Source organism: Exiguobacterium sp. s125 (assembly GCF_018618605.1).
GTDB classification, from domain to species: Bacteria; Bacillota; Bacilli; order Exiguobacteriales; family Exiguobacteriaceae; genus Exiguobacterium_A; species Exiguobacterium_A oxidotolerans.
The window spans coordinates 1,421,899-1,479,569 of the sequence record NZ_JACSMI010000001.1; the positions used below are offsets into that span (position 1 = coordinate 1,421,899).

Here is a 57,671-nt window from a genome sequence, read left to right on the forward strand (position 1 = left end):
CAGTTTGGTCCGGCACGGCTCCGTCCGTTTGCTTTGATGATCGGCATTGTCGTCGGCTGGTTGGTCAGTCGCCCGTCACTGCCGGAAGCATCCGGTGTCTTTTCCGTCCCGACCGCTTTACCGTTCGGGATGCCGCAATTTGACGGCAGTGCGTTTCTCGTCGCGATTCCGTTTGCAATTCTATTAATCGTCAACTTGATTGCTGCGCTCAGCGCCGTCGAAGCGACGATTCAGAAACAAGGCGCATTGCATCAAGGACTGACGATCGAAGGGATCATTCACTTGATCGCGGCGACGTTCTCGACGCTCGTTCCGGTTCCCTTGCCGATCACGAGTGGCTTTATCGCCCAGACAGGCAGTAAGGACCGCCGACCGTTTTTGATTGCCTCACTCGTCATCGCCTTGGTCGGTTTTTTCCCGAGCATCATCGGCATCATCGCGACATTGCCGCGTAGTGTCGCCAGTGCAGCGTTACTCGCGACGTTACCGCACATGTTCCTGATTGCCTGGCAGTCGGCTGAAAGCAGCATGACGACGAGCCGCCATAAACACGCTTTTGCGATTTGTGCCGTCATCGGGATCAGTATTCTGTTGCAATCGACGGTCCTGGCAGAAATTCTGCCACTGACGTTACGTCCGTTCTTCAGTAACGGCTTATTGATCGGGACGATGCTCGTCCTCGGTTTTGAAGTCATCGAACGTTTGCGCGTGCGACGTGATGCTCAATCAGAACGGCTTGCCAGTTAACTCGTCCGAAAACACAACATCCCCGCTCTCTCGCGACAGGCGAAAGAGCGGGGATGTTTTTTGAGTCATCATCTGATGGCAGTCCATTAACCTCGGCTTCTTTCCGTGACTCCTACAGGAAAAAGCGCGTGCTTTTCGCGCTGTCAGAGACAAACGAGATCCAACTGCTCGCCTGAGGAAAGCACGGGAAAAGATGAGAGTTTCACTTAACTTAACCTAACTTCACCGCACTTCGCGCCACCATTTACGGGTCTGACTTGCAACAGTAACGCTCTCACCGATCATCGGTGTCACGACCGGTACGTCATGTTTCGCCGCTTCCTTCAACAGCCGTTCGACCGGTTCGTACCACGGATGAAACGCCAGTGTAAACGCCGACCAATGGACAGGAATCATCACGTCCCCTTTGACGTCAAGATGTGCCGCGAGTGTCTGTTCCGGTAACATGTGCGAACTGGACCAACGGGTATCGTATTGACCGCACTCCATGATCGTCAAGTCAAACGGACCATACTGGTCACCGATCGCCTTAAAGTGTGGACCGTAGCCGCTGTCGCCGCTGAAAAAGACTTTCTTCGATCCCTCAATTACCCATGATGCCCAAAGCGTCGAAAATTGATCAAGCCCGTTACGACCGGAGTAATGCCGGGCCGGCGTCGCCGTCAGACGGAGGCCATTCGTCTCAATCGATTCGTGCCAATCGAGTTCCGTGATCCGGCTTGCGTCGACGCCCCAGCCTTTCAGGCGGCTCGCGACACCAAGCGGAACGATGAATTGTCCGACCCGGTCTTTTAATGCCAGGACCGAATGGTAATCCAAGTGGTCATAATGGTCATGCGAATAAATGACGAGATCGATTGCCGGCAAGGCATCGAGGTCGACCGGTGCCGTCGTCTGGAACCGTCCGCCTCCGAGTTTCGGGAACGGTGACGGCGCACGACCGAGCATCGGATCAAAGAAAATCGTCTGGTGATCGAGTTCGAGCAGGAATGCCGAATGCCCGAACCAGGTCACACGCGGTTCTGTCCCGTCCGTCCGCTGTTCAAACGGTTTGACCGGTAACGGTTTGACCGGTTTTAAAGACGGCAATTTCCGCCCATAATCTTTTAAGATACTTTTTGTTGTCTCCCATTCCATCTTCAGTTGAAACGGCAGTTCATTTTGAAACTTTCCATTTTTGAACTGGGCGGATCGTCTGTAATCCTGTTGATCGGCTTTAGACGGTCGGCGACCGAATAATGGATAACGCGTCATAAAGACCGTTCCGAGTAAACCGAGCCCTGTAAGTGTTGCGACTGTTTTTTTCATGTTTTCACCTCTTCAATAAGTGCTTCCAGTATAGCACTCGCCTTTTTCCTGGCGGTAGCGAAGACACTTCTCCAACAAAAAACACGGGTTACTTTTAGAAAAAGCAATCCGTGTTCGTCCCTTATTTATTTAAATCGTCTGCGTCCCATTTCGTCCGCGTACTTTTTTCGTGATTCGCATCCTGCTCCGCCTCATAGTCATTGACGCCGGGATTTTCGACTTTTCCCTCATGTCGATGTCCTTCATCATGGTCATGGTCATGATTGTGGTCGTGATCGTCCCGTTCCTTGACGAACAAGGCGATGCCGCCACGCTCGACTTCTTCGTAATGTTTTGCCGCTTCGTCGTCCGAATGACCGACGCGTTTCAGCGTCTCGCGTAACGGTGGTTCCTTGCTGAACTTCGCTTTCATTTCATCGACCCAAGACGCACCCGATGTCTCTTCGGCCGCTTCATCCCGACCGACAACTGAAAAATCAGAGTCCTTATGTCCGTGTTCTTTTAAAGCATGCATCTTTTGCTCCAAGCTGGATTGATCATGAAAAACGCCTACGAATTTTTTCGCCATCGTTACCACCATCCCTCTCACAAAATGTATGAATCGGACTACTTCCCTTTTTTACCCATGTTCTTCTGAAGCAAAACAGTGCAGTAAAAAAAGAACTCCTCCGCTGACGCGGAAAAGCTCTCTCAAGATTCGATTAATCGTTCAGCTGTTGCGGCGAATCGACTAATGTAATCGTACCTTCATTTTTTTGGACGAAGCGTTCGTAGACGAAATCATTCGCAAAGAGGAGAACCGGGTTTTCCCAACGGTCATAAACGAGGACCGTCCGTGAATCCGTCAATTTCTTCACTTCATTGATTTCTGTCACCTTGACCCACTTCGCGACCTGGAAGTTCGCCGCATCTTTTAAGATATCGACGCCATACTCGCCTTTAAGGCGGTGTTCGAAGACTTCGAACTGCAGTTGACCGATCGCACCGAGGATGACCTCGTTGTATTCCGTCTTATAGACTTGAATTGCCCCTTCTTGTGCCAATTGTTCAATCCCTTTTTGGAACTGTTTTGACTTCAGGGCATTTTTCGTAAAGACCTTCAAGAATAATTCCGGTGCGAATGTCGGCAAGGCTTCGTATTGGAGTGACGGATCACCATTCGTGATTGTATCGCCAATTTGATAGTTGCCCGAATCATAGAGACCGATGACGTCTCCAGCAAAGGCTTCGTTGACCGTTTCCCGCTCATCTGCCATGAACTGCGTCGATTGCGACAATTTCATTTTCTTACCTGTCCGCGTCAGGACGACATCCATCCCACGGTCGAATTTGCCGGTACAGATGCGGATGAACGCAATCCGGTCCCGGTGATTCGGGTTCATGTTCGCCTGGATTTTAAAGACGAATCCGCTGAAGAATTCTTGTGCCGGCTCGATCTTCCCTTTGTTCGATTCCCGTGGTGTCGGTGACGGGGACAAGTTGAGATAGTGCTCGAGCAGTGGTGTGACACCAAAGTCGACGAGTGCTGAACCGAAGAAGACCGGTGTCAGCTCACCTTTTGCAATCAATTCCTCGTCATAGGCATTGCCGGCACCGTCGAGTAAATCAACTTCGTCGACGAGCGTGTCGTACATTTCATTGTTGATTGAGTTAGCGAGTTCGTCGTTTGCGAGCCCCTCTTCCCCAAGCTCAATCGTCTTCCGGTCTTGTTTGAAGCAGTGGAACTTCTCGTTGACCCGGTCATAGACCCCTTCGAACTGTTGTCCTGAACCTGCCGGCCACGTGACAGCAACCGACGGGATCCCGAGGACTTCTTCCAGCTCTTCCATCAGTTCGAGTGGATCGCGTGCTTGACGGTCCATCTTGTTGATGAATGTAAAGATCGGAATACCGCGCATCCGACAGACTTGAAAAAGTTTTTTCGTTTGTGACTCGATCCCTTTCGCCGCATCGATGACCATGATTGCCGAGTCGACGGCCGTCAAAATCCGGTACGTATCTTCACCGAAGTCTGAGTGACCCGGTGTATCCATGATGGAAACGATTTTTTTATCGTATTCGAATTGCATGACCGATGACGTCACCGAGATTCCACGTTGTTTCTCGATTTCCATCCAGTCGGATTTAGCAAATTTTGAATTTTTCCGGGCTTTGACCGATCCCGCTTCCCGGATTGCCCCTCCGTGGAGTAAGAATTTTTCTGTTAATGTCGTTTTCCCGGCATCCGGGTGGGAGATGATACCGAAAATCCGGCGTTTCTCGACTTCAGTTTGTAATTTTGTCATGTATAATAAGTCCCTTCACGATAAATTCAATACTTGTAACCAGCTCATTTTTCGCAACTAATCTATCATACCGAATTTTCAGCTATTCGTCTATTTCACACGATTGACTCAATTTTCAGATTTTTAGTTGACAACTCGTCCTGATGTTCTATAAGATGACGAGGAAGTTAACTAACTAGAAGGAGGAGACGTACACATGAAACAGCCACAAGCACAGCGACAGATTCAGGTATCAAACTCATCTGCGATCATTGTACGTCACCCAATCGTTTAATTTTTTTAAAAATTAAGCAGGGTGTGCGTATGCGTATACGTACATGCTGCCCCCTTATATCAGGACGGGTATGCCCATATTTGTGCGTATCCGTCTTTTCTATTGTCAAAAAACGGAATAATAAGGGGTTTTATTTATGTTCAACTCATTAAAACTGCTCGACCGTAACATCTGGATCCGGTTCGTCGGGGAAACGTTAACCGGTATCATGATGTTCATGATTGCACCATTTCTTGTACTCTATTACGCCGATCAACTCGATTCGTACCTCCTCGTCGGCGTCATCATGGCGATCGGGCCGATTGCCGCTTTATTCGGCTCTTTCCTCGGAGGGCACCTCGCCGACATTTACGGCCGCAAACCGTTGATGGTCATCGCCATCGTCGGGGATGCGCTCGCCCTAATCGGTTTTACGTTTGCCGATACATTTTGGCCGTTGCTTATCTTAAATGCGACGCTCGGCCTGACGAATTCTCTGTTCCACCCGGCAGCGAGCGCAATGGTCGCCGATGTCACACCACCGGAACGGTTGAATGAATCGTTTGGTCTCTTACGGATGGGACATAACATCGGGGCCGCGTTCGGTCCATTGATCGGCAGTGCCGTCCTCTTCATTGATCGGTCCTTAATTTTCTATGGAGCAGCTATTGTTTATGTACTTTATGCCCTCGTCCTCCTGCTGTTCATCGGTGAGACGAAACCTGAAAAAATCGAGCATCCGGTGGATACGCCACAACTTTCTTCACTGACTGTCTTACGAAAGGACCATGTCTTTTTAATCTTCATTGCGGCTGGTGTCTTCATCTCGATGGGCTTCACGCTCGTCGAAAACATGTTACCCGTCTTCTTAAAAGAAGCCTTACCGGGATTACCGGACGAAAAAAATCCTTTCCCGTACTTGATGGGACTGAACGGCATCATGGTCGTCTTGTTCCAATTTCCGATTGCTGCGAAGCTATCCGGAAAATCGTTCGGGAAAGTCATGTTACTCGGCGCAAGCGTCTTCGGACTCGGCATGATTTTACTCGCCTTCGTCCCGTCCTACTTCTTCTCGCTCGGAACGGATTATATCGTCATCGTCATTCTCTTACTCGTCATTTATGCCCTTTATACCATCGGCGAAATGATCATGTCACCGGTCCAAATGACGTTCATCGCTTTAATTGCGCCGGTTCACTTACGGGGAACGTATAATGGTGCCGCGAGCGTGCAGTGGTTGATTGGTGGCGTAACGGCACCGCTCCTCGGGTCGTTGTTCCTCGAATCCGGTCACGGCGACTATGCGCTTGGCGCCATCGGGGTCGCGTGTTGTTTATCTGGACTTGTCTACTTGGCACTCGATCGTTCGATTCGCCGTGCGAAACGGTTGTCCGAGTCGGCGTAAGGTGAATGGTCTTAAAGAAGAAGTTGGTAGTAAACTTAAAAAAATACTAAATAGTTGCTTTAACCTGTTCCTGTAAAAAACTAAAAGACAAGCGATTTAGATTTTAATCAAATCAATCGCTTGTCTTTTTAGTTGCATTGAATGGTGTTTCTCTCCCGTTTCTTGCTCGTTCTCTGTTAGGAGCAAGGGACATCACCTTGTGTCTCACCCAAGAAAAAGTCACAACGGCAAGTTTCGTTTCCGGAAAAGGACGATGGCAAGACCATAGCTCAGCAGACCAATCAAGATTAAAATGATTACTGAGACGAGGACCTCTCCTTCCCCACTGGCGATTTTTCCGGGTTCATAAAGCGAAAACGGCGTAAAATGCCGAATCCAGTCGATTTTCGTGACAATTTTCCCCATCATGTTCACCCCGTAAAATAGAAAAGTTATCCCACCCGCGACCGCAAAAGCATTTTTTTCATCGTTGAACAAACAGGAAATCAAGAACGAATAACCGCTGACGGCTAAAAATAAGCAAAACCCGACGTAGTTGATTTGGAAAAACTCAGTGAGTGCGATTCGGTCCGTATCGATTAAGAACCGTGCTGCGAGCGCCCCGCCTGCGAATGTCAAAACATGAATCACAATTAAACCACTGATTAAGACGAGCATTTGTGTGACGATGACTTTCGTTCGTGAGACCTGCGTCGATAAAAGATAGGCCATCGAGCCGCGATCGACGAGCCGTGCGACGAGTTGAATCGCGACCATCACGCTAAAGACACCCAGGATTAAGAGATAAAACAGACCATAGTATTCGGCCGAGATGAATTGACCGTAGTTGCTGATCGACTCCATTCCGAATGCCCGCATCATTCCCTCCGGTAAGATCTGCATCATGTCGTCAATCTGTTCCATGTTGTCGTCGAGCAACGGATAAAGGGAGGTAATCAACGTGACATAAATGGCTGAGCCAACCCCGAAACCAAAAAACATCTTCAGATGGAGCTGCATCATATGACGATAAAGGGCGAGATTCATTTCCCCAACTCCTTTTGATTATAATAATCCATAAAAATTTGTTCCAAGCTTTGGTCATCGGCACTGATGTTCTTGACGTGATACGGGGCGAGCGTTTGGATGAGTAAATCATAATTCCCACGGAGTTCGACCCGGACCGTCCGCACGTCGATTCGCTCCGTCGTCAAGGCGGAAGCAAGCAGAGCGGCTACAGCCACTTCTTCATCGAGCGTGACGTTAAATGATTTTCGTTGCATCGTCTGCAACTCATGAATATTTTTTGTCGCGACGATTTTGCCGTCACGAATAATCGCTGCCCGGTCGCATGTCCGCTCGATTTCAGCAAAACTATGAGACGACATCAAGAAGGTCTTGCCACGTGCTTTTTCTTCAAGGACGAGTTCGATGAACAAGTTCTGCATCAATGGATCGAGTCCCGACGTCGGCTCGTCGAGGATATAGATTTCCGGGTCATGCATGAATGTCGCGACGATCCCAATCTTTTGCTTCATTCCTTTTGACATCTTGCGAATCGGTGTGTTCGGGTTGAATTGGAGCTTTTTAATCAACTCGTCACGTCTGCCCGGATTGTCTGATCCTTGCATACCGGCCATCATGTTGAGGAACGCAAGCCCCGTCATTCCGTCAAGGAACGCCATTTCGCCGGGTAAATAACCGACGTGACTTCGCGCTTGCGCCTGATTTGCCCACGTATCGAGCCCTTTTATCGTCGCCCGCCCGCGTTGCGGCTTCATATATCCCATCAAATGACGAATCGTCGTTGATTTTCCGCTACCGTTCGGTCCGAGAAAACCGAATACTTCGCCTTTCTCCACATTGATCGTGACATCAAAAATTCCTTTTCCGTTTGAAAACTGTTGCGTCAGATTCTCGATGTTAATCATGTCACCCCTCCTGAAAGTTTGAAAGAATACTCCGGCATTGATACTTTTAATACCTTTCAAGAAAAACGATCAGTTCTCCTCTTTCAGCTGAAAAAGTCCGCTGTTCCAACCAGCTTACGCACGAGCAACGCTAATTCGACAAAAAAAGCGGACATCCCTCGAAAACATCGGGGTATCCGCTCTCGTACCTGAAATAACTCGATTCAGGCAATCCTTCATTAAGACGGCAATGCATTATCTGCGACAAATGGACCAAAGATAACCGGTAGCGGTTCCAGCGTCCTTTGCACATCCGCGATGAACCGACTCGATCCACTGACGAATACGATCGGGTCGTCGCTTGCAATCATCTCTAAAAATTCAACCGCCCCTTCATCCGTACTATTTTGGTGCATAGTATGGAAAACAAGTCCCTTTTGAATAAGTCCTTCGAGTGTCATCATCAACTTAGCCGAGAGCGCCTTCATGTCGTTAAAATGGACAAGCGTCGTTTTCCGATGATTCGTCAAAGCATACCTTGCTTCGTCAATGACAGCACCTAAATGATGTGTTTCTGCAATCAACAACACTTCGAGTTGTCTCCAGTCTGCGTTTGATGAATATTTGCAAAAGTGACGACACGTATCAACGAGTTGGTGATGGACGACAGACCATGCCTCGAGCAACGGGTCTGTCGCTTCAAGCTCAAATTCCCATTGCACGGCGAGCAGGATCTCCTGACTGACGATTTCTGGGTAAGACAGAATGAACGATTTCGTTTGATTGATTTCTTCGAGTAAAATGAGTTTAAACAACTCACTCGGTTCTTGTTGGTTCGTCACGTGATGCAACAGGCGACTGAGGCGTAAAATCCGAAGTTCACGATTTTGTAAACGCATGTCCTGCTGTCCCATTTGTTCAAGCTGTCGGCTATGATTTTTTTCTAACTGATCATAAAACCGGCTCGCGATGCGGAAACCGCGTTTATCCACTTCCGGACCCATCTTTTGTAAGAGGTGTAATGCTTGATCAAAATGCATACCATGACCTACCTTTCCCCCCTCATTATGCCCGAACCCCTAGATAAAAACAATCTTCAAAAAAGGTATAAAAAATACTTGTTTTATACAACATATTTAAACTTGTTCTTCCTTCCTATCCATTTTAGAATCTAGGATAAGTAGGTGATATATATGCGCATGACACGTTATACGGACTATGCGATCCGGTCGCTTTTATTTGCAGGCACACATGCGGATCGACTTGTCCGAATCCAGGAAGTAGCGGATTGTTACGACATTTCTAAAAATCATCTGATGAAAGTCGTCTATCGTTTAGGACAAAATGGTCTGATTCATTCTGTCCGTGGTCGTGGTGGTGGATTTCGCTTAGCAAGTCCTCCGGATGAAATTTATCTCGGTGACGTCGTACAATTGTTCGAACCAACGACTCATTTTTTGGACCCGCAAGAGGGAATGGTGGAACATCCATCTCTTGACCCTGCACGAACTGCCTTTGATGAAGCGATTGAAGCGTTCCATCAGGTACTTAATAGTTATACGATCCAGGATTTATTGCATCCGGCAAATGAACTGCATCCACAAATTCTTGAAATGATTCCGAGGCGCAATTGATGCGTAGCGGAATCATTTTTTGTTGCGCCCGCATCATCAACGATTTCTCATCCGCTGCGTGGTATACTCATATAAGAAAGGAGGGGTACAGATGAACCCTCATGAAGAACTCAATAGCCTATATCTTCGATTGAAAGAGGAAAATCCGTCACTCGAACGTGGCGAATCACTTTGGACGATTTTTGAAGATACGACCGACGATTCACTTCGCCCCTTAGCATTATGGACCTTTTCTCAAAACCAGTTTGATCTCGGACATTTCCGCTCGTTCCTCGTCTCGTTTTCATTATTGATGGACTGGATTCGTAAGGACGAACTGACACTGACACATAAACAGGAGCTTGACCTGTACTGGAACTATAAATCGTATTTGATTTATGCCGCTGAACAAGAAGACGTCTCAATCGCTTTGTTAGAGGCGGATTATGAACGTTTTAGCGACTTTTGTGACGCCAACGGATTTGCGCGGACCCGTGATTATATCGGTTTCATGATTTACAGTAAACTTGGTGACGAAGAACAAGCGGATCAATACTTGGAAGAATGGATTGATGCCCCTTCCGATGAACTGAGTGATTGTCCTTCGTGTGAAGGATTCAGCCGGATGACGTACGCGATTGAACGTGGTTTCGAAGACCGGGCACTTCTATTGTATGCAGCAATCCGACACGAGCGCGGTTGTTCACGGATGCCGGACCAGGCACATCCGTACATCTTGCCATTGTTCATCAGTCGTAAACAGGACCGATTCGATTGGATGGAGAAACTCACACAAGAAGTACGCCGCGTCAAGCCGCTCTTCACAGGTGGTGACGAACCGTATCACCTTTATGCCGAAATGTATTACAACCCGAATTACGTCTGGTCGATGGAAAAGAAAAAACAATTGATTCCGCTTTTGACAGATCGCGGCTACCTTCAGTTCTTACTCGCTCATTACGCAGCCTCTTACCGATCAGCCCGTAAAGAAGAAGCCGGCTATCTCGGATTGCTCCGTTCGAATATTTATGAAATTGCCCAAAGTCTTGACCACCGCATTGACGGTTCCTTCTATCTAGACTTTGTCGAACGTGAACTTAAACGGGTCACACAATTTGTCGGTTGATGCACCACGAAAGGAAGTGTCGTCATGCTTGATCATGTTCAGTTAGCTGCGCCACCTGCTTCAGAAGATGCGACCCGGGCTTTTTATGCCGGGCTACTACATATGAAAGAAGTCGAAAAGCCCGTCGGTGTCCGTGCGACGGGTGGCGTTTGGTTTACAAGTCACGCTGCAGCGATTCACGTTGGCATCGAACAAAATTTTCAGCCGGCTAAAAAAGCACATCCCGGCCTCACGTTTCCCGACTTGGATGGTGTCGCCGAGCGCTTGAATAAAGCCGGTCACCCGGTCACGTTTGACGATCGGCTTGCACCGCGCCGGCGATTGTTTACGGAAGATCCATTCGGAAACCGAATCGAATGTATCGAAAGCCAGTTGACGCCGATTACTCCGGATAAACTAAAGGCAGGGTCGCATGTCCGTCTCCTTGCGCCTGCTTCGAGCTTAGCGAGTGTCGATGAAAAAATCATCAATGACGCCATCGAACTGTTAGAAACGCTCGGACTCCGCGTCTCAATCAGTCAACATGCCCGCGCCGTCAATCCGTTCGGTTCGAGCGACCCGGCTTGCCGAATCGACGATTTACATGCCGCTTTCGCCGACAGCGACGTCAACGCGATTCTTTGCGTACGCGGTGGCTTCAGTTCAAACGAATTGCTTGCGGGACTCGATTACGATTTAATTCGGACCCACCCGAAGATTCTTTGCGGTTTCTCTGACATTACGGCGCTCAGTAATGCGATTTTCACAAAAACAGGTCTCGTCACCTACTCAGGACCGATGTTACGGGCACTCAGTTCGCGTGACGCCTACACGCTCGACTACTTCAAGAAGATGTTCTTCGGCGTCCAAGCGATCTCCGTTCGTCCGAGCGTCAACTGGCATGACTGGTTTGACGGCCGGACCGTCACGTCCTTGAACGACGGTCATCTCGTTTTAGCGAGCGGAAAAGCGAGCGGCCGGATTCTCGGGGGGAACCTTTGTACGTTGAACTTATTACAAGGAACGCCGTTTTTCCCCGATTTACGTCAAGCCGTCCTTTTCTTAGAAGACGACTACGAAGTCCATCCGGCGACGTTTGCCCGTGATTTTGCTTCGTTACTGGCACAACCGGGCGCTGACGAAATCCGCGGGATCGTCTTCGGCCGGTTCCAACTGACGACGAAGATGACGGAAGAACATTTACGTTATCTCGTCAGTCTCTACCCGCAACTTAAAACAATCCCCGTCATCGCGAATGCGGATTTCGGTCACACGGAACCTTTATTTACGTTCCCGATTGGCGGGATCGCCGAGCTTGACCATGATCAAATCACGCTGAACGCGAAATAAAAAGAAGGAGTCGCGGCAATCCGCGTCTCCTTCTTTTTTTAATAGTCGAGCAATCTCGAAGCGTCGATTTGGCGCTTCGATCCATCGGCGAACATTTCAAGTGTCGCGAGGATCTGATGATCTATAAGGTCATATTTCACTAATGTAAAATCTTCAAGAGTCGAGATCGTCTTAAACGTCTTCCCGACGGTAAATGCCCGCTTGCGACTGGCATCAAAAGCAGGAATTGTCACGAATACGACCGTGATTTCCGTTCCACTCGTATCATAATAAAACTCGACGACGCGACCGTCTGCTGTCTCGGGTAAGTTCCCCTTTTGCGGTCGTCCGGATTCATCTAATTGTACATATGGCTGTAACATCTCTTCTCCTCACTTTCTCCGTCATTCATCATAGCATGAGAAAACCATTTATGCTAATCTATAAATGATGTTGAAAGGGGGATGAGTCACGGATGGCATGGTTCATGAACGGAATTTTGCTCTGGGGCTTTATCATGATTACACTAATGGCGATTGGCGGCTTCTTCATGTTCCGGAAGTTCTTAAAAAAACTCCCGAAAGAAGACGGCAAATCGATGATGGATTGGGAAGATGAGTACATCGACCAAACACGACACTTGTGGACGGACGAGACAATGGAGTTATTGAATGCCCTCGTCATGCCTGTTCCGGCGGCGTTTCGTGACGTCGCACGGCGGAAAATTGCCGGACGGATCGGTCAGTTCGCACTTGAAGAACATGCATCGGTCATGACGTCAGAGCTTGTCGTCAAAGGATATATTTCAGCGACTCCAAAACGTGATCATAATTTTTTGAAAAAAGCCTTAAAAGAACACGCAATCGATTGGCGTGAATACGAACTCTACTTCCAACGTTAATGATGGCAGAATCAATCTACTCTGAGTGAACGAGATTCTATGTGATGTATTCAAAAAATGACCGCCTTGTCCATTAAATCGGACAAGACGGTCATTTTTCATGATTGTGGTAAATGTTCGACGGGAACAATCCCCGACTTAACTTGTTTGTACTTCAGATACATGGCGATTCGCCACGGGACGATCATTCCGAACGCGACGAGATAAAAAATTCCACCTGTCTCAAAAATATCGATTTGACCCCCGATCATAAATTTTGCGACCGTCCGTACGAGTAAGATTCCGAATAAGACGATAAAAAATGCTTTTGACCGTTGCAAATAAATTTGACCTTCTGCTTCATAAAAATTTGACGTCTTAATCAAGAAGACACTGAAAATCATCCCGACAATCAATGCTTCCGCGACCTCCGTCCATGTCAGACGAGATGCCGGGTATAAAAATTGCAACATCCCGGTCGACATCGCGAACGGAGGGATTAAAATCTTTTTGGCATTTGTCGGTTTCGCCGACGCCTTCACCCGTATGAAGCTGATGAGTAACCCCATCACGAGCGCGCCCCCTGTTGATATCCAAATCATCTCATCACTTCCTCGATTAAAATCCTGTAAATCCAACGATATCACTCATCCAGGCCGCAAATTTACTCAAGCCATTGAAATACAACATGACTCCGAAGACCATCATCAAGGCGCCACCGAATTTCGTCATTTTGAGACTGTACTGGACAAGGAGTTTCGAGCGTCCAACAAAAAAGGCCATTAATAAGAAGGGAATCGAAAATCCAAGGACATAAAACAGCATGTAGAGCATACCTTGGCTCGGATTCGTCGCCGCTAGACCGATGACACCAGCAAGGATTGGACCTGTACATGGTGTCCAGCCTGCCGCAAATCCGATTCCGACGAGGACTGTACCGATGTAACCGCCCTTGCGTTCACCAAGATTCAATTTTTTTTCACGCATCAAGAACGTCGGCTGCCATAAACCGACTAAGACGATCCCGAAGACGAAAATTACGAGGGCCCCAACCATCCGTAATGTATCGCGATACGTGATGAAGACGTCCGCAAAGAGTGACGTCGATAATCCAAGGACGACGAATACGAGTGCGAACCCGACTAAAAAGGCGAGTGTATGGAAAAGTGAACGCCTTTCCCGGACACCTTTTTCTTTTAAATCCGTTACAGATACTCCGGTAATGTACGAAAGAAATACCGGATACAACGGTAGCGTACAGGGAGACACGAATGACAGTAACCCTGCCCCAAATGCTAACCACAGCGAGAGCTCCATTTCAGCAGCTCCTTTCTATAAGAAGAAGTTCTTCTCTATTTTGCCAAACTCCGCATCATTTAGCACCTATTATCTCACAAAAGATAAGAAAGATTCGTGACTTCTCAAATTACAAAAAAATTACATTTACTTTATCTTACTAAAATTTCGTTGCACTCCGAATAATCACTTGCTAGAATATGGATACGACACCAATGTAAGGGAGACTGCTATGACAAGCCAACAATTACTGACCTTAGCAATTGAAGCAAAACGAAGCGAACTGTATCTTCAAGCAGATCGGTCTAGTTTCACCTCCCCACATGTATTGAAGCTCAGTCATGAACTCGATCTGTTATTAGTCGAGTACACACGGATTATGCAAACTTATGCCGTTGGCTCTTCAAATGAGCGGCTCCTCACATAAAACGAAAATTCAATGCAGTCATTTCGTGGCACCTTCCATTAAGTGTACTTGTTTGATCACTAATCCTTTTTAAGCAAACCCTCTTTCCATTCAGAGGGTTTGTTTTTGTTCAATCGCTTTTTCATTGTCATGCCCTCCTTCTTCTCTCAAACTTCGCCTCCGGTTTGATTAGAAGATGGTTCAACTTATTTTTAGACAAGGGATTGATTCATGACTTTTGTACATTACAATTGCTTCCGTTTATTCTTTATATAGGCATAAAGACTTATGAACCTACTTAAAAACCGTGCTTTATGACCTACTAATGACAAAAACACGCTTTTTGCAATCTGTTTGTCACACTGACCTCTTTTGTAACTTTAATGACATTGACCTGTAAACGCACTACCCGGTTTCGGGGTGTAGAGTAGGAACAGTAAACACAGCATATGTCAGGAGGACATCAATAATGAAAAAAGCAGTTTTCGCTGCAGGACTTGCAGCAACGGCTCTATCAGTAGGATTCGCCCAAGAGACAGAGGCTGCCTCAGAGACGGTAAAAGTAGACACAGCAGTACTCAACGTTCGCACAGCACCTACAACAGCATCAGCAGACGTAGGTAACGTATATAAAGGGCAAACTTTAAATGTCGAAGGACGTTCTGGTGCATGGATCAAAACAAGCATCAATGGCCAAAAACGTTATGTACATGGCGCATATACTACTGCTGCCTCATCATTCGACTTTAAAAAAGCTACAGTCACTACGGCAGTATTAAACGTTCGGACACAACCTACTACGAACTCGAAAGATGTAGGTAACTTGTATAAAGGTGAAACAGTAAACGTAGAAAGTAAAGTTGGTTCTTGGATTAAAACAACAATCGATGGTAAAACGCGCTATGTGCATAGTGCTTACACTACACTTTCTGGTTCTACTGCTTCGACTTCAGCAGCTCCAGCTCCTAAAGCAGAAGCAAAACCAGCAGCTAAGCCAGCACCAAAACCAGCGGCTAAACCGGCTACTGCAACTAAACAAACGACTTCAGCGAAGTCTGGTACTAAAGTGACGATGAACGTAAGTGCATACACGAACGATCCATCAAGCAACGGTAGCCAGCTTTACAACGGTCGTGCATTGACTGCTAGCGGTTATGATGTAACAAACACGATCACGTACAATGGTATGCGTATCGTAGCAGCTTCTTCACAATACCCGATCGGCACACGGATGCACATTTCAGGTATCGGTGAAGCAATCGTTCTTGACCGTGGTGGCGCAATTCAAGGTAACAAACTTGACCTTCTCGTTGGTTCACAACAAGAAGCCATCAACTGGGGACGCCAAAACGTCACAGTAACTGTCTACTAATTAAAAAAAGTAACAGCAAAACCTGCCGGGCGAGATCGCCTGGCAGGCCTTTTTGTGTGCATTTACGTAATCGAAGTCACATGACCCGACTGTAATTGATACATTTTTTTATAGAGTCCGTCTTTCGCAATCAACGTTTGGTGATTTCCTTGTTCGACGACTTCCCCTTGATGTAACACAAGAATCAAGTCGGCGTCCTGAATCGTCGATAACCGGTGAGCGATTGCAATCGTCGTCCGCCCTTTGCGCATTCGTTTCAATGCCGTCTGGACTTTCTCTTCCGTCTCCGTATCGATTGAACTTGTCGCTTCATCCAAGATTAAGATTTTCGGATCACGCGCCATCGTTCTTGCAAATGAAATCAATTGCCGTTCCCCGGCTGAAAACGTTGCCCCGCGCTCGGCGACCGGACTATCGTATCCCTCGTCAAGTTGGTGAATGAAACCATCCGCCTGAACGAAACAGGCCGCCTCTTCAACGGTTCCGAACGAAATCCGATCGTCAAACAACCGAATGTTATCAGCGACACTTCCCGTAAAGAGGAACGAATCCTGCAGGACAAGTCCGACGTGACGCCGTAATTCATCTTCCGGTAACTGTTCGAGCGGCTTTCCATCAATCAAAATTCGTCCCGACTGATAGGCATAAAACCGCATTAAGATGTTGATGATTGAACTTTTCCCGCTTCCCGTCTGACCGACAAGGGCAATCGTCTGTCCTTTTTTCGCTTCAAAGGTAATCCCTTTCAAGACTTCCGTCTCTCCATCATAACTGAACCGCACGTCTTCAAAGACGATATGTCCATCCGTGACGCTCGCTGCACCAGGCAACCCTTTCGTCGGTTCCGGCTCATCCGTATCGAGAACCTTAAACACACGGTCGGCCGAAACAATCGCCTGTTGAAATTCAGACAACCGTTGCATGATTTGTTGAACGGGTTGGAAAATGCGTTCAAGATAACTGATGAAGGCATAGACGACACCGACTTGAACCGTCTCCGTAAATGATAAGAACCCAAAGTACGTGACGAGTGTCGCGATTGAAAGCGCCAGCATCAGTTCAATGATTGGACGAAGTAACCAACTGTCGAGCTTTAAGTTTTTATAACGACCATTTTGGTGGGCGACGTTCGTCTCTTCAAATTCCGCCATCAATCGTTTTTCTTGGCGGAATTGCTGAATGATCGCCATCCCGTTGATTGATTCATTTAATTGCGCATTGATTTTCGATAACAAATCGCGGACTTCTGCATAATATTTCGTCGAGTACTTGCGGTAGATCCAGATGACGAAATAAAATACAGGCAGTAGGACAAGTGCGATTGTCGCAAGCGTCGGGTCCAAGAAATAGAGGAAGATATAAGTTCCGATCAATTGGACACCACTTTGGACAAACGTCGAGAGGACGCCGATGTAGAGTTCCTTGATCGCTTCCGTATCATTCGTGATCCGCGAGACTAAAACCCCAGCCGGTGTCCGGTCAAAGTAAGCGAGTCGCAGGTGCATGACATGACGAAACACATCAATCCGTAAGCGCTGAATGACTTTTAACGCGATTTTTTGAAATTCAAAGGCTTGCAAATAATCGACGATAATTCCTGTCGTATGCAAGATGAGGTAGGCACTAAATAATAAGGCGACTTCCTGGACTGGATAATTACCATTCGTGACATAGTTGTCAATGAAGATTTTAACTAAATAAGGTCCTCCGAGTTTCGCACCCGTCGTGACCAATAAGAGAAGGAACGCCACAAAGACTTGTTTCTTAAAGGGACCGACAAACCGAAGCAGACGCTTCAAGACGTCTTTTTCATTGATATCATGATTCAAACGGTCCACCCCCTTGTTCAACTAATGATTCGAGTTGTTGATGGTCATACGTTTCTTTATACCAGCCTTTTCGCCGCAACAACTGCTCATGTGTCCCCCGTTCGATGATCCGTCCCGCGTCGAGAACGATGATTTCGTCCGTATGGGAAACGGCCGACAAACGATGGGCGACGATGATTTGCGACTGTTCGTTATCAGCTGTCCGGAAATGATCGATGATCGCCTCTTCTGTTTTCGCATCGACGGCCGATAACGCGTCATCGAGCACTAAAATCGGACAGTCGGCGAGTAACGCCCGGGCAATCGAAATCCGTTGTTTTTGTCCACCGGATAACGTCACGCCGCGTTCTCCAACCATCGTCGCGTAACCTTCTTTAAAACCAAGAATATCGTCATGGACAGCAGCAACACGAGCTGCTTCCATGACTTGTTCCATCGAAGCGTCCGGTTTCGCAAAAGCGATATTGTCCGCAATCGATGCTGAGAACAAGAAATGATCTTGCGGGACGACGGCGATCTGCTTCCGGACCGTTTCTCGGAGGAGTTGTTTAATATCTTGCCCTCCCATTCGAATGGCCCCTTGTTTGACATCATATTCGCGGGTTAATAACCGGACAAACGTCGACTTCCCAGCACCTGTCCGCCCGACGATTCCGAGCGACTTTCCAGGCTCGAGTGTGACATCAATCTGTTCGAGAACCGGCTGTGTGTCATAGATAAAACGGTCAATCGCGATATCGAGTCGTGGTGAATCGACGGTCGTCACCGCTTCCTTCGCATCTTTAATTTCCGGCTCCACGGCAAGCATCCGTTCGATTCGATCATACGAAGCACGTCCTCGTTCGACGATATTGAATAACCAGCCAAATGCAAGCATCGGCCACGTCAAGAGACCTAAGTATGTAGTGAAGGCGACGATGTCACCGATCCGGATTTCCCCTTGTTGTAACAAATATGCTCCGTATCCGACGGCGATGATATACGATAAACCGACGAGTCCAAAAATCGTTGGATCAAACAACGCATCAATTTTCGCGACACGACGGTTTTTTTGAACGACGTCGTCCGATAACGACGTGAATGTCGTCACGTCCGACTCGACTTCACCCGTCGCTTTTAAAACACGGACGCCACTGATACTTTCTGCTACTTTGTCATTCAAGTCAGAAAAGGCTTCCTGTGCATCATGAAAACGGGAATGCAACATCTTTCCGTAACGCGATGTCAAGTAGACCATCAACGGCATCGGCAGAAGGGAAACGACCGTCAGTTTCCAACTGATTGTCGTCACCATCATGACGACGACAAAACCTCCCATTGTCACAGAATCGACGAGCGTCAAAATCCCTGCCCCTGCCGTCATTGAAACCGCTTGGACATCATTCGTCGCATGCGCCATTAAGTCTCCACTTCGATATTTCTTATAAAACGATTGGTCTAAATCTGAAAAGTGACCATAAAGCTGACTCCGCAACAACCGGCCCAGCCGGATCGATGCGCCGAAGATGTGAAAACGCCAAAAGTAACGGATAACGTAGGTCGAGACTCCGATCAATACGAGCACCCCGGCGAGTGTAAACAATCGCTCTTTCGTCAATGTACCGTCACTTAATCCATTGACTGTCGTCCCGATGACTTTTGGTGGAATCACTTCGAGACCTGCGACAAAAATCAAACAAATGATACCGATGCTATATGCTTTCCATTCGAGTCGAAAAAACCAACTCAATTTCTTGAAGACTCCCATTCAAGTCTCCCCCCTTTTTCAAATCAATTGAGTATTTTAAATAGTCTCACATTTTAGATTAGCCATCTTTCCAGTAAATAGCAAACAAAAAGGAGACCACAAGGGTCTCCTTTTGAAACTGCTTATTTTTTAGGTGATTTCATCGAACCACTCATTGAACGCATCACTTGGTTGACTTTCTTTTGTGATGGCTTTTGACCCATTTGCATCATCAATGTCTTAATCATATCTTCGTTGATTGGCGGGTTTTGCTCCAAATAGTTCATCATGTATCGACGAGCGATATAGAAACCAAGGGCGACACCTGCTACCAAGCAAAGAAGGGCAATTAAAATCCAAATCCATGTAGCCAAGTTGCTTCCTCCTCTAACTTAAAACGTCGCTTTTTACTATACTATAATTCTAACCGTTTGCATAGATAATGCATGAAAAAGGTGCGCATGAACGCGCACCTGTTCCACTTATCCGAGTTGCTTGACTGTTTCCAAGATATTTTCGACAGACATGCCGTACTCTTTTAATAGAAGGTCTCCTGGAGCCGATGCGCCGAAACGATCGATTCCGATGACTTGTCCTTCTGTTCCCACGTACTTGTACCAACCGAGTGACGCGCCTGCTTCGATCGCAAGACGTTTCGTGATCCGTTTTGGTAAGACAGATTCTTTGTACTCAGCTGTTTGCGCTTCGAACAACTCCCATGATGGAAGTGAAACGACCGCAACCTTTTCACCCAGTTGTTTTTGTGCTTCGACGAGCAAGTGAACTTCTGAACCCGTTCCCATCAAGATTGTATCTGCTGTGTTTACGTCACCTGCGATGACATAACCACCCTTTTCAGCACCTTCGACTGTCGTGCCTTCAAGTTCAGGTAAACCTTGACGTGTCATAACGAGCAACGTCGGTTTGTTTTTCGATTGAACAGCTGTTTTCCAAGCGGCAATCGTTTCTTTTCCGTCTGCCGGACGATAGACCGTCAAGTTCGGCATCGCACGGAAACTCATCAAGTGTTCGACTGGCTCGTGTGTTGGACCATCTTCTCCTACTGCGATCGAGTCATGCGTCAAGACGAAGATTGATTGAATCCCCATCAATGCTGCAAGACGGACTGCCGGGCGCAAGTAATCTGAGAAGACGAAGAATGTCGCACCGTAAGGGATGACGCCACCGTGAAGTGCCATTCCGTTGACAGCTGCTGCCATCGCGAACTCACGGACACCGAACCAAATGTTACGGCCGCTTGGATCGATATCGAAGTCAGCTTCGCCTTTTAGCATCGTGTTGTTCGAACCAGCTAAGTCAGCTGATCCCCCGAAGATTGATGGAATGTTTTTCGCAAGAGCGTTTAAGACTTCCCCACTTGTCTGACGTGTTGCTTTTTTCGATGTCAGATCATATGTCGGAAGATCTGCTTCCCAGTTGCTCGGCAATTCATTGTTGATCGCTTGAACAAGCTCAGCGTGCAATTCCGGATGTGCTGCTTTGTATTGCTCCATTTTTTCCGTCCATGCTGCTTCTGTATCAGCGCCACGTTTTTCGATGCGCTCCTCGAACAAGTCTTTGACTTCTTCCGGTACATAGAATTCTTCATGATCCCAAACGTAGCTTGCTTTCGTCAACTTGATTTCCGCATCGCCGAGTGGTGCACCGTGTGAAGCCGATTTCCCTGATTTGTTCGGCGAACCGAATCCGATAACCGTTTTGACTTCGATCAATGTCGGTTTTGTTGTTTCCGCTTTCGCCGCGTCGAGTGCTTTTGAAATCGAATCGATATCCGTTCCATCTTCAACACGGATGACTTGCCAGTTGTATGCTTCAAAACGTTGTTGGACGTTTTCAGAGAATGACTTGTCCAAGTCACCATCTAACGAGATGTCGTTTGAATCATACAGGACCACGAGTTTACCAAGACCTAAATGTCCTGCGAGTGAAGCCGCTTCTGCAGAGACACCTTCCATTAAGTCGCCGTCTCCGCAAATGCCGTATGTGAAGTGATCGACGACGTTTAAGTCGTCACGGTTGTATTTCGCTTCGAGGTGACGTTCTGCCATCGCCATCCCGACAGCCATCGCGATGCCTTGTCCGAGTGGACCAGTCGTCGCATCGACACCTGCTGTGTGACGGTATTCCGGGTGACCCGGTGTTTTTGAGTTCCATTGACGGAATGACTTCAAGTCATCCATCGCGAGGTCGTATCCTGATAAATGGAGGAGTGAGTAGAGAAGCATTGAACCGTGTCCTGCTGAAAGTACAAAACGGTCACGGTTAAACCATTCTGGATTTTTAGGGTTGTGGTTCATATGATCCGCCCATAATGTAAATGCCATCGGTGCTGCACCCATCGGCATTCCCGGGTGGCCCGAGTTCGCTTTTTGTACTGCATCAATTGATAAGGTACGAATCGTATTTACTGCTAGTAATTCTACTGTTGTCATGTTCGTCAAAACAATCATCCTCTCTCTTTTTCACAAATTCTATATCATTTTAGCACACACAGAAATGTGATACAACTTTTCTAAATAGTATGTCACATTAAAATGAATGCGCTCTCTATTGCCCTTTTCAAGCAACTTTCATGATACACATTACTGATTTTCCCATTAAAAAAGCTACCTCGCTCACGGATTGAGCGACGCAGCTTTCGTTCATACAAAACTTGCTTACTGTTTATTGCGTTCTTCTTCTTGTGCTTGCTTCAATTTTTCAGGCGTAACATCCGTTCCTTCTTCATCAACGATTTTGATGCCCATCATTTGATTTTTGAACGAACCACGAAATGCTTCTAAATAGGCCGTTCTTAATTCTTTTTGTTCCGCCGTCTCAGCTTCCGTTAACGGTTCGACTTTTGATTTATTGGCAAGTTCATTAATTCGATCGAGTTGTTCTTGTGATAACATAATATCCCTCTTTCTCTTTGACTCAACGCGGAGCACTTTAATAGTAACCTTACTGTAAAAGACCCGAAAAAAAAAAGCAAGTTTGTCGCGTCAAGATGACACAACACCTGCTTTCATTCATAAGACTGGACAACTTCTTTATATTCAAGATAACGCCGGTTGACCGTCGCTTTCGAAATATCATGCCCCATGCCGCGTAAGGTCGTCGCGATGTCAGCAAACGTCAAACCAAGTTCACGTAATCGAACGATTTCTTCAATCGGGACTTCCTTTCGACTGCGGCCGGCATTCTCGCCTTGGCGATTGAGATTTTGTTCGGGTCTAAAACCATTATCGACAGCCCGTCTCATGCCGCGTGCAATTTTTGCATTGTGGAGCTTACGCTGGTATTCCTCAACGAGTGAAACGATTTCGAGGACCATTGCTTCCGCATCCGCCAGTTGGTATTCACCGTCTGACTCCATCGTCATCAACTGGACATCATGTTTTTTGAGCGTATGCAAAATCGCGATTTTGGCGTTTCCTCGTCCGATTCGTGTATCGTCCGTCACGAGCACCGCTTCCACCAGATGACGCGTTACATAATCAAGAACGGTCAACATCCCTTCTCGCTCTACATCATAGCCACTTTCTTTTTCGACGATGATATCTATGATTTCAAATCCTTTTGTTAAAGCGAGTCCCGACAGTTCTGCTCTTTGCCGCTCCAGTGAGCTCTCTTGTGCTTCTTTTTCCGTCGAGACGCGACAGTAGATTACTACTTTCATCGTACCTCACACCCCTGTTCGTTCATTCAACAACTTTTATATTCTGTCATTGTTGTGCGATTGGTACAACGATTTTGTCTTTCGAAATGACATGTTTTGTTTCGAGCTCATTGTTCTTGATCAGCCAGTCGATGTATTCCTGGTTCGTCATCGAACCATCATTGTAGACTTCTGCAACTTGTTCGACCGTTACGTTCTCATCGACCGTGACTGACGCCGTGAGTAATTGGTGGACCTTTTCATCCGGTCGTGGTGTTAAAAGAAAAAGAATGAAAGCAAAACTGAGCGTATAAAACAGAATTGAAAAGGCATGAGTACGAATAGAATGAATCATCATGAATCCCTCCAAATAGGTTATTAGAATAAATGTTCTCGGAACAATTGTTCGCATAATCTATAATAAACACAGAACCAGTGTTCGGTCAATACAAAAACATCGAACAATTGTTTGTACGCTCATTTGTTCTATGTTATAGTAATTCTAGAAACATATATTCCTAAATCCTAAAAAAACCAATCCGGAAAGAGGTGGCAATTCGTATGCGGAAAATGTCTAAACGTCAACAAGAAATCCTTGACTACATCATCGCTGAAGTGAAGTTAAAGGGCTATCCACCTTCAGTTCGCGAAATCGGTGAAGCTGTTGGTCTTGCTTCAAGCTCAACGGTACACGGTCATTTGGATCGTCTAGAAAAACGTGGACTGATTCGCCGTGACCCGACGAAACCACGCGCGATTGAAATATTGCTTGATAAACCTGAAGAAATCAACGAAGCGATCGTCCATGTCCCCGTTATCGGCAAGGTAACTGCCGGACTTCCGATCACTGCGATTGAAAACATAGAAGAGCATTTCCCACTCCCTGCACATTATGTAGGAAATGAAACCGTCTTTATGTTGACGATTGATGGCGAATCGATGATTAATGCAGGTATTCTTGATGGCGATCGTGTTATCGTGCGTCAACAAAACACAGCAGAAAACGGGGAGATTGTCGTTGCGATGACCGAAGATAGCGAAGCGACAGTCAAACGGTTCTTCTTAGAAGATCAACAGGTACGTCTTCAACCAGAAAATGACTCGATGGACCCGATGTATTTCGATAACGTGTCGATTCTTGGCAAGGTCATCGGCGTTTACCGGACGATTCACTAAGAGAGGGACCAGCTGAGCTGGTCTTTTTTCATGCCTTCTGGAAATGTACATGATACGGTCAACTCCGTTGCCCTCACGGGATATGTTGTTTATTCGGTCGCAACGAACCAAACGGATTGGCTCCCGACCGCTGTCGGAATCGCCGTCGGGACCTTATGGCTTTCGCCCGACTTAGACTTAAAATCGGAACCTTACTATCGTTTTGGCCCTTTGCGTGTCCTTTGGATGCCATACGTCAAAATTATGCCGCACCGCTCCATCTGGTCGCATGGCTTAATCATCGGAGATGTCATCCGCCTACTCTACAGTGCCGCTTTATTGATTCCGCTCCTCTTTTTAGCCTTCTATAGTGAAATCATCCAAGCAAGCACGGTCGACTCATTGATTGACGTCATGCCTGCTTTTATTATCGGTGTGATGACCGCAAGTACGATTCATATCATCCTTGATCATACGAGTAGTTGGTTCCGCCCTAAAAAGAAACGAAAAAAACGTCGATCCTGACTTTTTCCATTCAATCATGGAAAAAGTCTTTTTATTATCCAATTCTATTTTTTTTAAACCTAAATAATGAAAATTTCGATTCTTATATTTCAATTATTTGTATTGAAAACGTTATCAATTCGGGTTAGGTTTAAATAGAAAGGCATTATTCGCTTTAATCCAAAGGGAGGGTTTTTGCATGAGTAATTTTATCAGTGAGATGATGGGAACATTGATTCTCATCCTACTCGGGGATGGCGTCGTCGCCGGTGTCGTTCTGAAGAAAACCAAGTCTGAAAATGGTGGCTGGATTGTCATCACGCTCGCTTGGGGTCTCGCCGTTATGACCGGTGTTTACGTCGCGGCATCCAGTGGTGCCCACTTGAACCCAGCGGTTACTTTGTCGCTCGCGCTCAATTCTGACTTATCGTGGGCAGATGTACCTATCTATATCGCTGCTCAACTTGTCGGAGCATTCCTTGGCGCAGTACTCGTTTGGCTTCATTACATGAAACATTTTGAAGCGACAGAAGATCAAGCCGCAAAACTCGGTGTCTTCGCGACAGGTCCAGCAATCCGTCATACGGGATCAAACTTAGTATCTGAGATCATCGGGACATTCGTTCTCGTCTTTGGTATCTTGGCGCTTGGAGCGAATACGTTTGCAGACGGACTCAATCCATTGATCGTCGGTCTCCTCGTAGTCGTCATCGGTCTTTCGCTCGGTGGTACGACGGGTTATGCAATCAACCCTGCCCGTGACCTTGGTCCACGTATCGCCCACGCGATCTTACCGATTCCGGGTAAGGGATCATCAGACTGGGGTTACTCATGGATTCCGATTGTCGGACCAATCATCGGAGGCGCAATCGCCGTCTTCATCTATCAACTGCTATTTTGATTGAGCATTAGGTATCTTAACTATTCAAGGGGGACTCACAGATGGAAAACAAGTATATTTTAGCACTCGACCAAGGAACGACAAGCTCACGCGCCATCATTTTCGATCATGATGGTCAAATCGTCAACTCTGCTCAACGTGAATTCAAACAATACTTCCCACAACCAGGCTGGGTCGAGCATGATGCAAATGAAATCTGGGGTTCGATTTTAGCAGTCATGGCGGATGCACTCGGAACGGCTGACATCAAACCGAGTCAAATCGCGAGCATCGGAATCACGAACCAACGTGAAACGACAGTCGTCTGGAACAAGGAAACGGGAAAACCAGTTTATCATGCCCTTGTCTGGCAATCGCGTCAAACGGCCGACATTTGTGATGAGCTAAAAGAACAAGGACTCAATCAAAAATTCCGCGATAAAACTGGCTTACTCATCGATGCCTACTTCTCAGGAACAAAAGTCAAATGGATTCTAGATAACGTCGATGGTGCACGTGAGCAAGCAGAGAACGGGGAACTGCTCTTCGGTACAATCGATACGTGGCTCGTCTGGAAGCTCTCAGGTGGAAAAACACATATCACAGACTACACGAATGCCTCACGGACACTCATGTACAACATTTACGAACAACAATGGGATGACGAGTTACTTGAAATCCTGACAGTCCCTAAATCGATGTTGCCAGAAGTCCGTCAATCAAGTGAAGTCTACGACAACACAGTCCCGTATCACTTCTTCGGCTTCGAAGTTCCAATCGCCGGCATCGCCGGTGACCAACAAGCTGCCTTGTTCGGTCAAACGTGCTTTGAACCGGGCGAAGGGAAAAACACATACGGTACAGGTTGCTTCATGTTGATGAACACGGGCGAAAAAGCCGTTTCTTCAGACCACGGACTCCTGACGACGATCGCTTGGGGCGTCGACGGCAAAGTGGAATACGCACTCGAAGGTTCCATCTTCGTTGCCGGTTCTGCAATCCAGTGGTTACGTGACGGTCTCCGGATGCTGAAACATGCGAAAGACTCGGAAGGCTACGCCTTGAAAGTCGATTCAACAGACGGTGTCTACGTCGTTCCTGCTTTCGTTGGTCTCGGTGCACCGTACTGGGATAGCGATGTTCGTGGTGCCATCTTCGGATTGACACGCGGAACGGAAAAAGAACACTTTGTCCGTGCAACACTCGAGTCACTCGCTTACCAAACACGCGACGTCTTGACAGCGATGCAGCAAGATTCCGGCATCGAACTGAAAACGTTACGCGTCGACGGTGGAGCCGTCGCGAACGACTTCTTGATGCAATTCCAATCGGATATTCTCGGTGTTCCAGTTGACCGCCCGGAAATCAATGAGACGACGGCACTCGGTGCAGCCTACCTCGCTGGACTCGCTGTCGGCTATTGGAAAGATAAAGCTGAAATCAAAAAGCAGTGGAAACTCAACCATCAATTCACACCTGAAATGAAAGAAGACGATCGCGAAAAACGTTATGCCGGATGGCAAAAAGCGGTCGAAGCGACAATGGCATTCACACCGAATAAAAAAGAAGCCAACGCAAACGTCTAATCGAATAACGATGACTTTTGCACCACTCTATTAAAAAGAAGCGATTTCGATATCACTCGAAATCGCTTCTTTTTTGTCTTTGACCTTTTAATTCATACACCTTCTCAATCCCACACCAAAGAACTCCCCTCTAAGCGAACAGGCAGATACCTGACTTAGAAGGGAGACCGGTCTTACGCGAATCATTTAGGCGAATTCATTTCTCAATCCGTCAACGACTTCAGTCAGTGACTTCGATTGACCACTTAAGACAGCCGCGAGGAATGCCCCTTCGACGAGCGGCGCCTCAACGAATTGGACTGTTTTGTCACCGCTGTACAGTTCAAGGGCCAACTCCGCATTCATTGTTGCAGAACCGATATCCGTCAAGATGACACCGTCATCGTCGAGCGCGTTCAACGTTTCTTCAATGCGCGAAGCATCTGTCCCGATGCTTCCATCTGCTAAACCGGCCGCTAGCAGGATTGGTGTATCCGGTGCCATTTCGGCAAGCAGTTCCTTTAGACCAGTCGCCAGTTTTTCACTGTGTGAAACGAGAATTACATTAACCATGTAGCACCTCCACGATTTCTTGTAACAAGAGTGCACTCGATAAAGAACCTGGATCTTGGACGCCGACTGTCGCGTCTCCAAAGTAGGAAGCCCGCCCTTTCGTCGCGACACGTTCTTTTGTATCACAGAGCGCTTGTTCGAGTGCAGCGTTTAAATCCGCCTCTTTACTCAAGGCCTCATGGAAAGGTGTCCAAATGTCGACCATTGTTTTCTGACCGAATTCAGACTTTCCACGCATCTTGATGCCTTCCGTCGCTTCAACAAAAGCTTGTGCCAGTTCTTGCCCTTCCACTTCTTTTTTCCCTTTAAAGGCTCCGGCGAACTTGACGAACGCTGTTCCGTATAACGGACCAGACGCCCCACCGACCGTCTTGATTAACGTCATCCCAACTTGTTTTGACAAATCACCTAAATCTTCATACTCACCATGTGCTTCTAGTTCTTTTTGGACGGCTTGAAAACCACGTGACATGTTAATCCCGTGATCACCGTCGCCGATTTCACGATCAAGATCGGTCAGTTCATCTTTATGGGCTTCAATCTGTGCTGCTGCCTTCAGTAAGCTTTCACGAAACTGTTCTGTCGTTAACTTCATTTCAATCCACCTCTTCTATTTCTTTTAAAAATTTTTAGTTTGATTAAAAACCGATTGCATTCGTTTTTGCGTCAAGGTAACCGACGAGCTCGTCGTCGACCGGAAGTAACGTAATCGAGAAACCGTGCATCTCAAGCGATGTCATATAGTTTCCAACGTATGGACGGACGATGTCGTAGCCTTTTGCTCGTAATTGTTCCGCGACATACTTGTAGGTGATGTAGAGTTCCGATTCCGGCGTTCCACCCATACCATTGACCATGACAGCGACTTTTTTGTCTGTTACTTCTGCTGTCAGTCGGTCGAGCAGTTCCGTGACGATTGCTTCAACGGACGCAACCGGTTTCCGGTCGATTCCTTTTTCACCATGGATTCCAATTCCGATTTCCATCTCATCTTCATGTAAGTCGAAACCAGGTTTTCCGCTTTCCGGCATGTAACACGGTGAAAGTGCCATCCCAATCGAACGCACGCTTCCGATGACTTTCTCGGCAATTGCTTTGACTTCAGCAAGCGACTTGCCTTCCGCCGCTGCCGCACCGGCAATTTTATGGACAAAGACTGTACCCGCGACACCGCGGCGATCTTCTTCTTTTTTGATGGCGATGTCATCCTTTACGACAACCGTCTCGACTTCGATATCTTCAAGTTCTGCCAGTTCCTTCGCCATATCAAAGTTCATGACGTCCCCGGAATAGTTTTTAACGACGAGAAGTACGCCTTTACCAGCGTCTGCTGCCTTGATCCCTTCAAGGACCATATCTGGTGTCGGCGAGGTGAAGACCTCTCCACAAACTGCTGCAGCTAACATCCCGTCACCAATGAAACCAGCATGGGCTGGCTCATGCCCACTGCCGCCACCCGAAACGAGGGCAACTTTTCCGTTCAGTGGTTCTTTTCGTTTTACGACATTGACGCCGTCGACTTTCGCATATAAATCCGGATGAGCTAAAACGAGACCTTCCACCATATCTGATACGAATCGGTTGGCATCTTGCATTAATTTATCCATCTTGAACGCTCCTTCGTCTAACGAATTTTTGCACTACCACTTAGTCTTTACCACAATTCAAGCAAACTTATGTCAAGAAAACATATGAAAATATTGACCACTTAGTGTCCATTTTTGAGTACGGATGCTATGCTCATCTTACATGTCAAAAAAGGAGGAATTGTATCGTGTCTTCTTCATTCCAAGCAGGAATCAAAGCCTGTTTACCAACTGTTCTCGGTTATCTCGGAATCGGCTTTTCTGCCGGCATCGTCGGTCGTGCCTCCGGTTTATCCCCTCTTGAAGTCGGATTCATGTCCGTCTTCATTTACGCCGGTGCCGCCCAGTTCATCATCACAAGTCTTTTATTATTGAATAGTCCCGCTTCTGCCATCATCCTGACGACGTTCATCGTCAATCTCAGGCACTTATTGATGAGTCTGACGCTTGCACCGCATGTTGAGACCCGGCATATCCGTGATCGGATCGGCGTCGGGACATTACTGACAGATGAGTCGTTCGCTGTCGCGATGAATACTGCGCAAAAAGGAACGCTTTCCCCGTCTTTCATGCACGGCTTGAACCTGACTGCGTATCTCAGCTGGATCGTCGCAACTGTTCTCGGAGCACTCGTCGGCAGTTGGTTCCCTGATCCGGAGCGCTTCGGTCTCGACTTTGCCCTGACGGCGATGTTCATCGGCTTATTGTACTTACAGTTCGAAGGAGAACGTTCTCGCATTGCCGTGAACAGTTGCCTCTTACTGATCGTCTTACTATTGCTTTACATAACCATGCGCTACTTTTCTCCAGAAGTCGCCGTTCTTTGCGCGACGCTCGGTGGTGCAAGTATAGGAGTCGTGATCACACGATGGAAATCCGTCCAGAATTAATCGCTCTTTTTTTAGCTTGTGGACTCGTCACTTGGATTCCACGCGCCTTACCGTTTCTTGTCCTTCATGGACTGACGTTACCACGCCTCGTAACGGAATGGCTCTCCTTCATTCCGGTCTGCCTGCTTGGTGCCCTCTTTTTTCAAAATCTACTCATCGCGCAAGACGACGCGTTTCCGACGATTTCGACGCTTCATGTCTTCGCAACACTACCGACGATGGCGGTGGCAATTTTCAGCAAAAGTCTATCCTGGACGGTCGTGACCGGTGTCGTCACCATGGCATTTCTACGATTGTATCTGTAAGCACTTCATTCATCTTTAACATGTTTCGATGCATCCTTTGTGTTATCTTTAAAATAGAAATTAATGGATAGTGAAGGAGGTCCTGATGTGCCGAATAAGCAGTTTGTATCCTATTTGATATTGCTGTGCGCGATTTTTCTGATCGCGAGTCAAATGGATATCCCCTATATGCTAAAACAAGGACTGGTCGCGTTGTACGTCGTCGCCTATTTCGGTGCGATGGTTGTTTCTCGCAAAATGAAAGTCAGGGCGCACAAACAATGACTCGAAAAAAATCTCCTCTGGTCTTGAGAGACTGGAGGAGATTTTTGTGTTCACGTATTTGCTTGTACGTCCTGATAATCCGATTGATGTTCAAACTCTTTTTTCGCAAACGGACATAACGGCAGTAGCTTGACGTTAACTTCCCGTGCCCAGTTGACGATTTCGGCAACGAGTTGTTCGCCGATTTGCTGGTTCCGGTGCGCGGGATCGACATACGTATGATCGATGATCCACATGCCGTTGTTCGTGTCGCTGTAGGTGATTTCTCCAATCACTGCACCTTCCTGATGCGCTTCGATTTTACGTTCTGCTCGTTTCAGTTCCATTTGCTTCCCTCCGTTCATAAGATAAAGCACCACTTGGACAGCCATCAATCACACGCATGACTTCTTCTGCTTCCGCACGGTTCGCTTCAATCCATGGTCATTTTTTGACATCGAACACGCTAGGCAGGCTCTTGACGCAGTGACCGGAATGAATGCACACTTCTGGATCAAAGTAGACAGTCACGTCTTTTCCCTCATAGCCTTTCTTCATATGGAACGCCTCCTTAGTATATTTTTCTATTCCCTAAATAGACGCATGCACCTTTCGAAAATCAAAAAATTAATAAAATCACAAAAATGTAAGCATCCATCAATTGAATTCTCACAAAAAACGCCCGAAATAAATTCAGACGTTCCAGGCTGTAGATAAACTCTAATGAAAGGTTTATACCGATATGCTTGCGTGTTGCACTTTCCTGTCTCGTCTCATCTTCAAAACGGCTGCACGACGGTCTAAAAAGCATCTCTCTTCCGTTGACTCCTACGGGAAAAAGTGCGTTTTTAACGCACTGTCAGAGGCAGGCAAGACCCTGCTCATTGTCCGAGAGGATAAAGGAGCAACGGCTTGCGCCTCGCCCGAGGAAAGCAACGGAAAAGAGAGATGCTTTTATCACTTTATGTTGCTTTGTCCACACGCTAAAAAACGCCCGAAATAAATTCGGGCGTTTCCAGTAGACTTAGAACAAGACCATGTACTGATCGCGTTCCCATTCCGTGACTTGTGTCCGGAACATATCCCACTCGATTTCTTTGAGCTCAACGAAGTGTTCCGCGATGTGATCGCCGAGTGCGTGCATGATGACGTCATCTGCTTTGAGTACTTCGAGTGCATGGCTGAGTGTTGATGGTAAATCATCGATGCCGTTCGCAACACGTTCTGGTTTGTCCATGACGTAGATGTTACGGTCGATTGGTGCAGGTGCTTGCAAGTTGTTTTTGATTCCGTCAAGACCTGACGCAAGCAATGTCGCAAGTGCAAGGTACGGGTTAGCCGCCGGGTCAACTGAACGAACTTCGATTCGAGTTGAAAGACCACGTGCAGCAGGAACTCGGACGAGCGGTGAACGGTTACGGGCTGACCATGCGACGTAGCAAGGTGCTTCATAACCAGGAACAAGACGTTTGTACGAGTTGACTGTCGGGTTACAGACAGCTGTGAAGGCACGAGCGTGCTTCAGGATACCTGCTGTGAAGGCGCGTGCATCGTCAGAGAGTTGCATGTTGCTGTTCTCTTCGTCGAAGAAGACGTTTTCGTTTCCTTTGAAGAGGGACATGTTCGCATGCATACCTGAACCGTTGACACCGAAGAGCGGTTTCGGCATGAATGTCGCGTGCAAGTTATGTTTCGCAGCAATCGTCTTAACGACGAGTTTAAACGTTTGGATGTTATCGGCAGTCGTGATCGCATCCGCATATTTAAAGTCGATTTCGTGTTGACCCGGTGCGACTTCGTGGTGTGACGCTTCGATTTCAAAGCCCATGTTTTCGAGCTCGATGACGATTTCTTTACGGCAGTTCTCACCGAGATCGACAGGTGCGAGGTCGAAGTATCCACCTTGGTCGTTTAATTCAAGTGTCGGGCGACCGTTTTCATCCTTTTTGAAGAGGAAGAATTCCGGTTCTGGTCCGACGTTGAATGAAGAGAAACCAAGCTCTTCCATTTCTTTAAGTACGCGTTTCAATTGACCACGTGGATCACCTGAGAACGATGTGCCATCTGGATTGTGAATGTCACAAATGAGACGTGCGACTTTACCTGTTCCATCTTCAGTCCATGGGAAGACAACCCATGTATTTAAGTCTGGGAAGAGATACATATCTGATTCTTCGATCCGGACGAATCCTTCAATCGACGAACCATCGAACATCATCTTATTATCAAGTGCCTTCTCCAATTGACTTACTGGAATTTCAACGTTCTTGATTGTACCGAGGATATCTGTGAATTGTAGACGAATAAACCGTACGTCCTCAGCTTTAGCGATTTTCATAATGTCTTCTCGTGTAATGTTGCGGCGTGTCATGTAACAGTTCCCCTCTCCGATTCTGTTTTTCATATATGGTAACAGGTACTTACTTGAAGAAACGCCCGAGCTCACCTTGGATGAGCGACGTTTTTCCAGGTTGACCTGCTTCCTTCAGTTGATTTTTCAGGAGTTTATACAACTCTCCATCGGATAGTTCCGGACGTGTCTTGACGACCGTCTCCGCAACGCGTTCTCGTTTGATGAGATCATTGTCAAAAATCATTTTAATCCCTGCGATATTCAGTCCCTGATCCAAATATTCCTTGATCGACAGTAAACGATCAACATCGTTGAACGAGTAGAGGCGGCGTTTCGTCTCTGTCCGTTCCGGTTTGATCAGTCCCTGTTCTTCATAGTAACGGATCTGCCGGGCAGATAACGCGGTCAACTCTTGAACGACTCCGATCGGAAACAGTGGCTTGGACTGTCGTGTTACGTCTGCCATGTCGTTCCTCCTTTTTCCTTACTCCATGAGAATAAACCTCTGTGAGGCAAGTTGTCAAGCTATGTCAGGAAAGTTAACACAACTTTCCCACAAGTCAGACAACCTGTCATCAAAGGTCTTTTCACAGTTTGTAATTATTTTAAACCCGCGTTTGCGGAAGCAATTGTTTTTCCATCAAATGGTCGACGGCAGAAATGATGGCGATTTTGACGTGACTAAATGTCAACCCGCCTTGGACGTAAGCCGTATAGGGCGCACGAATCGGTCCGTCTGCCGACAATTCGATCGACGACCCTTGGATGAATGTCCCTGCTGCCATGATGACATCATCCGCATATCCGGGCATATAGTCCGGAATCGGTAAAGCATGAGCATTGACCGGTGACGCCGCTTGAATCGCCTGACAAAAGGCAATCATCGGTTCCGGGGCATGGAACGAGACCGATTGAATCAAATCCGTCCGCTCTGCTGCGTAATGCGGTGCCGTATCGAAACCGAACTGCTCCATCATGCTCGACGTGAACATTGCCCCCATCAATGCCTGGCTGACCGTGTGCGGCGCCATATAGAAGCCTTGATACATGTCTTGGAGCGAGTAGAGCGACGGTCCCGCTTCCGCGCCGATGCCCGGAGTCGTCATTCGGAACGATGCCCGTTCGATCAAGTCCGTCCGTCCGACGAGGTAGCCGCCAGTTTTCGCGAGACCCCCACCCGGATTTTTAATCAGTGAGCCTGCCATCAAGTCAGCCCCGACGTGGGTCGGTTCCATCGTCTCGACGAACTCGCCGTAACAGTTGTCAACAAAGACGATGACGTCCGGATGGACGGCTTTAATCGTCGCAATCGCGTGACCGATTTCTTCGACCGGTAAGCTGCGCCGTGTCGCATAACCTTTCGACCGTTGAATCCCGACGACTTTCGTCTTGCTTGTGATCCGGGCGAGAACGGCATCGATATCAATCGTCTCCGCCTGTTTCATCTCGACGACATCATAGGTGACACCGAGTTCTTTTAGCGAGCCCCGCCCGTCACCCCGGATGCCGACGATTTCTTCGAGCGTGTCGTACGGTTTGCCTGTGATATACAGTAATTCGTCTCCCGGCAAGAGTAACCCGAACAACGCAATCCCGATCGCATGGGTCCCACTGATAATTTGCGCACGGCAAAGTCCGGCTTCTGCACCGAAGACGTCGGCATAAATCCGTTCGAGCGTATCGCGCCCTTCATCGTTATAGCCGTAACCTGTCGACGGCATGAAGTGAAAATCGCTGACTTTGTGTTTCCGGAACGCGTTCAAGACGCGAAACTGATTGTATTCCGCGATTTCTTGCGTCCGTTTGATCCCGGGAGCGATTCGCGTCTCCGCCGTCTCGATGAAGGGACGAATCGTTTCATAATGCGTTAATTCTGTAAACATGCTTACACCTCGTATTGTTTCAATGTCGAGTAGAGACGCGTGTCTTTACGCAAGTACCCTTTGAGCGTGACCGATCCATCCTCTTCATATTGTTCTTTTAAATTCATCATGACTTCTTTTGCCGGGTTGTAGTGGGCAAACGCCTCGACCGGAATCCGGATTTCGAGATATTCCAAAATCTCACTGATCGACTTTTCGATTTCGAGCGTTAACCGTTCGATATCAGTCGGATCGAGTGCTGAAATCAGCAATTTTCCGCCGGCGAACAAGTCTGTCAACTGGTCTTTTTTATTGAAGACTTCGAGTTGCGGAATATCACCCGCTCCGAGCTCATCGAGGACATCGTTCGTCGTCTGCATTTGGTTGAGATAATGTTCACTCGAAGCATCAATGACATGGAGGATTAAATCGGCTTCAAGCACTTCTTCCAGCGTCGAACGGAAGGCAGCAATCAGTTTCGTCGGAAGGTCCTGGATGAAACCAACCGTATCCGTCAACAGGATTTGTCCGCCTTCCGGTAAATCGAACTGACGTGTCAATGGATCGAGCGTCGCGAACAATTCATTTTTTTCATACGTGTCAGCATGCGTCAAGCGATTGAAAATCGTCGACTTCCCGGCATTCGTATACCCGACGAGCGCGATTTGGAACGTCTGATTTTCTTTACGGCGTTCCCGGTAACGCGCTCGGTGTGCGACCGATGTTTCGAGCTGTTTCTTGATTTCATCGACACGGCGACGGATGTGTCGACGGTCCGTCTCAAGTTTCGATTCACCCGGACCACGTGTCCCGATTCCGCCACCAAGACGTGACAGTTGCGTTCCTTGTCCACTGAGACGCGGTAACAAATAACTCATTTGCGCGAGCTCGACTTGAAGTTTCCCTTCCCGTGACTGAGCACGCCCGGCGAAGATATCGAGAATCAATTGGGTCCGGTCAATCAATTTGATCGATTCCGGGTCTTCAAGTGCAATCCGGATGTTCTTCATCTGACCGGGTGTGACTTCTGCATTAAAAATAATTAAATCCGGTTCGAGTTCTTCCGCTAGCGCGACCAGTTCCTCGACCTTCCCTTTTCCGATAAATGTACGCCGATCGACTGCCTGCCGTTTTTGATCGAGTCGTCCAACGACGACCCCGTGCGCAGTCGTGACGAGTGCTTCAAGCTCCGCGACCGATTCTGCATAAATATGGTCTGCCACATCGGGGAGCTGACAACCGACGACAATAACGCGTTCTGACATAAAATCATTCCTTTCAAGATAAAGACATTCTGCGTCCCTAATCATACCACACGCCGCTATCCGTCTGAACTTTTTTGGACAGGAAACATTCGTTCGGTTTATGATAAGAATAACAAGGTTGAAGGAGGCGGAACATGGCACGCGAACGACTGGATTATACGTTGCCCGAGTTCATCGAACGGTATCTCCTCTATTTAACGGTCAGCGGTCGACAGGACTCGACCGTCCGACGCTACCGTTATGATTTAATCGAGGTTCACCGGTACATGACGGAAGTCGACCAACCGCTCGAGACGATTGATGATTTCAAAGCAATTTCGCTCGATGCCTGGAAGACATTCATCAACGAATACTTGATCGAAGAAAAACTCTATAAACAAGCGACGGTCGCCCGGATCGTCACCGTCATCAATCAATTGAACTATCAAATCCGACAATCAAAAGCAAAACTAATTGAGTATGCCCAGCCGACCCATGAGCTCGGTCCACACCATGTCGCGTCGCAGAAAGAATATGACCAGTTGATCCGGACGAATCAGTCCGACCGCGGTTTGACCGATCATCAGCTCGTCGCCCGCCCGTACTTGATCGACCGCAATGAATTGATTTTACGGTTGTTCTACCGGTACGGACTACGCGTTCACCACATCATCGGGCTGAAGATGCAAGACCTCAATTTTGCCCAGCAAGAGATGCTCGTCCACGACCGGCTCGGGAACACGTACAAATTGCATATCGAGCGTGAGGATCAGGACGTCATGCTCCGTTACTTGAAGACCGTTCCGGAACCCGTCCGTCCACGTTATCATACAACGGACCCGTTTTTCGTCGCCTTCGACTTCGCCCGGATGACGTTCCGCTGGCTCTATAGTAAAAATGCGCCGAAGCAGCTCTCGATCGTCATGATCACGAAAATGATGCGGCAACTCAATGAACGGTCGGATAACAAACGATTGATCACCCCGTCGATGCTCCGTAACAGCTTCATCTTGAAAACGTATGTCGACGAGATGACGACAGAAGACCGCCTGACGAAGACATGTCTCTATAAAGACGTCTCGTTAAGACGATACGCGGAAGCATTTGAAGAATTAAAAGAGTTATTATGATGAATGTGCTGTAAAGGCAAATGGTACAAGACGCCGGCATCTTTTTCTTGTACCATTCGTCATCCTCCACAAAAAAAGATGAAGAGTCACTTCGCAGTGACCTTTCATCTAAATGGATTGCATTTCTTACAAGATGGCCCCCGCGGCCGTCTTGTTTAACGCGATACTTCTTCCGTTTCCTCTTGTTCGTACAACGTCACGTTACGTGCCGGCGCGAACGTCGAAATGGCATGCTTATAAATCAGTTGTTGTTTTCCTTCTGATTCTAGGATGACCGTGAAGTTATCGAATGATTTGATTAATCCCCGTAATTGATACCCACTGATTAAGAAGACGGTTGTTGGAACCGCATCTTTTCGTAATTGATTTAAAAAATAGTCTTGAATGTTGTATGTCGCTTTCATAAGACCCCGTGCCCCCTCTATTTTATCTGTTTCTGTCTTCAGGCCAGTCCGAGTTAACCGCTTTCAGAAACCCTACTGTTCTATCATAGATAATTTTGAAGTTTTGTTCAAATGAAATCGTTCCCATTTCTACCCAAACGCCATCAAATTGATGACGGAACCACGTTAACTGCCGTTTTGCGAAGCGTCGCGTGTTACGTTTGAGCTGTTCGACCGCCGGTTCAAGTGGCGCGCCACTCAAAACAGGGACGATTTCCTTGTAGCCGATTGCTTGCATCGCTTTCGTATCGGCGAAGCCGGCGTCAACAAGCTGCCGGACTTCCTCGACGAGTCCCTGCCCCACCATCAAATCGACCCGCTCATTGATTCGGTCATATAAGCGATCCCGGTCGTCCATATGTAAGACGAACAGCAAGCTCTCATATAAGCTCGGTTCACTACCGGACGTTTGTGTCTGTCCACTCTCGGCGACTTCAATCGCCCGGACGACCCGTTGCACATTGTTCGGATGAATTTCCTCTGCCCGATTCGGATCGAGTTGACGCAAGCGTTCATGGAGTGCGACTGCGCCTTGCTCCGCTGCAAATTGTTCCAGCTCCTGCCGCAATTCTTTATTTTCCGCTTGTGCTGTAAATTGATAGTCATACAAAATCGCCCGGATGTATAAGCCGGTCCCGCCGACGATGATTGGTAATTTCTCTCGACCTGCAATGTCCGCAATCGCCTGGCGTGCCAGCGTCTGGAAACGAGCAACACTCATCTCATCATCCGGATTGACAAGGTCGAGCATATGATGCGCTACACCGTCCATTTCTTCTTCTGTCACTTTCGCTGAACCGATGTCCATTCCTTGATAGACCTGAACGGAGTCACCGGAGATGATTTCACCATTCAAGCGCTTCGCTAATTCTATACCTGTCTTCGTTTTTCCGACCGCAGTCGGACCGACGATGACGATGACTGGTTGTTTCACTATGCATCACCATTCCTACACTGATCATTTTTGATGTCAGTGTACCATAATTCACAATTCTGCCGTAGCCGTTTTAAGACAAAAAAAGAGCACCTATCCTGAAGAAAAAGGACATGTACTCTACTTGTTACGAAAAAAATATTAGACACGACGAATGAAGTCGTCATAAATTGCGCTGAATACACACCATCCGCAAATCACTAACCCTGTCAACATAATACCCCAATCTGCCATCATAGCCCCTCCTCTTTTATCTGTTACCTACCTTTTTACAATTTGCGACAACTGTAAACCCATTCGAGCATGTTTGACACCAATTAATGGAATCGCTATGATTAAGATACGATTGGTACGTAGCGCGGAAGTTGACCTGCATCGGCTTTCCATTAGAGGCTCTGCCTCTCGATTCCAAGTGACGGGCTTGCCCGTTGCGAAAACCCCCTGTTCCGAATTCGGGACAGGGGATTTTTTATTAATACATATCTTTTTGCGTAAAGTTCCAGAAGGCGATTCCAAGTGTCGCGACTGTCCAACAGCCAAGGACGGCAAGCGAGAATGGCAACGTCATGCCTTCAATCGGTGGTGCTTGACCATCCAGATAATTGATTAGTCCAAAGTTGACGTTAACGAGGTATTTCGAACTTGTCCAGCTCGAACCGAGTGTCGTCAACAATGTTCCGGAAATCAAGACTGCCATCATGATGCCAATCCCGGTCGCCGTATTCTTGACGAGGACAGAGACCATCAACGCAATCGTTCCGACGACGGCTGTGACGATCCAGGCGAGACCGATTGCCATCAGGAGGTATTCCCACATCGGAATCGTATGCACGAATTCGGTCGAAAACGTCCCGCTCGGCGATGCTTGGAACCCGGTCAAAATCGGGGCGGTCCAGCCATCATACCCGAGGACGATGCCGGAAATCGCGTAACAGACGAACGCGGTCAATGCCATCAGCATCGAAGTATAGAGTAAAACCGTGATCCATTTCGCCATCAAAATTTTCCAGCGCCGGACCGGTCGCGACAGAAGCGTCTTGATCGTTCCATCGTTTTGCTCCCCGCTGACGATGTCCGCCATAATGACGATGATGAAGAGCGGTAAGATTAACGTTAATCCTTGTGAGAAGAAAATGCGGATGAACGTCGGCGCACCCGGATAGTTCGGATTGATATCATTATCGAGGTAGTATTGATTCTGTTTTAAATCAAATTCTAAAAACTGGCGGAACTCGTCTTGAATACTGCTCGAGGCCAGTCGATTCTGTGTATCGACGATGTCTTGTTGCAGTTCGACACGCCAATCGAGCGTACCTTGTTTCTTAATTTGTTCTTGGATGTCACGATACTGTGCATACGTAAACATCGACACAAGAACGATTAAAATGATTGCGACGACGGCGAAGCGCTTTTTCGAAGCAATTTTCGTCACTTCGTTGCGGACGAGACCAAGCATGTTCGGATTACGCAATATGATCTCCCCCCGTCAATGTGATGAAGAGATCTTCGAGCGTCTGGACTTTTCGTTCAATCGTCCAGACTTCGACGCCGGCTTCAAACAGCTGTTTGTTGAGTGCCGGTGTCTTACTTGAATCCATCAATGTATGGACGGTATTCGCGTCAACGACTTCAGAGACCTGGACGTCTTCAGACGCGGATAAAATTTCATTTGCTTTGAAGGCATCATCGACCCGCCAGTCGACACCTGGAGCAAGCGACTCGACGAGCTCCTTGACCGTCCCGACTTGAACGATTTTGCCGTAACTCATGATGGCGACCCGGTCAGCGAGCATCTCAATCTCAGCCAGGATGTGGCTCGAGACTAAAACTGATAATCCTGTCTCATCAACGAGCTTCCGAATGAATTGCCGTAAATCACGAATCCCCATCGGATCGAGTCCGTTTGTTGGTTCATCGAGTATCAAAACACTTGGACGACCGAGCAAGGCTTGGGCGATTCCAAGGCGTTGACGCATCCCGAGGGAATACGTCCGGACTTGATCGTCGACCCGCGCCGTCAAGTCGACCAAGTCAATTACTTCTTGAATCCGAGCTTCATCGACATTCGGTAACATCCGGGCGAAGACACGCAAGTTTTCGCGCCCACTCAAATATTTGTAAAGCTCTGGGTTTTCAACGATCGAGCCAATCCGCTCCATCGCTTGAACAAATTGTTTGCGGACGTCAAAATCACAGACCGTGATTTTACCCGACGTCGGTTTAATCAATCCGACGAGCATCCGGATCGTCGTTGTTTTCCCTGCCCCGTTCGGACCGAGAAATCCAAAGACTTCACCTGGGAAGATTTCAAACGAAATGTTATCGATAATCGTTTTCTTTCCAATCACCTTCGTGACCGATTCTAATTTTACAGTTGGATTCACGTTTTTCACCTCTTATGGTCTATTCTAGCGGAATAATGAATGATTTGACTCGTCTAAGCACTTCAAAACCGCACATTTTCTAAAGTTTTGCTACAATCATCGTAACAGTAAAAGGAGGAACGATTCATGAAACGATATGCTTGGCCTTTATTTTTAAGCGTTTCGCTCATCTTGACCGCACTTTTCGGGTACGGATTTGCAAGCGCCTATAACGACGTCGTTAATCCACCAAAACGGGCGGTCTTGACACCAACGAAAGAAGAACCCGTTGCAAAAGGCGGGACTTACGTCGCTTTAGGTGACTCGTTGACACGCGGCGTCGGTGCTTCGAACGGAAACAGTTATGCAGCAATCGTCGGTCAAGAACTTACAAAAGACAACACCGTCGAACGTTTCCAAAATCTCGCCGTCAGCGGAGCCCGGACGGAAGATCTACTGAAGCAACTTGAACAAAAAGAAGTCCTTCGCTCCCTTAGCCAGGCAAAAGTCATTTCGGTGACGATTGGCGGGAATGATTTGTTCAACCGTGGTGAAGGTGTCGCAAACTTTGATGCAAAAAAGACTGCTGATACGATTAAATCAGCTCAAACCAACTTGGAGAAGACCTTTAAAATCCTCCGAGATGAAAATCCCGATGCCGTCATCTTCTACGTCGGACTGTATAATCCTTTCCGTGCCAGTGAAAATGGGGAGGCATTTGACGCAATCGTCCAAAATTGGAATGCCGAGTCGCGTCAACTCGGACTCGAATATGATATTGAAGTCATCGATACGTTCAACCTAGTCCGTGACGTCAAACGCGATCTCTCAAGTGATCAGTTCCACCCGAATGATTCAACGTACGAACAAATTGCGAAAGCTTCCCTGCTCGCTGTCAATAAACGTTTTTAATCCAAAGAAAGCCGCCGAATCACATCGACTCGGCGGCTTCATTTCATTTCAGACGTTTGGCTAAGGCGATTAAGACCCATTGCAGCGGCAAACGTGTCCATAACGCCCAGGCCGGCAATTTTTTACCGTTGATGGGTTGTGGATTGACGGCCATGTTGACGTTCGCCGGTAAGACGGCATATAAAAAGCCAGGTAGTGTCTTGCGAACGATATCGACACCTTTACCTGTCAACAACATGAAGCCGTACAAAACTTCGATGATACCCGTCACTTGAACGAAAAACCGCTTAAACGGAATAAAGGACGGCATGATGCTGACAAATCCTTTTTCGTTTCGAAAATGACCGACCCCAGCAAATAATAATCCTCCACCGTACAACAAACGTAAAACATACTTCATGACTTCCATCTCCCCGTTGATATAAGTAAGAACCAAACTCAGTGTAACGGACGAACCCTTTTCGCTCAACTATAAGAAACTGTCGATCAATTGTGGGGAATGATGAGTCATTTTGGAAAAACGTCCGCAATTTCATTTTCAGTTTGGATATCTGATACAGTAAAAATAGAAATTGATAAGGAAGGAATGGTCGATATGGCAGGAAAAACAAAACAACTTTTACCCGGACTGACAGGAGGCATCATCGGTGCCGTTTTGACGGCAACGATCGCCTTTCCACTTTTGATGGATCAAGAACAACAAGTTGCCGACACACCTCTTTCAAACGGGATGCCGAAACAAGTTTCAACGACGTCAAATGACCCTGTGACGAACGCCGTCGCATCCGCCCAAAAATCGGTCGTTACCGTCACGAACTACCAAACCGGTAACAGCATGACGCAAGAAGAAGCGGCGAGCGGATCTGGTTCCGGTGTCATCTATAAAAAAGCAGACGGAAAGGCCTACATCATTACGAACCACCACGTCGTCGACGGTGCCTCGAAACTCGAAGTGACATTAAACGACGGTAACACTTTGAGCGCAAAGTTACTCGGTAGCGACGCAACATACGATCTTGCCGTTCTCGAGGTCGACGCAAAAGACGTTCCCGCTGTCATCACGGTCGGAAAATCGGCTGACTTAAAAGCCGGTCAAACCGTGCTCGCCATCGGAAACCCGCTCGGTGAATTCCAAAACTCCGTCACACGTGGAATCGTCAGTTCAAATGACCGGACGGTCCCTGTCGATACGAACAGCGATGGGCAAGATGACTTCAATACGACCGTCATTCAGACCGATGCAGCCATCAACCCCGGTAACTCTGGTGGTGCCTTAATCAACGAACAAGGTCAGCTCGTCGGAATCAACTCGATGAAGATTGCTGAAACGGGCGTCGAAGGCGTTGGTTTCAGCATTCCGATCGACGATGCGCTCCCCATCCTAAAACAGCTTGAAACGACCGGTGAAGTCAAACATCCGACGCTTGGTGTCGCCTTGCAGGACGTTTCCGCCTTCCCGGCCGGTTATTTGCTTGATCAAGTCAAGTTGCCTGAATCCCAAAAAACCGGTGTCGTCATCATGTCAGTTGAACCGAACAGTCCGGCTGCCTCCGCGAAGCTGAAAACAGGTGACGTCATCACGAAAATTAACGGATCGGCGATTGAGAGTTTTGTCGACATCAAGACGGCGCTGATTAAATCGGACGGTGACATCACGTTGACGATTATCCGCGATGGTAAAACATCAACCGTTAAAACAACGACGACGACAACCGATCAGTTATAATCTTCCACATCAAGACGTTTCAATTGCCTCCCATATCGGGTATTGTTTTAGAACAATATCTTTGGGGGGCTCTCTTTATGTATGATTTGATCGGCATCGGGATTGGACCGATGAATTTAGGGTTGAGCGCACTCGCTCATCCAACACCATTACGGACACTTTTTTTTGATGAAAGCGAACAATTTTCATGGCATCCCGGGATGATGATTAAAGACTCGATGATGCAAACGAGTTTCATCTCTGACTTAGTCACACTTGCTGATCCGACGTCTTCTTTTACTTATTTAAACTATTTGCGTTCCATCAATCGTTTGCATACGTTTTATTTTTATGAAAAATTATTGATTTCGCGCCAAGAATACAACTCGTATTTGAAATGGGTCGCGACCCAACTCGATGACTTATGTTTTTCGACCCGCGTCATCGATGTTCAGGACACGGGTGATAGTTATGAAGTGCTTGTCGAAGACGTCAAGACGGGTGAACGGAAGACATATGAAACACGTAACGTCGTCATCGGAACAGGGGCTAAACCTTCAATTCCCGATACGTTTGATTCAAGCGTCATTCACAACACACAATATGTCATGGAAAAAGAACAGCTCCTGTCGAAAAATAAAATTTCCATCGTCGGATCGGGTCAAAGTGCAGCAGAAATTTTCCTTGATCTATTGACGAGCGACCGCTCGCCGGATCTCGAACTCGAGTGGATTTCACGTTCGACGATTTTTGAAACGCTTGAGACCGGAAAACTCGGCGAAGAAATCTTTTCACCGAGTTATGTCACGTATTTTAATCAATTACCACTTGAAACACGGCAAGAGGCCGTTTCGAAATTCACGCGGTCGCAAAACGGGATCAGTCCGGAAACCTTACAGGCCATTTACGAACACCTCTATGATTTGACGACGGATCAAAAAGACCGCGTCCAGATTCGCGCAAATCTTGAGGTCGAACAAATTACGCACGATACGTCATTTGCAATCAAAATGCGGCATACGGAACTCAACCAAGTCCGGACATCAAACACGGATGCCGTTGTCGCAGCAACCGGTTTCGTCCCGGCATTACCGCGCTTCATTGACCGATTGAACATCGAGTTCGAAGGTGAACAGGCTTGGAAAGTCGATGCGAATTACCGGGTCGTTCGTTCCATCGCAACAAATCATCAGTTGTACGCGACGACGAACTTAGAGCTTTCGCACGGTCCTGCCGCCGACAATCTAGGTATGTCGGTCTCACGAAATCAATTGATTTTAAATGATGTCGCCGGGAAAGAGTTGTATCCTGTCGAACAGCATGCAACGTTTACGACGTTCGACTGACAAAAAAGTAGCTCGCCAAATATATGGCGAGCTACTTTTTAGCGTTTTTTCGTCAATTCAAGCGTTTCGAGTACAAGTAAGGTTGACTGCAACCGGCTATGCCCCGCTTTAGCGAGTAATAGATGAAACGCAAGCAACCAGTTGACTTCTTCGGAAAACCGATTCCGCGACCGTTCCCGGTCGACGACCCGTGTCACGTATATCAAGTCGACACGATCAGTCGAACGTAACAGGGCGAGTAGCGGGAATAGGCGTTCAAACATGCGAACTTCCCGTTTTTCAAGCATGTCCACCCAATTTTCAATCCGTTTTTTTTGTTCTGCTTGATTGTTTGACGTAGCAAGGATTTGAGCGGCAATCAATCGTTCGCTTGACGGTCCCATCCATTTACTGAGCCATTCTTCACTCGTCTTGACATCCTCGACGAAGGATGCGAGCAATTGTTTTTGGTCCATCAATGCTGCCGTGACGACGTATTGTTTCGTCACATTCAACCCCGGGCGTTCTGCTCGAAAGTGTTCGACGACCGGCAAAGCGTCCGTACCGCGCTGTCGATTCAAGAGCTCTCCAAGGGCAAAAAACGGGCGGACGGCTTTGTCTTTGATGAAGCGCCGTTTAATATGCTTTTCAGCTTCAATCACTTGCTCGACTAACTGTTCCGGTCGGTCGCTATAAAGTTGAAGTTGCGAAATCAGCAGTGGCGTATAACGACTTTGAAGTGCTGAAAAGCGTGTTGTCTTCCGTTTAATGGCATGCGCTAAGCGATCGTAGGCCGCCCGGTCGAACACGACGTCTTGAATCGTATACGATAAGGCAAAAAAACGGCGGAAGTCGTGGGACGTTTCCTCGCGGAGAATGGCATAGGTCTTATTGTAGTTTTCACAAAATAATCCGTACATCAAAGCGCCCTCCCTTCGGTTCTGTTTTCCCCTTTTCCTGACAAATCATTCCCGAATCTGACTATGCGCGTCGAAGTTCCTCAAAAGAAAAAACCGGGTTCACCTCGTCTTTCAAATGAAAAGACAGCCGGTACCCGGTTTTTAAAGGCATGTCAGACCCGTTGTTTTTCAAGTAACCGGGAGAAATAACCACCATTTTTAATCAATTCGTCATGTGTACCGTCTTCAATGATGCCCTCTTTCGTGACGACAAGAATCCGGTCCGCATTTCGAATCGTCCCGAGACGATGGGCAATGATTAAAGTCGTCCGGTTTTTCGAGAGTTCCGCGAGCGATTCTTGAATGATCGCTTCCGTCTCCGTATCAAGAGCAGATGTCGCTTCATCTAGAATCAATAGCGGCGGATTCTTCAAGAACATCCGGGCAATCGCCAGCCGTTGCTTTTGTCCCCCGGATAATTTCAAGCCCCGCTCCCCAATCTGTGTATCATACCCTTCCGGTAAATCAGCGATCATCTGTCCGAGATGGGCGCGCTCGGCAGCTGCGATGATGTCTGCCCGATTCGCCGTTAAATCTCCGTAAGCAATGTTCTCAGCGATCGTCCCTGAAAAGAGAAAGACGTCTTGTTGAACGATACCGATTTGTTGGCGGAGCGAAGCTTTTGTCATCTGCCTTACATCGATGCCGTCAATCGTAATCGCTCCTTCTAAAACATCGTAAAAGCGAGGGATTAAGGAACAAATCGTCGTTTTCCCGGCACCCGACGTTCCGACGAAGGCAATTGTCTGACCGGGTTCAACGGACAGGTTGATATTTTTTAAAATCAATCGATCGGCTTCGTAGCCGAAACTAACATCATCGAACTCGATTGCACCATGCAGACGATCGACCGTGATTGCGTCTGGCGCATCCTTCAGCTCATCATCCTGATCAATCATTTCAGCGAATCGCTTAAAACCTGCCATCCCTTTCGGATAAAGTTCGAGAAGTGCCGTGATTTTGTCAATCGGTTTCAGCAAAATGTTCATGTAGAGAATGAACCCGACAAGTTCGCCGTAACTAAGGCGGCCGTTGTAACTTAAATAGGCACCGTACACAAGAACGGCGAGCGTCATCAGCCGCGTCGTCAAGTAAATACCGGACAGACTCGTACTCATGACTTTATAGGCATTGATCTTCGATTGACGGAACGTTGCATTGTCTTGCTCGAACCGTGCAACTTCATGGGCTTCGTTCGTAAACGACTGGACGACACGAATGCCTGAGACGCTATCTTCGACACGGGAGTTGACTTCGGCGATATTGCCGTACATCTTGTCCCACGAACGATTCATCCGGACGTTGGCGAAACTAATCAACCAAATCAGGAACGGAACAGCAATGACGGTAACGAGCGCAAGCGGCGCATTAATCGTCAGCATGATTGAGAAGGCACCAAGTAACGTCATCACGGCAATGAAGGCATCTTCCGGTCCGTGGTGAGCCAGTTCCCCGATATCGAACAAGTCATTTGTGATTCGGCTCATGATGTGCCCTGTTTTCGTGTTATCAAAAAAGCGGAACGACTGTTTTTGAACGTGTCCGAATAATTGGCGCCGCATGTCGGTCTCGATGTTGATACCGAGCTTATGTCCGAAGTAATTGACGACGAACTGCATCATCGTACTGATGACATAAAGCAACAGTAGACCGACACTGACTAAGATGATCCAGTTCAGCTCGCCTTCTGGCAACAAAGAATCGATGAACCACTGGACGGCAAGCGGAAACGCGAGCTCGAGTATACCGACGAATAAGGCTGACGAAAAATCGAGCCAAAACAAGCGTTTATGCGGTATGTAGTATTGATAAAATCGTTTTAACATTTGTAAATTCCCCTCCTAGCTAATTCTAGTGTACAAGAAGACTCTAGATTAATCGCGCCTCAAAACACAGATCATTATTTTTGAAAATCAAAGTAAGTTTTTTCATAAAAAATATATTTTAAAAACAGGGGAATTAACATCTCATATGACAAAATGGTAACAACGATTCTATTCGAACCATTTTGGAAGGGAGTTACGCAACTTGAAAAAGACACTTCTCGCTTTGACGACGCTCGCGTTGGTCAGTTCAGCGACCGCGGTCGAAGCCGCCTCCACAAAGTTAACGTTAACCGAAAATGTCAACATCCGAACTGCTGCCACTACTTCCGCACCCATCATCACGACCTTAAAAAAAGGTACAACGGTAACCGCTGTTAAAAAGTCAGGTTCTTGGTACGAAATTCGTTATCAATCGAAAAAAGCATTCATCACTTCGAGTTATGTGAAAGCAGCTACCGCTGCAAAAACGACGACAGCTAAAACGACGACAACAACGACTTACATAACGAATACAGCTGGTGTCAATGTTCGTGAGAAAGCGAGTACGGCTTCCAAAAAAGTCGGGCAACTTACTAAAAATGCAGCCGTGTCCGTCAAAAAGAAAACCGGTTCTTGGTACCAAATCGTCTACAAGAAAAAGACGGCATACGTCCATGCCAGTCTCATCACTGCGAAAAAATCAACCGTGAAAACGACATCGAAACCACCAGTGACGACACCTGTCGCAACAGCCGTTAAAGCCGTCGATACGACCAAACAATATACAGTCAACGCAAGTGGCGGACTGAATGCCCGCTTAGCAGCATCGTCTTCGGCACAAATCTACAAAACGATTCCGAATAAAACGCTCTTGACGGTCACGGGTACGATTGACGCCTGGTATCAAATTAAGCTCGACGGAAAAGTCCTCTACGTCGCCGCGAGTTATGTTGCTGCATCAGCAAAAGAAACACCGCCTGCAACGAATGGCGTCTCGATCAATCCGGTCGACCAAGCCAAAACGTATACCGTCAATGCGCCGTCAGGTTTGAATGTCCGGACGGCACCAACGACTTCCTCACAAGTCTTCACCCAAGTTGCCCACGGTTCGAGCGTTCAGGTGATGGGTGAAACGACGGGTTCCGCTGCCGGATGGTACCAAATCAAAATCGGGACAGGTTACTATTATGTCGCGAAAAGCTACATTACGACCGGGACTGTTGCGACGACTCCGCCCGTAACACCGCCTCCTGTCTCGACTGTCCCTGCTTCCGGTGTCATGGAACGGGCGATTTCAATCGGTCAACAGTATCTCGGGACACCGTACGTCTGGGGGTCGAGTAGCCCGATCAACGGCGGATTCGATTGCTCGGGTTTTATCAACTACACGTTGAATACGGCCGGTTACAAAGTCGGGCGGACGAACGTCAATGGCTACTGGAACAACGACCTGTACCTCGGTCAGAAGCTGTCGAAATTACGTCAGCCGGTCCGCGGAGATATCATCTTCTTCGAGAATACGTATGCCGCAGGTCCGACCCACATCGGAATCATGTTGAACAATGACCAATTTATCCATGCCAATACACCGTCACTCGGCATCAGTCGTCTGTCAGAAAAGTACTGGACTCAAAAATTACTGGGCTTTAAAACCCTCTGATGCAACAGGATTGACTAAAAAAGTACTTTCTCCCCCCTTTTTTCCAGGGGAGACACAAGACCCGATTTCCTGCCCTTAGTGAACAGGAGGTCGGGTCTTTTTTGTCTCTGACAGCGTAAGTTTTGCGTTTTTTTCTGCAGGCGTCGCGTGAAGCAAACGCCTCCTTTTTTTCTTTTCGATAGGTATCTTAGATGTGCCGAGTGTTCATCCTCGACTCCTATAAGAAAAGGAAGCGCAATCCTCGCTTCCTGCCGGGTCTTCCGCCCATGGAAAGCGCGGACGCAAAAATCGTCTGGAGCGACTTTTGCGTCAGCCCTGTTTTTTTACGATAATTCCGCTAAGATTTGCTCGATTTCTTGTTTGAATCGTCCCGGTGACAGTTGTTTCGTCATTTCTTCCACTTCTGCCTGACGGTCCACCCCTACCCCGGCGCGCATCGCTAATGCGAGCGCATATAACATCATCGCGTGATCGTATTCACCGCCAACTTGCCATAAATGTGCACCGCGCCAAATGTTAGCGACACCGCTTTGGAGGTCAAACGGGAGTGTCTCTTTTGAGTCCTTCCACAAACACAGATAGATCTCGAAGTATCCGATGTAATGAATACACGCTTCAATGTTGACTTCAACGAGTCGTTCCCGCGCATACCGGACGCCTTCATAATCCTCTCGGTGGACCGCAATCGACCCTTTCGTCAACTCGACAAGAATCCGCTCGAATGCTGTTGCTTCCGTGAATAAAAAGAAATGTTCCAGTATTTCCAGCTCATGATTTGCCGCCTCAAAGTCTCCGTCTAGACTTAAGAACAATGCCAGCAATCGGTGGTAGTTACTGACGTCACTGTAGACGCCCTTCTCCCGCATATAATGGATGCCTTCCCGTAAAAATTCAATCGACCGGCTCCAGTTGTCTTCGTTCACACTGACGCGGATTGCCTGTAACATTTGATAGTCAAGAAACGTTTCATGTGCAAGTGGGACGTCCTGATAAATCATCATCGCATCCACTTTCCGGTACGCCTCTTCGTAACGGCGCAGGAAAAATAAGAAATAGACTTTCGAGATTTGTACATTCATCTGTTCATCCCGTAATTCAAGCCGCTTGTAAATTTCCTCCGCTAAATCGAAATAATGTAAGCCCTGTTCCGTGTTCGAAAAACGTAATGCGTTTCCATACATCTCATAGATTCGACCTTGCCAGTAAGAATCAATCGCCGGTTCTAAATAGGGTGCGAGCATGTCGGCGATCTGTTCTTCCGCATAATAGTCGTTTGTTCGTGCATTGATTTTTTCAATCAGCTGCTTCATTTCGATCGCCCGGGGATCAATCAACAACTCATCGATCGAGACATGCAGACGACGCGCGATTGCTTGTAGCGCCGGTAAAGACGGTGTTGCCTTGCCGTTCTCAATCATACTGAGCATCGATTTCGTCATGATGCCGTCTGCGACATCCGACTGCGTCATTTTTTTCGCTTTCCGTAAACTTTTAATTCGTTGTCCAAGCATGGCCGGCACCTCATTCTACTGATTAAGTTAAATTAAATTTAACTTTTGTATTTACAAATATCTCTTGTTCCTCTAGTATAAAGGAAAGTTCAATTTAATTGAACAAAAAAGGAGGAATCATGATGTCGAAAAATTTACAACGGCTCCTGTTCGGTAAGTTTTGTTCGTTGTTCGCAGCGAGTCTCTTTACGTTCGTCGCGGGTTTGACCGTATTACGGGAAACGTCATCCGGGCTGCAATTCGCACTCGTCTTACTCGCCGGGACACTGCCACGGATTCTGTTATCGCCCGTTGCCGGTGTGCTGTCCGACCGCTGGAACCGAAAAAAAATCATCGTCACGACCGAGGCGACGAGTGCCTTCATACTCGCCGGTTTTGCCGGGTACGCCGCCCTGTTCCCGGTCCATACGATTCATTACATGATCGTCAGTGCCCTTTTAACGGCTCTTTCGACATTCCTCTCCGTTACCTTGATGAGTTCCTTGCCCCGCTTGCTTGACGATACGGAATTACAGCGTGGTAATTCCCTGATTTCAAGTATCAGTTCCCTTTCGTCGATTGTTGCTCCGATGCTGGCCGGTTTCCTGTTAGCCTTTGCACCAATCCACCTTTTCACCCTCTTACCGCTCAGCTTGTTTTCTCTCGCTGCGCTGTGGAACACGCGCCTGACGTTCCGCGTCATCCCCGCTGTTCATGAAGAAAGCCCGCCTTCGTTTTGGGCAGACTTTCAGTCCGGCTACCGTTATTTATTCAAACAACGGGTCCTGACGACACTCATCTTGATGGCACTTGTGTTGAATTTCTTTTTCATCGCCTTAGAAGTCATCTATCCCATCATTTTACTCGATCGTCTCAACGTTACACCATTTCAGTTCGGAACGATTGAAGCAGCTTTAGGTGTGGGTCTTTTGCTTAGTTCGCTGTTGCTTGCGCTCCCCCGCTTTACGATTAAGCGTCCATTGATGACGTTGTTCCAGTCGGTTGCTTTAGTCGGGTTTCTATTCCTTTCCCCTTTATTACCGTTACTCGGGATTGTTCCGCCGAACTGGACATTTGCTTATTTTCTCATCTTCTCCTTCACTGTCGGGTTCATTATTCTCCGGTCAAACATTCCGATTCAACTGCTCGTGCAACGTCAAACCGATCCGGCTTACTTAGGGCGTGTCATCGGTGTCCTCGAATCACTCGCAATGGGTATTACACCAATCGGGATGCTGTTATTCGGCCTGTTAAGTGATTACGTCTCGCTCAATCTGATCCTCGCAATCAGTTCATCCGGCTTACTCGTGACGGTCGGAATCGGATTTTTCCACTTACGGCATGACGTCCGGGCAGAACGTCTTGCAAAAGATCAGATTCCCGAAACTGAAAAAACGTCCACCTCAGCAAGCTGAGATGAACGTCCGGATTGATTTAAACCGTTGCTTTGACCGCGTCCATAATGAGACGGAGTGATTGTTGTTTCGCTTCTTTATCGGCAATCATCGAAGCAATCATGACTTCGTCCGTTCCATATGAATCGGCGAGGTCTTGCAATTGACGGGCGACGTCTTCCGGATTTCCGACGATTATCCGTTTCCGGTTTTCGGCAATCCGGAATTGATCCTGGAACGAATACTGGTATGCCGCTGCTTCTTCCGGTGTCGGTGTTCCGGTTGATGAAACCCCTTTTTCGAGTAAGAGCAATGACAAATCAAGACTGGATGCCAACCGTTCTGCTTCTTCCGTCGTTTCGGCACACGTCACAAAAATCGAGACGAGTGTCTGCGGTGTCGCGTTGAATGATGTCGCCATGAAGTTATGACGGTAATAATCCATCACGTCTTGTCCGCCCTGTCCGTTGATGAAGTGGGCGAATGCAAAACCGAATCCGCGTTGTGCTGCATTTAACGCACTACCGCCACTTGATCCGAGCAACCACGCTTCCGGTGTCGTGTCGACTTCCGGTGTTGCGACGAGTCCTGCGAAACGGTGATCGGCCGGTGCGCCGTCTTTTAGGTAATCAACGAGATCGTCAAGCTGTGCGCCATAGTCCGCGCCGCCGAAGCGTGGCGACGAACCTTCTTGTAAGGCACGTGTCGCTAGCGGCATGCCGCCCGGTGCCCGGCCAAGCCCAAGGTCAATCCGGTTCGGGGCAAGCCCTTCGAGGACACGGAAGTTTTCCGCAACTTTGTAAGGACTATAATGAGGTAACATGACGCCGCCTGAACCAAGACGGATTTGTTTCGTCACCGCTGCCATGTAGGCAATCAAGACTTCCGGACTCGACCCGGCCAGTGTCTTCGCGAAGTGGTGTTCCGAAACCCACAGGCGTGTGTAGCCAAGTTCATCTGCTGTTTTTGCAAGATCGACTGTTTCTTGTAATGCTTCGGATGGGGTTTGCCCTTTTGAGACAGGAGATTGATCCAATATACTTAATTTCATCGTGTAAAACGCTCCTTTGAAGTGAAATTCATACTTAGACTGTACGCCTCGGAAACGACGGAATGCAATAAAACTGCTTCTTGATTCATTGATGACGTTTTCAATTTTAAATTCAGGGAACATTCTTAAAGTGAGCAAAAAAAATGAACAGATGGGGTGTTATACATGTCAACGAATCAAGAAGCAGTCGAAACGGTCAAAAAATTAGTCGATAAAATCGAAACGGCGATGCTGACGACAGTGTCAGATGAAGGTCTTGTCTCGCGTCCGATGCAAACACAGGATATCGAGTTCGATGGCGATCTCTGGTTCCTCACTTCTAAAGAAACCGGGAAATACAATGAAATCTTAAAAAATCCGAGCGTCAACGTCGCCTATGTCGACAAATCATACGTCTCGATCCGCGGAAAAGCAGAAATCGTCGAAGATGTCGCCCGCAAAAAAGAACTATGGAGCCCCCGTTACGAAGCGTATCTCGGGACAAGCTACGAAGATCCGAAAGTCGTCTTAATCAAGATTGATACGGAAGCTGCCGAGTACTGGGAAACGGGAAACGCGACTAAGTCTGTCAAACAAGTCCTGAAGAAAGTCACAGGAAATGATGACTCGAACGAAATCAACAAAACCGTTGATTTGACGTAATAGCTCGATATCCAGCCGTTCCGCCTTGTGCGGAGCGGTTTTTTTCTAGTCTCTCCTATCGATTTAGTGTAGACTACTACTATTACTATAGTTTGTTAACAAAAGGAGCACACTCATGGGAGAATTCATTACGTTATTACGACGAGGAAATCGTTCGGCATTAACAGCCGGAATCGTCAACTCCATCATTGCCATCATCAAGATCATTGCCTACACCTTAACCGGAAACGTTGCGATGTTCGCCGAGATGATGCACTCACTTGGCGACGCCGCGAACCAGTTCTTCGTCTTCATCGGTTCAGCGCTCAGTAAAAAAGCACCGACAAAACGCTTTCCGAATGGCTTCGGTCGACTCGTCAACCTCGTTCTGCTCGGCGCAATTTTATTCGTCGGCATCATGGCTTACGAAACGATTCATGAAGGGATTGGACACATTATCGACCCATCGGAGTCAACGGGCTTCTGGATCACCCTATCCGTCTTATTTGCCGGTGTCGTCCTTGAAAGTGCTGTCTTCTTTAAGGCGATGAAAGAAATTGCCCACGATGCCAAACTGACAGCAAAAGGACCACGTCTGATTCTCGAAAGTTTTCGATCATTAAAACAAGCGAAGCCTGCGACACGACTCGTCTTCTTAGAAGATTTAGTCGCGACGGCTGGTGGCATCGTCGCGATGATCGCCGTCGTCATCTCACATGTGACACCTTATCATCAAGCGGAAGGAATCGCCTCTGTCCTCATCGGTCTGATGATGTTTTATGTCGTCGGTAACGTCTTCTTGCAAAACGCTGCCGGAGCGCTCGGTGAAGCCGATGAAACGATGGCGGCACGGCTCGGTGGTTTAATCATGCAAGATCCGGACGTCCGTGATATCAGTAAACTTGAAGTCATCAAAGAAGGTGACCACTTCCACGTCGAAGTCGAGATTGAAATCGATCCGGCGATGACCGTAGCGCAAGCGGACGATATTAAAGACCGACTCGAACTGCAACTCCGGATCCAACAAGACATCACCGACGTCACGATCGGCTTCGATGAGGACGATCAAGTCCAGCAATACATCGTCTCGACAAACGAAGAACGATGACCCCCTTCACGCAGGACGTCGTGACGATCATCCGTGCGATTCCTGCAGGACGTGTCGCAACATACGGTCAAATCGCCCGCCTCGCTGGAAACCCACGGGCCGCTCGCCAAGTCGTCCGGATTCTGCATAGTATGAGTCAGGCGGAACGTTTACCATGGCATCGCGTCGTCAACGCCAAAGGTGAAATTTCGCAAGGGATTGAACAGCAATTGGCCCTCGAAGCGGAAGGAATCGTCTTTCAATCGGACGGAAAGCTCGTGCTGCCGGATTATCAAATGTAAGCTGATTGTAGAGGACGGATATTTACTCACTTTCAAAAAAAGAACCACTTCCCTGACTAAGCGGAAGTGGTTTCAGTCTGAAGTTACACTTATGAAGTTTAAAACGATTCAAGACGGAACGCGCGCTACACTGTCTGCATTCTCACGATCCCGCTAAAAAGCGTCACGTTTCGTTGACTCCTACGGGAAAAAGTGCAAGGTCCTTGCGCTGTCAGAGGCATGCAAGACCCTGCTCGTTGTCCGCTAGGAGCAAGGAGCAACGGCTTGCGCCTCGCCCGAGGAAAGCAACGAAAAAAGACGCGTTTATCTCCCGCTATCACTTCGTCTATACACTAGAACCACTTCCCTAACTAAGCGGAAGTGGTTCTTTTTGTTCGATCGTAGTCCATCCTTATGCTTTTTCATCCATCTGCCGTAATACTTCGGCCTCGAGTTGCGGTTCCGGTGGCAACCAACCGTCCGGTTTCATGACTTTTTGATCGGATTCTCGGAAGATCGGTTGACCGTCTGGCCCGAGTTTCGCCATGTTCGCGCGTTGAACGATTTCAAAGAGAGGTCCCGGTTCGAGCCCTGCTTCGACAAAGCTACCCATGATGAAGTAAAGTGCGTCCGTCAATGCATCACCTTGACCTACGAGGCGTTCGACGGAAGTCGTCGGATAGGTTTCTTTTAATGATTTTTCAACAGCCCGGTCAATCCCTGCTTTGAGGGAATCGATTGCTGCTAAAAATTCCGCTTCATCCCGAGACGATTGATGCAGAAACTCGACTGCTGCTTCTTCTGTCGTCCAAGTTGCCCGTTTGATGCCACGCTCGAGTTCGAGCGGGGTTGGTCGTTCCGCTCCCGGGTGATTAAATGTTTGATGGAACTGTTTCACGTCTTGAAAATAATTTGGTTGTTTCACACTGTCCACTCCCCTATGTTTACGTTTCATCCATGAACCGTATTCATTTTAACAGGTTTGGACAGATTTCTCGAACATCCACTTCATGCATGTACGAGATCAAGCATCTTGATGCCACGCGTGATTAACTCGTCGCGTTCCGGTGATGTCTGCTTCAGGCGCTCGAGGTCGTCAAGGAGACGCGGTTGGTCGACTTCATCTGCCAGTTCAAGCAGTTCAAGCCGGAGTAACCAAGCATCCGGTAACTGGACAAGTGTCTGATCAATCAGCTGTGACAGACGCGACTGACTCGCCTGACCTTCACGAATGGCCCGGACAGCTTCGAAAATCGGATCAGCTGCCGTCAATGGACGTTCGATCCGTTCAAATTCAACGGTTTCCGGAATCGGTTTCAAGGCTTCGACTTCTGTTCCCGGGAAGGTTGACGTAATCGCACCGATCACGAGATCCAGTTGATCGAATTGCTCCGTCACACCGTTTTTCGTTAATCGAACGTCTTTCAGGACGGCGATGGCACGTTTGCCGTTCACTTGCTCGATTGCTGCGATATGCCCCGTCAATTGTAACGTCCCTTCCATCCACTCGAGTTGCTCGCCGACTTCGACTTGCTCGAGAACCGCGTTCAATTCTTCTCCGTGCAAGAGTGTAAATCCGTTCGGGTGCTCCGCCTGTGATTGACCGTCTAACACTTCGCCATTCGCAGCGAGTGCCGTCGGCCCAGTAAATCGAACGAGATCAAGTGTTTCAAACGTTTCTTGTGCTGCCGGAACACCGACGAGCGAAAGACCGGATGCAAAGACGAGCGTCGACAGGTTACCGGACTCGACCGCCTTGATGAGACCGTGGCGTCCACCACGGACGTAAGACATCGTCTGTGCAAACTCTTCTAACGCGTCACGCAGTTGTTCAAAGGACTCACAGACGAACAATTCTTTTTGCATGCTCGTGACGTCATGTTTTGTTGCGAGTGCCTTTTCGAGTGAAAACGGATGTTTCTTGACGGCATCCGTCAAGCAGTGGCGGCTTTCCCCGACTGAGGACAGAAGACCTGCCCCGTAAATTTGCGGGTCGTTAAGATCACCGATTAAACCAAACTCGACCGTCCACCAAAAGAGGCGTGAAATTTCATTGGCTTCCGAAATCCCTGTGACATGGGTCCGTGTTTCCGCGAGTGCGATTTCAGCTTGCTCGATGTCTTCCGGTGTTGAAAATGGACTTTCTTTGACAATCGTTAATTTTTTCAGCGCCTTAAAGACATCATGTTCTGCTTTATGATTGAAGGCATGTGCTCCGATTTCACCGAACCGGCGGACAAATTCAGC

General features: G+C 47.7%; 59 protein-coding genes and 1 pseudogene (2 of these 60 only partly in view). 24 read left to right on the forward strand and 36 right to left on the reverse strand.

Features of this window, described 5'->3' with window-relative positions; genetic code table 11:
* Positions 1–747, forward strand: partial view of a purine/pyrimidine permease gene (locus KNQ05_RS07260; RefSeq protein WP_214804957.1) — the 3' portion only. 492 nt of this gene lie to the left of the window's left edge; only the last 747 of its 1,239 coding nucleotides appear in the window; its start codon lies off the left edge, out of view; it ends in the stop codon at positions 745–747.
* A gap of 222 nt (positions 748–969) precedes the next feature.
* Here KNQ05_RS07260 and KNQ05_RS07265 read toward each other — a convergent pair whose 3' ends face one another.
* From KNQ05_RS07265 to KNQ05_RS07275, 3 genes are all read right to left on the reverse strand, one after another.
* Positions 970–2,055: an MBL fold metallo-hydrolase gene (locus KNQ05_RS07265; protein WP_088836775.1), complete on the reverse strand. Its 1,086-nt coding sequence runs from the start codon at positions 2,053–2,055 to the stop codon at positions 970–972.
* Between the two features lie 121 nt (positions 2,056–2,176).
* Positions 2,177–2,623 carry a general stress protein gene (locus KNQ05_RS07270; RefSeq protein ID WP_239456864.1) on the reverse strand — a complete coding sequence of 149 codons (447 nt, stop codon included), beginning with the start codon at positions 2,621–2,623 and terminating at the stop codon, positions 2,177–2,179.
* A gap of 133 nt (positions 2,624–2,756) precedes the next feature.
* Positions 2,757–4,340 carry a peptide chain release factor 3 gene (locus KNQ05_RS07275; protein ID WP_088836773.1) on the reverse strand — a complete coding sequence of 528 codons (1,584 nt, stop codon included), beginning with the start codon at positions 4,338–4,340 and terminating at the stop codon, positions 2,757–2,759.
* 410 nt (positions 4,341–4,750) lie between these two features.
* On the opposite strand from KNQ05_RS07275, the gene KNQ05_RS07280 reads away from it, so the two are divergent.
* Positions 4,751–5,998: an MDR family MFS transporter gene (locus tag KNQ05_RS07280; RefSeq protein WP_088836772.1), complete on the forward strand. Its 1,248-nt coding sequence runs from the start codon at positions 4,751–4,753 to the stop codon at positions 5,996–5,998.
* Between the two features lie 219 nt (positions 5,999–6,217).
* On the opposite strand, the gene KNQ05_RS07285 is transcribed toward KNQ05_RS07280, so the two are convergent.
* From KNQ05_RS07285 to KNQ05_RS07295, 3 genes are all read right to left on the reverse strand, one after another.
* Positions 6,218–7,024 carry an ABC transporter permease subunit gene (locus KNQ05_RS07285; protein WP_214804959.1) on the reverse strand — a complete coding sequence of 269 codons (807 nt, stop codon included), beginning with the start codon at positions 7,022–7,024 and terminating at the stop codon, positions 6,218–6,220.
* Complete coding sequence (locus KNQ05_RS07290) at positions 7,021–7,908, reverse strand: ABC transporter ATP-binding protein (RefSeq protein WP_214801155.1); 888 nt, start codon at positions 7,906–7,908, stop codon at positions 7,021–7,023. The genes KNQ05_RS07285 and KNQ05_RS07290 overlap by 4 nt, the downstream gene beginning before the upstream one ends.
* A 218-nt stretch (positions 7,909–8,126) precedes the next feature.
* Positions 8,127–8,927: a hypothetical protein gene (locus KNQ05_RS07295; protein WP_088836769.1), complete on the reverse strand. Its 801-nt coding sequence runs from the start codon at positions 8,925–8,927 to the stop codon at positions 8,127–8,129.
* Between the two features lie 153 nt (positions 8,928–9,080).
* Here KNQ05_RS07295 and KNQ05_RS07300 point away from each other — a divergent pair, with 153 nt between their 5' ends.
* From KNQ05_RS07300 to KNQ05_RS07310, 3 genes are all read left to right on the forward strand, one after another.
* Complete coding sequence (locus KNQ05_RS07300) at positions 9,081–9,521, forward strand: RrF2 family transcriptional regulator (RefSeq protein ID WP_088836768.1); 441 nt, start codon at positions 9,081–9,083, stop codon at positions 9,519–9,521.
* Between the two features lie 91 nt (positions 9,522–9,612).
* Positions 9,613–10,626, forward strand: coding sequence for a hypothetical protein (locus KNQ05_RS07305; protein WP_214804961.1), 1,014 nt, complete (start codon positions 9,613–9,615; stop codon positions 10,624–10,626).
* Positions 10,627–10,650: 24 nt separating this feature from the next.
* Entirely contained in the window at positions 10,651–11,955 is a 1,305-nt protein-coding gene (locus tag KNQ05_RS07310) for a VOC family protein (protein WP_214804963.1), read from the forward strand.
* A gap of 38 nt (positions 11,956–11,993) precedes the next feature.
* Here KNQ05_RS07310 and KNQ05_RS07315 read toward each other — a convergent pair whose 3' ends face one another.
* The gene (locus KNQ05_RS07315) at positions 11,994–12,317 is read right to left on the reverse strand and encodes a hypothetical protein (RefSeq protein WP_029333315.1); all 324 of its coding nucleotides are present in this window, start codon (positions 12,315–12,317) and stop codon (positions 11,994–11,996) included.
* 92 nt (positions 12,318–12,409) lie between these two features.
* Here KNQ05_RS07315 and KNQ05_RS07320 point away from each other — a divergent pair, with 92 nt between their 5' ends.
* A complete protein-coding gene (locus KNQ05_RS07320; RefSeq protein WP_214769796.1) occupies positions 12,410–12,835 on the forward strand; it encodes a DUF2621 family protein in 426 nt (141 codons plus the stop codon).
* A gap of 98 nt (positions 12,836–12,933) precedes the next feature.
* On the opposite strand, the gene KNQ05_RS07325 is transcribed toward KNQ05_RS07320, so the two are convergent.
* Positions 12,934–13,416 (reverse strand): CcdC family protein, encoded by a 483-nt coding sequence (locus tag KNQ05_RS07325; protein ID WP_214801149.1) that lies wholly within the window; start codon positions 13,414–13,416, stop codon positions 12,934–12,936.
* 16 nt (positions 13,417–13,432) lie between these two features.
* Positions 13,433–14,131 carry a cytochrome c biogenesis CcdA family protein gene (locus KNQ05_RS07330; RefSeq protein ID WP_214801146.1) on the reverse strand — a complete coding sequence of 233 codons (699 nt, stop codon included), beginning with the start codon at positions 14,129–14,131 and terminating at the stop codon, positions 13,433–13,435.
* A gap of 211 nt (positions 14,132–14,342) precedes the next feature.
* Between KNQ05_RS07330 and KNQ05_RS07335 the strand changes: the two genes are divergently transcribed.
* Together KNQ05_RS07335 and KNQ05_RS07340 are read left to right on the forward strand one after the other, a co-directional pair.
* Complete coding sequence (locus tag KNQ05_RS07335) at positions 14,343–14,537, forward strand: aspartyl-phosphate phosphatase Spo0E family protein (protein WP_029333310.1); 195 nt, start codon at positions 14,343–14,345, stop codon at positions 14,535–14,537.
* 448 nt (positions 14,538–14,985) lie between these two features.
* Positions 14,986–15,888 carry an SH3 domain-containing protein gene (locus tag KNQ05_RS07340; protein ID WP_088836764.1) on the forward strand — a complete coding sequence of 301 codons (903 nt, stop codon included), beginning with the start codon at positions 14,986–14,988 and terminating at the stop codon, positions 15,886–15,888.
* Positions 15,889–15,950: 62 nt separating this feature from the next.
* On the opposite strand, the gene KNQ05_RS07345 is transcribed toward KNQ05_RS07340, so the two are convergent.
* From KNQ05_RS07345 to yneA, 7 genes are all read right to left on the reverse strand, one after another.
* Positions 15,951–17,717, reverse strand: coding sequence for an ABC transporter ATP-binding protein (locus tag KNQ05_RS07345; RefSeq protein ID WP_214804965.1), 1,767 nt, complete (start codon positions 17,715–17,717; stop codon positions 15,951–15,953).
* Entirely contained in the window at positions 17,707–19,464 is a 1,758-nt protein-coding gene (locus KNQ05_RS07350; protein ID WP_214804967.1) for an ABC transporter transmembrane domain-containing protein, read from the reverse strand. The genes KNQ05_RS07345 and KNQ05_RS07350 overlap by 11 nt, the downstream gene beginning before the upstream one ends.
* A 122-nt stretch (positions 19,465–19,586) precedes the next feature.
* Positions 19,587–19,817 carry a YneF family protein gene (locus tag KNQ05_RS07355; protein WP_012370001.1) on the reverse strand — a complete coding sequence of 77 codons (231 nt, stop codon included), beginning with the start codon at positions 19,815–19,817 and terminating at the stop codon, positions 19,587–19,589.
* 108 nt (positions 19,818–19,925) lie between these two features.
* Positions 19,926–21,914, reverse strand: coding sequence for a transketolase (gene tkt / locus KNQ05_RS07360; RefSeq protein ID WP_088836762.1), 1,989 nt, complete (start codon positions 21,912–21,914; stop codon positions 19,926–19,928).
* Between the two features lie 207 nt (positions 21,915–22,121).
* Positions 22,122–22,358 (reverse strand): DUF896 domain-containing protein, encoded by a 237-nt coding sequence (locus KNQ05_RS07365; RefSeq protein WP_029333302.1) that lies wholly within the window; start codon positions 22,356–22,358, stop codon positions 22,122–22,124.
* A gap of 113 nt (positions 22,359–22,471) precedes the next feature.
* The gene (locus KNQ05_RS07370) at positions 22,472–23,125 is read right to left on the reverse strand and encodes a YneB family resolvase-like protein (RefSeq protein ID WP_214804969.1); all 654 of its coding nucleotides are present in this window, start codon (positions 23,123–23,125) and stop codon (positions 22,472–22,474) included.
* A 46-nt stretch (positions 23,126–23,171) separates the two neighbouring features.
* Positions 23,172–23,459, reverse strand: a complete 288-nt coding sequence (gene yneA, locus KNQ05_RS07375) for a cell division suppressor protein YneA (protein WP_029333299.1) — start codon at positions 23,457–23,459, stop codon at positions 23,172–23,174.
* Between the two features lie 206 nt (positions 23,460–23,665).
* On the opposite strand from yneA, the gene lexA reads away from it, so the two are divergent.
* The 4 genes from lexA to glpK all read left to right on the forward strand — a co-directional run bounded on the left by lexA (position 23,666) and on the right by glpK (position 27,229).
* Positions 23,666–24,280 (forward strand): transcriptional repressor LexA, encoded by a 615-nt coding sequence (lexA, locus tag KNQ05_RS07380; protein ID WP_029333297.1) that lies wholly within the window; start codon positions 23,666–23,668, stop codon positions 24,278–24,280.
* Positions 24,281–24,310: 30 nt separating this feature from the next.
* Complete coding sequence (locus KNQ05_RS07385; protein ID WP_088836760.1) at positions 24,311–24,784, forward strand: metal-binding protein; 474 nt, start codon at positions 24,311–24,313, stop codon at positions 24,782–24,784.
* A gap of 178 nt (positions 24,785–24,962) precedes the next feature.
* Complete coding sequence (locus KNQ05_RS07390; protein ID WP_214804971.1) at positions 24,963–25,664, forward strand: MIP/aquaporin family protein; 702 nt, start codon at positions 24,963–24,965, stop codon at positions 25,662–25,664.
* A gap of 41 nt (positions 25,665–25,705) precedes the next feature.
* Positions 25,706–27,229, forward strand: a complete 1,524-nt coding sequence (glpK, locus tag KNQ05_RS07395) for a glycerol kinase GlpK (RefSeq protein WP_214804973.1) — start codon at positions 25,706–25,708, stop codon at positions 27,227–27,229.
* Positions 27,230–27,415: 186 nt separating this feature from the next.
* Here glpK and dhaM read toward each other — a convergent pair whose 3' ends face one another.
* The 3 genes from dhaM to dhaK are packed head-to-tail and all read right to left on the reverse strand — an operon-like array spanning position 27,416 to position 29,388.
* Entirely contained in the window at positions 27,416–27,781 is a 366-nt protein-coding gene (gene dhaM, locus KNQ05_RS07400; protein ID WP_214804975.1) for a dihydroxyacetone kinase phosphoryl donor subunit DhaM, read from the reverse strand.
* Positions 27,774–28,376, reverse strand: coding sequence for a dihydroxyacetone kinase subunit DhaL (gene dhaL, locus KNQ05_RS07405; RefSeq protein WP_214804977.1), 603 nt, complete (start codon positions 28,374–28,376; stop codon positions 27,774–27,776). Before dhaL ends, dhaM begins: the two co-directional genes overlap by 8 nt.
* A gap of 43 nt (positions 28,377–28,419) precedes the next feature.
* A complete protein-coding gene (gene dhaK / locus KNQ05_RS07410) occupies positions 28,420–29,388 on the reverse strand; it encodes a dihydroxyacetone kinase subunit DhaK (RefSeq protein ID WP_214804979.1) in 969 nt (322 codons plus the stop codon).
* A 167-nt stretch (positions 29,389–29,555) separates the two neighbouring features.
* On the opposite strand from dhaK, the gene KNQ05_RS07415 reads away from it, so the two are divergent.
* From KNQ05_RS07415 to KNQ05_RS07425, 3 genes are all read left to right on the forward strand, one after another.
* Entirely contained in the window at positions 29,556–30,257 is a 702-nt protein-coding gene (locus tag KNQ05_RS07415) for an AzlC family ABC transporter permease (protein WP_088836756.1), read from the forward strand.
* Positions 30,236–30,562 (forward strand): AzlD domain-containing protein, encoded by a 327-nt coding sequence (locus tag KNQ05_RS07420; protein WP_214804981.1) that lies wholly within the window; start codon positions 30,236–30,238, stop codon positions 30,560–30,562. The genes KNQ05_RS07415 and KNQ05_RS07420 overlap by 22 nt, the downstream gene beginning before the upstream one ends.
* Positions 30,563–30,649: 87 nt before the next feature.
* Positions 30,650–30,826 (forward strand): hypothetical protein, encoded by a 177-nt coding sequence (locus tag KNQ05_RS07425; protein ID WP_157898466.1) that lies wholly within the window; start codon positions 30,650–30,652, stop codon positions 30,824–30,826.
* Between the two features lie 50 nt (positions 30,827–30,876).
* Here the strand turns inward: KNQ05_RS07425 and KNQ05_RS07430 are convergent, their stop codons facing one another.
* The 6 genes and pseudogenes from KNQ05_RS07430 to hflX form a co-directional block, all read right to left on the reverse strand.
* Positions 30,877–31,152, reverse strand: a complete 276-nt coding sequence (locus tag KNQ05_RS07430) for a GNAT family N-acetyltransferase (RefSeq protein WP_088836754.1) — start codon at positions 31,150–31,152, stop codon at positions 30,877–30,879.
* A pseudogene (locus KNQ05_RS07435) lies at positions 31,127–31,363 on the reverse strand ((4Fe-4S)-binding protein). The gene KNQ05_RS07430 and the pseudogene KNQ05_RS07435 overlap by 26 nt, the downstream one beginning before the upstream one ends.
* A 466-nt stretch (positions 31,364–31,829) precedes the next feature.
* Positions 31,830–33,176: a type I glutamate--ammonia ligase gene (gene glnA, locus KNQ05_RS07440; protein WP_214804983.1), complete on the reverse strand. Its 1,347-nt coding sequence runs from the start codon at positions 33,174–33,176 to the stop codon at positions 31,830–31,832.
* A 49-nt stretch (positions 33,177–33,225) separates the two neighbouring features.
* Positions 33,226–33,624: a MerR family transcriptional regulator gene (locus tag KNQ05_RS07445; RefSeq protein WP_029333272.1), complete on the reverse strand. Its 399-nt coding sequence runs from the start codon at positions 33,622–33,624 to the stop codon at positions 33,226–33,228.
* Positions 33,625–33,763: 139 nt separating this feature from the next.
* Positions 33,764–35,041, reverse strand: coding sequence for a methionine gamma-lyase family protein (locus KNQ05_RS07450; protein ID WP_088836750.1), 1,278 nt, complete (start codon positions 35,039–35,041; stop codon positions 33,764–33,766).
* A gap of 2 nt (positions 35,042–35,043) precedes the next feature.
* A complete protein-coding gene (hflX, locus tag KNQ05_RS07455) occupies positions 35,044–36,285 on the reverse strand; it encodes a GTPase HflX (protein WP_088836749.1) in 1,242 nt (413 codons plus the stop codon).
* 134 nt (positions 36,286–36,419) lie between these two features.
* Here hflX and KNQ05_RS07460 point away from each other — a divergent pair, with 134 nt between their 5' ends.
* A complete protein-coding gene (locus tag KNQ05_RS07460) occupies positions 36,420–37,394 on the forward strand; it encodes a tyrosine-type recombinase/integrase (protein WP_088836748.1) in 975 nt (324 codons plus the stop codon).
* 155 nt (positions 37,395–37,549) lie between these two features.
* Here KNQ05_RS07460 and hfq read toward each other — a convergent pair whose 3' ends face one another.
* The 4 genes from hfq to KNQ05_RS07480 form a co-directional block, all read right to left on the reverse strand.
* Complete coding sequence (hfq, locus tag KNQ05_RS07465) at positions 37,550–37,798, reverse strand: RNA chaperone Hfq (RefSeq protein ID WP_029333264.1); 249 nt, start codon at positions 37,796–37,798, stop codon at positions 37,550–37,552.
* Between the two features lie 22 nt (positions 37,799–37,820).
* Positions 37,821–38,774 (reverse strand): tRNA (adenosine(37)-N6)-dimethylallyltransferase MiaA, encoded by a 954-nt coding sequence (gene miaA / locus KNQ05_RS07470; protein WP_214805078.1) that lies wholly within the window; start codon positions 38,772–38,774, stop codon positions 37,821–37,823.
* 469 nt (positions 38,775–39,243) lie between these two features.
* Entirely contained in the window at positions 39,244–40,242 is a 999-nt protein-coding gene (locus KNQ05_RS07475; RefSeq protein WP_214804985.1) for an ABC transporter permease, read from the reverse strand.
* Positions 40,235–41,155: an ABC transporter ATP-binding protein gene (locus tag KNQ05_RS07480; protein ID WP_029333260.1), complete on the reverse strand. Its 921-nt coding sequence runs from the start codon at positions 41,153–41,155 to the stop codon at positions 40,235–40,237. The genes KNQ05_RS07475 and KNQ05_RS07480 overlap by 8 nt, the downstream gene beginning before the upstream one ends.
* Positions 41,156–41,281: 126 nt before the next feature.
* On the opposite strand from KNQ05_RS07480, the gene KNQ05_RS07485 reads away from it, so the two are divergent.
* Positions 41,282–42,046, forward strand: a complete 765-nt coding sequence (locus KNQ05_RS07485) for an SGNH/GDSL hydrolase family protein (protein ID WP_088836746.1) — start codon at positions 41,282–41,284, stop codon at positions 42,044–42,046.
* 43 nt (positions 42,047–42,089) lie between these two features.
* Here the strand turns inward: KNQ05_RS07485 and KNQ05_RS07490 are convergent, their stop codons facing one another.
* Positions 42,090–42,446, reverse strand: coding sequence for a DoxX family protein (locus tag KNQ05_RS07490; protein ID WP_214801127.1), 357 nt, complete (start codon positions 42,444–42,446; stop codon positions 42,090–42,092).
* A gap of 195 nt (positions 42,447–42,641) precedes the next feature.
* Between KNQ05_RS07490 and KNQ05_RS07495 the strand changes: the two genes are divergently transcribed.
* Both KNQ05_RS07495 and KNQ05_RS07500 read left to right on the forward strand, forming a co-directional pair.
* Positions 42,642–43,772, forward strand: a complete 1,131-nt coding sequence (locus KNQ05_RS07495) for a S1C family serine protease (protein WP_029333256.1) — start codon at positions 42,642–42,644, stop codon at positions 43,770–43,772.
* 77 nt (positions 43,773–43,849) lie between these two features.
* Entirely contained in the window at positions 43,850–45,097 is a 1,248-nt protein-coding gene (locus KNQ05_RS07500) for a lysine N(6)-hydroxylase/L-ornithine N(5)-oxygenase family protein (protein WP_214804987.1), read from the forward strand.
* A gap of 38 nt (positions 45,098–45,135) precedes the next feature.
* Here KNQ05_RS07500 and KNQ05_RS07505 read toward each other — a convergent pair whose 3' ends face one another.
* Positions 45,136–45,996, reverse strand: a complete 861-nt coding sequence (locus tag KNQ05_RS07505) for a DUF4003 family protein (RefSeq protein WP_088836743.1) — start codon at positions 45,994–45,996, stop codon at positions 45,136–45,138.
* 152 nt (positions 45,997–46,148) lie between these two features.
* Positions 46,149–47,861, reverse strand: coding sequence for an ABC transporter ATP-binding protein (locus KNQ05_RS07510; protein ID WP_214771770.1), 1,713 nt, complete (start codon positions 47,859–47,861; stop codon positions 46,149–46,151).
* Positions 47,862–48,063: 202 nt separating this feature from the next.
* Here KNQ05_RS07510 and KNQ05_RS07515 point away from each other — a divergent pair, with 202 nt between their 5' ends.
* Complete coding sequence (locus tag KNQ05_RS07515; RefSeq protein ID WP_214804990.1) at positions 48,064–49,500, forward strand: C40 family peptidase; 1,437 nt, start codon at positions 48,064–48,066, stop codon at positions 49,498–49,500.
* Between the two features lie 323 nt (positions 49,501–49,823).
* Here the strand turns inward: KNQ05_RS07515 and KNQ05_RS07520 are convergent, their stop codons facing one another.
* Positions 49,824–51,011, reverse strand: a complete 1,188-nt coding sequence (locus KNQ05_RS07520; RefSeq protein WP_214804991.1) for a helix-turn-helix domain-containing protein — start codon at positions 51,009–51,011, stop codon at positions 49,824–49,826.
* Positions 51,012–51,133: 122 nt separating this feature from the next.
* Here KNQ05_RS07520 and KNQ05_RS07525 point away from each other — a divergent pair, with 122 nt between their 5' ends.
* Entirely contained in the window at positions 51,134–52,405 is a 1,272-nt protein-coding gene (locus KNQ05_RS07525; RefSeq protein WP_214804993.1) for an MFS transporter, read from the forward strand.
* Between the two features lie 19 nt (positions 52,406–52,424).
* Here KNQ05_RS07525 and KNQ05_RS07530 read toward each other — a convergent pair whose 3' ends face one another.
* Entirely contained in the window at positions 52,425–53,435 is a 1,011-nt protein-coding gene (locus tag KNQ05_RS07530; RefSeq protein ID WP_214804995.1) for an LLM class flavin-dependent oxidoreductase, read from the reverse strand.
* A 165-nt stretch (positions 53,436–53,600) separates the two neighbouring features.
* Between KNQ05_RS07530 and KNQ05_RS07535 the strand changes: the two genes are divergently transcribed.
* The 3 genes from KNQ05_RS07535 (at position 53,601) to KNQ05_RS07545 (ending at position 55,445) form a co-directional block, all read left to right on the forward strand.
* Positions 53,601–54,077, forward strand: coding sequence for a pyridoxamine 5'-phosphate oxidase family protein (locus tag KNQ05_RS07535; protein WP_214804997.1), 477 nt, complete (start codon positions 53,601–53,603; stop codon positions 54,075–54,077).
* Between the two features lie 115 nt (positions 54,078–54,192).
* The gene (locus KNQ05_RS07540) at positions 54,193–55,164 is read left to right on the forward strand and encodes a cation diffusion facilitator family transporter (protein ID WP_214804999.1); all 972 of its coding nucleotides are present in this window, start codon (positions 54,193–54,195) and stop codon (positions 55,162–55,164) included.
* On the forward strand, positions 55,161–55,445 hold the full coding sequence (locus tag KNQ05_RS07545; protein WP_088836734.1) for an MGMT family protein: 285 nt from the start codon (positions 55,161–55,163) through the stop codon (positions 55,443–55,445). Before KNQ05_RS07540 ends, KNQ05_RS07545 begins: the two co-directional genes overlap by 4 nt.
* 391 nt (positions 55,446–55,836) lie before the next feature.
* On the opposite strand, the gene KNQ05_RS07550 is transcribed toward KNQ05_RS07545, so the two are convergent.
* Positions 55,837–56,349: a pyrophosphohydrolase domain-containing protein gene (locus tag KNQ05_RS07550; RefSeq protein WP_353048375.1), complete on the reverse strand. Its 513-nt coding sequence runs from the start codon at positions 56,347–56,349 to the stop codon at positions 55,837–55,839.
* Positions 56,350–56,432: 83 nt separating this feature from the next.
* Positions 56,433–57,671 carry the 3' portion of an aromatic amino acid hydroxylase gene (locus KNQ05_RS07555; protein ID WP_214805001.1) on the reverse strand. 411 nt of this gene lie beyond the right edge of the window, so only the last 1,239 of its 1,650 coding nucleotides appear in the window; the start codon falls outside the window, past its right edge; the stop codon is at positions 56,433–56,435.

Coding starts and splice junctions, on each gene's coding strand:
- KNQ05_RS07295 (WP_088836769.1), bottom strand. CDS start 8,927: ATGCATTTTGATCAAGCATTACACCTCTTACAAAAGATGGGTCCGGAA.
- KNQ05_RS07530 (WP_214804995.1), bottom strand. CDS start 53,435: ATGAAATTAAGTATATTGGATCAATCTCCTGTCTCAAAAGGGCAAACC.
- glpK (WP_214804973.1), top strand. CDS start 25,706: ATGGAAAACAAGTATATTTTAGCACTCGACCAAGGAACGACAAGCTCA.
- KNQ05_RS07265 (WP_088836775.1), bottom strand. CDS start 2,055: ATGAAAAAAACAGTCGCAACACTTACAGGGCTCGGTTTACTCGGAACG.
- KNQ05_RS07350 (WP_214804967.1), bottom strand. CDS start 19,464: ATGGGAGTCTTCAAGAAATTGAGTTGGTTTTTTCGACTCGAATGGAAA.
- KNQ05_RS07330 (WP_214801146.1), bottom strand. CDS start 14,131: ATGGAGCTCTCGCTGTGGTTAGCATTTGGGGCAGGGTTACTGTCATTC.
- hflX (WP_088836749.1), bottom strand. CDS start 36,285: ATGTCAGAACGCGTTATTGTCGTCGGTTGTCAGCTCCCCGATGTGGCA.
- dhaM (WP_214804975.1), bottom strand. CDS start 27,781: ATGGTTAATGTAATTCTCGTTTCACACAGTGAAAAACTGGCGACTGGT.
- yneA (WP_029333299.1), bottom strand. CDS start 23,459: ATGATTCATTCTATTCGTACTCATGCCTTTTCAATTCTGTTTTATACG.
- KNQ05_RS07525 (WP_214804993.1), top strand. CDS start 51,134: ATGTCGAAAAATTTACAACGGCTCCTGTTCGGTAAGTTTTGTTCGTTG.
- KNQ05_RS07445 (WP_029333272.1), bottom strand. CDS start 33,624: ATGGCAGACGTAACACGACAGTCCAAGCCACTGTTTCCGATCGGAGTC.
- KNQ05_RS07325 (WP_214801149.1), bottom strand. CDS start 13,416: ATGATTTGGATATCAACAGGGGGCGCGCTCGTGATGGGGTTACTCATC.
- KNQ05_RS07340 (WP_088836764.1), top strand. CDS start 14,986: ATGAAAAAAGCAGTTTTCGCTGCAGGACTTGCAGCAACGGCTCTATCA.
- hfq (WP_029333264.1), bottom strand. CDS start 37,798: ATGAAAGCGACATACAACATTCAAGACTATTTTTTAAATCAATTACGA.
- KNQ05_RS07370 (WP_214804969.1), bottom strand. CDS start 23,125: ATGAAAGTAGTAATCTACTGTCGCGTCTCGACGGAAAAAGAAGCACAA.
- KNQ05_RS07505 (WP_088836743.1), bottom strand. CDS start 45,996: ATGTACGGATTATTTTGTGAAAACTACAATAAGACCTATGCCATTCTC.
- KNQ05_RS07300 (WP_088836768.1), top strand. CDS start 9,081: ATGCGCATGACACGTTATACGGACTATGCGATCCGGTCGCTTTTATTT.
- KNQ05_RS07305 (WP_214804961.1), top strand. CDS start 9,613: ATGAACCCTCATGAAGAACTCAATAGCCTATATCTTCGATTGAAAGAG.
- KNQ05_RS07450 (WP_088836750.1), bottom strand. CDS start 35,041: ATGTTTACAGAATTAACGCATTATGAAACGATTCGTCCCTTCATCGAG.
- lexA (WP_029333297.1), top strand. CDS start 23,666: ATGCGGAAAATGTCTAAACGTCAACAAGAAATCCTTGACTACATCATC.
- KNQ05_RS07460 (WP_088836748.1), top strand. CDS start 36,420: ATGGCACGCGAACGACTGGATTATACGTTGCCCGAGTTCATCGAACGG.
- KNQ05_RS07385 (WP_088836760.1), top strand. CDS start 24,311: ATGCCTTCTGGAAATGTACATGATACGGTCAACTCCGTTGCCCTCACG.
- KNQ05_RS07485 (WP_088836746.1), top strand. CDS start 41,282: ATGAAACGATATGCTTGGCCTTTATTTTTAAGCGTTTCGCTCATCTTG.
- KNQ05_RS07280 (WP_088836772.1), top strand. CDS start 4,751: ATGTTCAACTCATTAAAACTGCTCGACCGTAACATCTGGATCCGGTTC.
- KNQ05_RS07545 (WP_088836734.1), top strand. CDS start 55,161: ATGACCCCCTTCACGCAGGACGTCGTGACGATCATCCGTGCGATTCCT.
- KNQ05_RS07430 (WP_088836754.1), bottom strand. CDS start 31,152: ATGGAACTGAAACGAGCAGAACGTAAAATCGAAGCGCATCAGGAAGGT.
- KNQ05_RS07365 (WP_029333302.1), bottom strand. CDS start 22,358: ATGTTATCACAAGAACAACTCGATCGAATTAATGAACTTGCCAATAAA.
- KNQ05_RS07390 (WP_214804971.1), top strand. CDS start 24,963: ATGAGTAATTTTATCAGTGAGATGATGGGAACATTGATTCTCATCCTA.
- KNQ05_RS07520 (WP_214804991.1), bottom strand. CDS start 51,011: ATGCTTGGACAACGAATTAAAAGTTTACGGAAAGCGAAAAAAATGACG.
- KNQ05_RS07535 (WP_214804997.1), top strand. CDS start 53,601: ATGTCAACGAATCAAGAAGCAGTCGAAACGGTCAAAAAATTAGTCGAT.
- KNQ05_RS07315 (WP_029333315.1), bottom strand. CDS start 12,317: ATGTTACAGCCATATGTACAATTAGATGAATCCGGACGACCGCAAAAG.
- KNQ05_RS07490 (WP_214801127.1), bottom strand. CDS start 42,446: ATGAAGTATGTTTTACGTTTGTTGTACGGTGGAGGATTATTATTTGCT.
- KNQ05_RS07310 (WP_214804963.1), top strand. CDS start 10,651: ATGCTTGATCATGTTCAGTTAGCTGCGCCACCTGCTTCAGAAGATGCG.
- glnA (WP_214804983.1), bottom strand. CDS start 33,176: ATGACACGCCGCAACATTACACGAGAAGACATTATGAAAATCGCTAAA.
- KNQ05_RS07420 (WP_214804981.1), top strand. CDS start 30,236: ATGGAAATCCGTCCAGAATTAATCGCTCTTTTTTTAGCTTGTGGACTC.
- KNQ05_RS07495 (WP_029333256.1), top strand. CDS start 42,642: ATGGCAGGAAAAACAAAACAACTTTTACCCGGACTGACAGGAGGCATC.
- KNQ05_RS07335 (WP_029333310.1), top strand. CDS start 14,343: ATGACAAGCCAACAATTACTGACCTTAGCAATTGAAGCAAAACGAAGC.
- KNQ05_RS07510 (WP_214771770.1), bottom strand. CDS start 47,861: ATGTTAAAACGATTTTATCAATACTACATACCGCATAAACGCTTGTTT.
- dhaL (WP_214804977.1), bottom strand. CDS start 28,376: ATGAAGTTAACGACAGAACAGTTTCGTGAAAGCTTACTGAAGGCAGCA.
- KNQ05_RS07270 (WP_239456864.1), bottom strand. CDS start 2,623: ATGGCGAAAAAATTCGTAGGCGTTTTTCATGATCAATCCAGCTTGGAG.
- dhaK (WP_214804979.1), bottom strand. CDS start 29,388: ATGGATAAATTAATGCAAGATGCCAACCGATTCGTATCAGATATGGTG.
- KNQ05_RS07320 (WP_214769796.1), top strand. CDS start 12,410: ATGGCATGGTTCATGAACGGAATTTTGCTCTGGGGCTTTATCATGATT.
- KNQ05_RS07540 (WP_214804999.1), top strand. CDS start 54,193: ATGGGAGAATTCATTACGTTATTACGACGAGGAAATCGTTCGGCATTA.
- KNQ05_RS07500 (WP_214804987.1), top strand. CDS start 43,850: ATGTATGATTTGATCGGCATCGGGATTGGACCGATGAATTTAGGGTTG.
- tkt (WP_088836762.1), bottom strand. CDS start 21,914: ATGATTGTTTTGACGAACATGACAACAGTAGAATTACTAGCAGTAAAT.
- KNQ05_RS07275 (WP_088836773.1), bottom strand. CDS start 4,340: ATGACAAAATTACAAACTGAAGTCGAGAAACGCCGGATTTTCGGTATC.
- KNQ05_RS07285 (WP_214804959.1), bottom strand. CDS start 7,024: ATGAATCTCGCCCTTTATCGTCATATGATGCAGCTCCATCTGAAGATG.
- KNQ05_RS07290 (WP_214801155.1), bottom strand. CDS start 7,908: ATGATTAACATCGAGAATCTGACGCAACAGTTTTCAAACGGAAAAGGA.